Raw genomic sequence first — 56,416 nt, 5'->3', positions numbered from 1 at the left:
CTTCGACATGCGCGTCGATCCAGGCGAGCTCCTCCTCGAGCTGTTCGGGACTGAAACGGGTCGCGCCCAGCACGCCGAAGCCGCCCGCCTTGCTGACGGCGGCCACGACATCGCGGCAGTGGCTGAAGGCGAAGAGCGGGAATTCCGCCCCGGTCATCTCGCAAACGCGGTTCATCGGCATATAGGTCTCTCCCTTGAAACCTATCCTATCCGGGCCGCGTCTGCGTGCAAGCGGTCTTTACTGGACGTCCATCGTCATCGGAGCATCGCTCGGCGAGGGCTTCCAGCGTGCATCGGGCGGGAAAACCTCGCCGACGCTGCCCTCCTGCCAGGCGCCGTAGACCGGGTTCGGCACGAGGAACCAGCCATTGCCCCACAGCTGCGCGTAGCGACCACGGGCGGCAAGCGCGCGGCGCTCGGCAATGGCGTCCTCGTTGGCGTTGAAGACATCAGCAAAGTCGCCAAGGTTGTCTCCCGCCATGGCGATCACGCAATAATCCTCTGCAATGCGCGCCCGGCGCCCGTCCTTACGCCCGCCCATGGCGTCGTCACCGCGCAGGAAGAGGTTTTCGAGGTGGACGGCGGGGCCGGTGCCCGCAGCCTCGATCGCAGCGATCGTACCGGCGGCGGTTTCGGTGTTGCGGTTGGTGTTGAAGATTACCGCAATCCCCGCCTCGCGTAGCCGCCTGAGGCCGGTGACAGCGCCCGGCACGGGCTTGGCAATCCCTGCCCCGTTGTTTGCCCATTCGTTCCATTCATCGATGTCGAAGGGGCGGCCGGTCAGCGCCTGCCAGTATTCGTAGCCGGTGTTGAGCAGCACGGTCTCGTCCACGTCGAAGACAGCGGCGAAGGGCTTCATCGTCCCATCCTCGGCGACGCATGAAGGCGTGCCCACGCCGCCTTCTGCATCGGGGAGGCCGAGCGGCACGGACTCGGGCATCTTGCGCTGGCGCGACACGGCAACTGCGTAATCGGCAATGTGCCGCCAGGTCTGGATCGAGGCCGCGGCCGCCTCACCCGAGCCGTACAGCCAGCGCATGGTGTCAGGCGCGGGCTTATCGTCGCCGCTTGCAGCCGGAGCCGGCGGCGGGGCGCTGGCAAGCGGGGGCGTGTCGGCGGGCGCGCAATTGGCGAGCGCAAGGCTGGCCACCGTGAGAAGCAGGGTACGGGTCATTGGGGGCTCTCCATGTCGGAGGGGAGGGGGTTGTCCGGCGTTTCCACCTGCCAGAGCAGCGAATGGATGCGCCAGGCGCCGGTCTCGTCGCGGCGCAACTGGAAGGAATTGATGCCGCGCGTCTTGCCAGGCGTGCCGTCGGCTTCGGTCCAGTCGCCGGAATAGGAGGACCAGGCGTGGGCAATGGCGCCGAACACCTCGATCCGGTTGTTGAGCGCGCTCTCGGCAAAGCCGTTGTCGGTCAGGAAATCGCGTTTCGAGGCGATGTATTCCTCGACTGTGCAGCTTTCCTCGCCATCGGGGCGCAGCGCGGTCATGCGCGCGCCCGGCAGGTAGAGCGCGCGCATCGCGTCCCAGTCGCGCGGGACGCCGGGTCCGCCCGAAATCACCGCATAGGCGCGGGCGACAAGGTCTTCGATGGCGGGTATATCGCTGGTCATCAGGCTCTCCCTCGGCAAGGGCCTAGCGTGCGCCGGGACAGCTGTCACCCACGCGCGCCGAGTCAGGAAACTCGTCCGATATTGTGCGTTGCAACAGTGCGTTTGCGAGATTTGGTAGCAGGAAGCACTTGTTTTTCAACGATCCGCATTCGGTTCCCGAGCCTGCATTGCAATCTATGCAACTCAAAGTTCTCTTTTCGCACTTGCACAAAAGCGCTCCTGCCAGCATATCTCTCCCTGCCTTTCAGGCATCCTCTCCCAAGACTTCCCAGCCCGGTTGGTTCGCCAGCCGGGCTTTTTTCTTGTCTTGAGCGGACCCGTTCCCTTCCCTCGTTCATTGCATCGACATAGGCCCGTCCCCACGTTGGTCGGGTAGACGCTAGTTGAGAACGGGAGCCCCAATTCTATGGCCGATGCGGACGCTGCAAGCGCGGTAGAGGACAAGACGGTACGGTTGCAGGTCGCAGCCGCGCGGCAGGAGGAAAGCGGGCAGGGCATCGCCCGCATGCCGCGCTCGGCCTTCCAGACGCTGGGCATTACCGAAGGCGACATCGTCGAAATCACCGGTAAGCGCGCAACCGCCGCGGTGGCCATGCCGGCCTATGACGAGGACCAGAGCCTCGACGTGATCCGCCTGGACGGCCTGCAGCGCGGCAATGCGGAAGTGGGCTCGGGCGAGCATGTGAAAGTGGCTCTCGCCGAATCGCGCCCGGCGACCCGTGTCGTGTTCGCGCCCGCCCAGCGCGAGATGCGCCTGCAGGGCCCGGCGCAGGCGCTGAAGCGCAATTTCTTTGGCAAGCCGCTGGTCGCCGGTGACCTTGTCGCCACCACCGGCCAGCAGCCGGTGCAGAACATGCCGCCCGAAGTGCGCCGCATGTTCAACGCGCCCGCCTATGCGCTCACCCAGATCCGCCTCAGCGTCGTGTCGACCAGCCCCAAGGGCATCGTCCATATCGATGAGAACACCGAGGTCGAGCTGCGCGCCGAATTCGAAGAACCGCGCGATGCGCGCGCGGTCGTGAACTACGACGATGTCGGCGGCATGGGCGATACAATCCAGGCCCTGCGCGAAATGGTCGAGCTGCCGCTGCGCTACCCTGAACTCTTCACGCGCCTTGGTGTCGATCCGCCCAAGGGCGTGCTGCTTCACGGCCCGCCAGGCACCGGCAAGACCCGCCTGGCGCAGGCTGTCGCGAACGAAAGCGATGCCAACTTCTTCACCATCAACGGGCCGGAGATCATGGGCTCGGGCTATGGCGAGAGCGAGAAGGCGCTGCGCGAAGTGTTCGAGCAGGCGAGCAAGTCGTCGCCCGCCATTATCTTCATCGACGAGATCGATTCCATCGCCCCCAAACGCGACCGCGTGCCCGGCGAAGCGGAAAAGCGCCTCGTCGCCCAGCTTCTCACGCTGATGGACGGGCTGGAGGCGCGTTCGAACCTCGTGGTGATCGCGGCGACCAACCGCCCCGACGCCATCGACGAAGCGCTGCGCCGCCCCGGCCGCTTCGACCGCGAGATCGTGATCGGCGTGCCCGATGAAAGCGGGCGCCGCGAAATTCTCGGCATCCACACGCGCGGCATGCCGCTGGGCGACCGGGTCGACCTGACAGAGCTGGCCAAGGCGACCTACGGCTTCGTCGGCGCGGACATTGCCGCGCTGTGCCGCGAGGCGGCCATCGACGCCGTGCGCCGGATCATGCCCAAGATTGATCTCGACGAGCGCACCATTCCGCCCGAAGTGCTCGACGAGCTGTGCGTGACGCGTGAGGACTTCCTCTCTGCGCTGAAGCGCATCCAGCCTTCAGCCATGCGCGAAGTCATGGTGCAGATGCCCAATGTCGGCTGGTCCGATATCGGCGGGGTCGGCGACTCGATCGAGAAGCTGAAGGAAGGCATCGAGTTGCCGATGAAGAACCCCGAGGCGTTCCATCGTCTCGGCATCCGGCCGGCCAAGGGCTTCCTGCTTTATGGTCCGCCGGGCACCGGCAAGACGCTACTGGCCAAGGCGGTCGCCAAGGAGGCCAAGGCCAATTTCATCTCGATGAAGAGCTCGGATCTCCTGTCAAAATGGTATGGCGAAAGCGAGCAGCAGATCGCGCGTATGTTCAAGCGCGCACGCGCCGTGGCGCCCTGCGTTATCTTCATCGACGAGATCGACAGCCTCGTCCCGGCCCGCGGCAGCGGGCAGGGCGAACCGCAGGTCACTGGCCGCGTGGTCAACACGATCCTTGCCGAAATGGACGGCCTGGAAGAACTGCAGTCGGTCGTCGTCATCGGCGCGACCAATCGTCCGACCCTGGTCGATCCCGCGCTGCTGCGTCCGGGCCGCTTCGACGAGCTGGTCTATGTGGGCACGCCCGACAAACCGGGCCGCGAGCAGATCCTGGGCATCCACACCAAGGACATGCCGCTCGCAAAGGACGTCGACCTCGCCGATGTGGCGGGCAAGACTGCTCGCTTCACCGGTGCCGACCTTGAAGACGTGGTTCGCCGCGCCGGCCTCAATGCGCTCCACCGCGCGGGCGGGGACGTGCAGGAAGTGACCGCCGAAGACTTTGCCGAAGCCCTTGAGGACAGCCGTGCGACCGTCACTTCCAAGATGGAGGCGGAGTACAAGAAGATGCGCGGCGAGCTGAAGAAGCGGGCCGCCGAAGTGCGCCCGATCGGCTTCCTTTACGACGGCATGGTCGAAAGCACCCGCGACGAGAAGCACGGGCCCGAAACCACGGGCTAGGCCGGGCTAGGGAGCGCCGGGCTCTTCGGCCTTTTCGTGGCCGCCCGGCACTTCCAGCCGGTGGCGGATCAGCGCCTCTTCCTGGTTTTCGCGAATCCAGCCCAGCATGTGCTCGCGCGTTTCGCAGCGCAGGGTCCACAGGTCGCCGATCGTCTCAGCGCTCATGGAGAGGCGCAGCGCCACGCTCTCGGGATAGGCATCGGTCATCAGCAGGGCGAGATTGCGCCCATCGAACAGCGGATGCGCTTTCACGAAGCGTTCGAACTCGGCGCGGATCGGCGGAATGTCGGCAATCGGGTCGAGGTGGAGCATGACCGGGCCGGTCAGCTGCTCGTTGACCCGCGACCAGTTCTCGAAGCTTTCATCGAGGAAGCGGCTGGTGGGCACCACGAGCACGCGCTCGTCCCAGGTGCGCACGGTGACGAAGCTCATGCGGATTTCCTCCACGCGGCCCGCCTGTCCGTCGACCAGCACGAGGTCGCCGATCCTAAGCGGTTGGGTGATGGCCATCTGCAGACCAGCGATAAGCGATTTCAGTGCCGGCTGCGCGGCGGCGCCGACGGCCAGCGCGGCGAGGCCGGCCGAAGCCATCATGGTCACGCCGATATCGCGCACGCCGGGCACGTTGAGCATGACGAGGGCAATGGTGATGATGATCACCGCGACCTTCGCCGTCCGGGTTAGGATCGAGATGCGCGTGCTGTAGGACCGCGCCGCGACGGCATCGATCCGGCTCTCGACATCGTCTTCCAGCCCCTTCGCGATCGCCCCGATCAGCGAATAGGCAACCCATCCCAGCAGGACCGGGGTCAGCCATTTGGCCGCCTCGTCCCAACCCGCACCCACCAGCGCGTCGGCATGCGCGGCGATCGACAGGGCGAAGCCCGCCATGGCCCAGCGCATGGGGCGATACATGCGTTCGACGATCGCATCGTCGAGGAGGTAAGGGGTCGCCGAGACGATCTTCTTGAGGATCTTGAACAGGAACCAGTGCACCGCCAGCGCGATGAGGACGGGGATGACCAGTCCGAGCGCTGTCAGGATAACCGTTTCCGTCGTGATGAGCCAGTTCTGCGGATCGAGGAATTCTTGCATGCGCGCCGAGGTATGGACCTGCCGGTTCAAACGCAAGCCTAGTCGCCTGACGGCAACTCGATCGAAACGCGCAGCCCGTCTTCGGTAAAGCTGCGCTCCAGCGTGCCGCCGAACTGGCGCGAGGCGCTGGTCATGAGCATGCTGCCGAAGCCCTTGCGCTCGGGAATTTCGCCAAGCTCGGCCCCGCTTTCGCGCCAGACCAGCGTGACCATGCCGTCCTTCTCGGTCCAACTGACATGGACCGTGCCTTCGTTCTTCCACGCGCCATATTTCACCGCATTGGTGGTCAGCTCGTGCAATACGAGGCCCAGCGGGGTGACGCGTTTGGCCGGCAACATGATGTCGGGCCCTTCGATCTCGGCGGGATGCTTGCTCGAGCGGTAGGGTGCGAGCGAGGTTTCGACGAGCGAGCGGAGCGAGGCGACGGGGCGGTCGAGTTCGCCCTGGCTGACCTCGTGCGCGGTGAGCAGCGCGCGGATGCGCTGGGAGATGCTTTCGGTCACCTCCTTTGCCTCCGGCTTGTCGCGCGCGCTCATCTGGACGATCGCAAGGATCACCGCGAAGAGGTTCTTCACCCGGTGGTTGAGCTCGCGTGCAAGGAGGTCGGCGCGGTCGCGCGCTTCGCTGACAACCGCGGCCTGCGCGGCTTCGGCCTCGGCCCGAGCGGTCCGGCCCACAAGGCGCGTGCCGCCGATCATGGCGAGGATCAGCAGGACAAACAGGGCGCCGAGCAGCGGCAGGACCCGCGCTTCGCTACGCGCAGCCTCGGCGGTCCGCTCTGCGAGGATCTCGTTCTCGATATCCTCCATCTCCGCAATGGCGCGGCCGAGGCGCTCCATCGTCTCGACTCCCTCGTCGGTCAGCACGGCGCGGCGCGCGTCGAGCAGGCGGCCGTTCTCCAGCAGTTCCACGCTGGCCGCCATCTCGTCGAACTTGGCCCGGGCGAGCGCATCGATCTGGTCGATCAGCTCGGTCTGGCGGGGCGTCGCGTTGTCGCCAATGAGCGCGCGGATCCGGTCGAGCGAGGGGCCGATCTGCTCGCGTCCGATCTGGTAGGGCGCAAGGTAACGGCGGTCGAGCGTGATCAGATAGCCGCGCTGGCCCGTCTCTCCGTTCAACGCCGCGCGGTTGATGCGGCGAAGCTCGAGGAGGATCTCGTTGGTCTTGGCCACCTGCACGCGCTGGGCACGCTCGGCCTCCACCGTCTGATAGGCAAAGAACAGCGTGGCGAACATGGCCGCGGCGATCACCGACAGCAGCGCCACGTTCATCCAGCGCGGGTTGCGGGTCCGCGCAACGAGGTGGTCGATCTCGCTCAGTGCGCTGCTCCCCAGCTAAGGCCCGTCCCGATCTCTACGCCGAGCGGGACATCGAGCGTTACCGAGGGCTCGGCCGCGCCGGCCATGACCCGCTCGATCACCTCGCTCGCCGCCTCGACATCGCTTTCGGGCAGTTCGAAGACGAGTTCGTCGTGCACCTGCAGCAGCATGCGGACATGGCCGAGGCCAGCCTCTTCAAGGGCCGGCATCATGCGCACCATGGCGCGTTTGATGATGTCGGCGCTGGTGCCCTGGATCGGCGCGTTGATCGCGGCGCGTTCGCTGCCCTGGCGCTCGGCCTGGTTCTTGGAGGATATGCGCGGGAACCACGTCTTGCGGCCGAAGAGCGTTTCCGAATAGCCCTGCTCGCGCACGGTTTCGAGCGTTTCCATGATGTAGCGCTGGATGCCGGGGAAGCGCTGGAAGTAGGTGTCGATCATCGCCTGCGCTTCGTCGGGCTCGACGCCCAGGCGGCCGGCCAGCCCCCAGCGCGAGATGCCGTAGAGGATTGCGAAGTTGATCGTCTTCGCACGGCCGCGGGTGTCACGATTGACCTCGCCGAACATCTCTGTCGCGGTGCGCGCGTGAATGTCCTCGCCGTTGGCGAAGGCCTCCTTGAGGCTGGGGACGTTGGCCATATGCGCCGCTAGCCGCAACTCGATCTGCGAATAGTCGGCGGCGAGCAGGACATTGCCCTCCTCGGCCACGAAAGCCTCGCGGATCTGGCGGCCGATCTCGGTGCGGATCGGGATGTTCTGCAGGTTCGGATCGGTCGAGGACAGGCGCCCGGTCTGCGCGCCCACCAGGCTGTAGCTGGTGTGCACGCGCCCTGTCTCCGGGTTGATCGCTTCCTGCAGCGCGTCGGTATAGGTGCTCTTGAGCTTGGCCAGCTGGCGCCACTCGAGCACCTTGTCGGCAATCTCCGCGCCTTCGCCCGACAAGCGTTCGAGCACGCTCTGGTCGGTCGAATACTGGCCGCTCTTGCCCTTCTTGCCGCCCTTGTAGCCGAGCGTATCGAACAGCACTTCGCCCAGCTGCTTGGGGCTGCCGACGGTGAACTCGGTCCCCGCGATGCCGTGGATTTCCTTCTCCAGCCGCGCGGTTTCGGTGGCGAATTCCTCGCTCAGCTTGGCAAGCCGTGTGCGGTCGACCTTGATGCCGTGCCGCTCCATCTGCGCGACGACCGGCACCAGCGGGCGATCGACCCGCTCGTAGACCTTCGTGCCGCCTTCGGTGGCAAGTCGGGGCTTGAGAAGCTTGTAGAGCCGCCAGGTCACGTCGGCATCCTCGGCGGCGTATTCGGTTGCCTTGTCGAGCGGGACTTCGCCGAAGGGAATCGCCTTCTTGCCCGTGCCGCAGACCTCCTTGAAGGTCAGGCAGGTGTGGCCAAGGTGGCGGTTGGCCAGTTCGTCCATTCCGTGCCCGCCGCCGATCCCGTCGAGCTGGCGGCCCGCATCGAGATCGAAGCTGATGATCATCGTGTCCTCGATCGGGGCGACCGGCACGCCGTTGCGAGCGAGGACGTTCAGGTCGTATTTGCCGTTGTGAAAGACCTTGAGCACCGCATCGCTCGCCAGCAGCGGCTTCAGGGCTTCCAGCGCAGCGGTCTTATCGACCTGCTCGGGCTTCTCGGCGAACATGTCGGTGCCGCCATGGCCCAGCGGAATGTAGCAGGCATCGTTCGCGCCCAGCGCCAGACTGATGCCAGCAAGGTCCGCGCGGATGGCATCGAGGCTGTTGGTTTCGGTATCGACCGCGACGAGGCGTGCGGCGTGGGCCCGCTCGATCCAGTGTTCGAGCCGCTCCATCGTCTGGACGCATTCATAGGCCGAACGATCAATCGCGGGGTAATCCGGCAGCGGCTGGCGGTTGCCTTCCGGGCTCGCGGGTGCACCGGCGGTGTCCTGCTTGGCCGGGTTGAGATCGGTGGCCCGCGACGGGCTGCCGCTTCCCGCATCGAGGCGTTTCAGCAGGCTCGCAAAGCCATGCTTGGCGAGGAATTCGGCCAGCGGCTCGTCGGGCACGCCGTCGAGCTTCATGTCGTCGAGCGCGATGGGCAGGGCGCAATCCTCTTTGAGCGTCACCAGCACGCGGCTGAGCTCTGCGTCCGCGCGGTGCTCGAGCAGGCGTTCCTTGAGCTTGGACTTCTTCATCCCTTCCGCCGCATCGAGCGCGGCGGTGAGATCGCCATGCTCGGCAATCAGCTTGCTCGCGGTCTTCGGGCCGACCCCGAAGATACCGGGAATGTTGTCGACCGAATCGCCCATTAGCGCGAGCACGTCGCCCACCAGTTCGGGGCGCACGCCGAACTTCTCTTCGACTTCCTCGATATAGATACGCGCGTTCTTCATCGTGTCGAGCATGTCGATGCGCGCGCCGTCCTTCTCGCCGACGAGCTGCATCAGGTCCTTGTCGGAGGAGACAATGGTGACGTTCCAGCCCGCATCCTGCGCGGCGCGGGCGTAGGAGGCGATCATGTCGTCCGCCTCGACATCGGGTTCTTCCACCAGCGGCAGGCTGAAGGCGCGGGTCGCGTCGCGGATCAGCGGGAATTGCGGCACCAGGTCCTCGGGCGGAGGGGGGCGGTTCGCCTTGTACTGGTCGTAGATCTCGTTGCGGAAGCTCTTGCTCGACTTGTCGAGGACCACCGCCAGGTGCGTCGGGCCATCAGCCTTGTCGAGATCGTCGGCCAGCTTCCACAGCATGGTGGTGTAGCCGTAGACGGCGCCCACCGGCGTGCCTTCGGGGTCGGTCAGCGGGGGCAGCCGGTGATAGGCGCGAAAGATGTAGGCCGAGCCGTCGACGAGGTAGAGATGCGGTGTTTCACCCATGGTAAGGCGGCTTAGCAACCGGTTGCCGGGAAGGGGAGCGTCATTTTTCCGCCGCTCCACAACTCGCGGGAATCCGCCAATTTTGTCGGAAATAAGGCGGAAATGTGGCGGGATTGCGGTGAATCCGCTTGCTACGCCCCAATTCGGCCATTATTTAGACACTGTGAGGCCTCAATTGAGACTCGCGTGGAGAGGGGGCCACTCGCCTTCGAACCGCATCCAAAACTCGCTGTTTAAGGATTTGAACCTATGCGTAAGATCGCTCTTGTTGCTGCCGCTTCGGCCGCTGCCCTGACCCTCGCTGCTTGCTCGGAAGCAACCGAAGACGCTGCTGAAGCAACCGCCGACAGCGTTGCTGCCGACGCAGAAGCAAACATGGAAGCCGCTGGCGACGCCATGGAAGCTGGTGCTGAAGAAGTTGCTGCTGAAGCCGACGAAGCTGCTGCTGAAGTCGAAGCAGCCGTCGAAGGCGAAACCGAAGAAGAAGCTGCTGCCGAGTAATCGCGCACGCTTCGCGAACGGTTAGCGTTCACGAAAAGAAAGGGCGGTGCCTTCCGGCGCCGCCCTTTTCTTTTGCCTGAAATCGGCGTGCGGGACCGGCCTTGGCGCCGGCCGACAGCTGTTACTCGCCGCCGTAATCCGCAGCAGCCCAATTCCGGCCATCGTCATCGAGGCGATCGAAGCCGTAATAGAGCGCAGAGGTAATGCTGGAGATGCGGGCATCGCGATTGGCGCGCGCTTCAAGCTTGCGGGCGCGGCTGCCGTTTTCGACCGCCATCGAAGGGCTCTGCCCGGTCACATAGATCGCCGCGGCGATCGCGCGGCCATCGGCCGTGTGGAAGATACCGATGTCGCTGGCCGTGCGGCTCAGCGTACCGGTCTTGTTGGCGAGCTGCGCGCTCATCGGAAGGGCGGAACGCATGCGCTTCTTGCCCGTCGTGGTTTCCTCCATCGCGTCGAGCAGGACGCGGCGCGAATGCGGGCTGAGCCATTTGCCCTGATAGATTCCTGCGAGCAGCTGGCCCATGGCGCGCGGGGTGGCGCTGTCCTTGGGATCGACGCTCCAGGCCGGGTCGATGCGGCCGTCTTCGCGAATCAGCGTTCGGATGGTGCGGTTGAGCTGGAACCCTTCGATCCCGGCATCCTTCATCCACTTGTTGACCACACGCGGTCCGCCGACCGCTGCGAGCAGGGCGTCGGTACAATCGTTGCAGCTCTTGCTGATCATCAGGCTGAGATGCCGATGCGCGGGCAGATAGGCGCCGCCCGGACGGGGCAGACGAAACTCGCTCGTCAGGCTCCACTTACCGGCGTCGACCCCGGCGAGGTAGACCGCGGCAATCGCCACCTTGCTGGTGCTGGCCATGGGGAAGCGCTGGTCGGCAAGCACGCCGACTTCGCGGCCCGAGGCGAGGTCAATCGCATACACCCCGATGCGTCCGTTGGAGCCTTCCGCAAGGGCGGCGACTTGCCGCTCGAGCGGGGTTTCGTAGACGGCTTCGAGAGTCTGCGGGGCGCGAACTTCGGTGCCGAGCGCTTCGTCGAAAAGCGCTTCGAAACCGTTATCCTGTGCCAGCGCAGGGGAGGCGATCGCCATCGCCCCTGCGGCCAGCCACTTGCTCACGTTACGCAATGCCATAGCGACCCTTCTACACCCTCCATGGTTAGGCAAAGCTTAATGCCCAACAGGATTGCCGGTGCAAGGCCCAAGCGACGAAAAGTGTTGCTGGCGAGACGGTCTATTGTGCCGCTTTGTTACAAAAGAAGGCGCCCAGGCGTTACGCCGACGCGATGGCCTGTTCGATCCGGTCGGTCGGCTCCCCGGTCAGCGTCTTGTCGATTTCGCCAACGAGCCGCTTCTCCAGCTCGCCGTGATAGTGCCGCCGCATCTCGCCGAGGGTCTTGGGATCGGCAATCACCAGCACATCGGTAATTTCGCCCGAGATCGACTTGGCGTTGAGCCATTCGGCCGCGGCGGCGCCATGGGCCAGCTCGTTGAGGTCGGTGCGTCCGTGCTTCTGGCCGATGTCGTCCTGGTGTTTCACCCCGGCGCTGAAGTTCGTCGCGGAAAGGTCCGGTTTTTGGGCATCGCTCAGCTTCGGCTCGAGCGGCGCGCCCGCATTGCGCATGATAGTGAAACTGGAGCCATCGACGAGTGCCACATGGGCGTTTTTGGGAAGGCGCATAGGTCTCTCCTGATTTGATCTGAATGTGTTACCCAACCAACGGACGAAACACGGGAGAGGTCCGGGCTTGAGCGACGGGCCGTTTCCCTGCACACATGAACCGTATGGGAGAGAACCAAAGCGCCGAGGCGCTGGAGCAGGGATTGGCCACGGCGCTTGCGCGCGCGGGCCTTGGCGCACCCGTTGGGTTGAGGCGCCTGACTGGCGGCGCAACCATGGAAAGCTGGATGTTCGCGAGCGACGGGTCGGAATACGTCCTGCGCCGCGCGCCGAGCCTGTCCTTTATGGAAGGGCGCCCCTTCGGGCACGACAGCGAAGCGGCCATCATCCGGGCCGCGCACGAAGCCGAGGTGACCGCGCCCGAGGTCATCGTGGAGCTCGAGCCTGAAGACGGGATCGGCAGCGGCTTTGTCATGCGCGCGCTTCCCGGCACCCCGGACCCGCGCGTCATCCTCCAGATGGACGACCCTGCGGCGATCCTGCGCGATGTCGCCCGCGACATTGCGCGTATCCACGGTCTGCCGCGGGCGGCGCTGCCCGATGATGTCCCGGAAATGGATTACGCCGAAGCGGTCGAGGGGCTGGCGCAGCAATTCGAGGAAGCGGGGGCGGATCGCCCGATCATTGCGCTCGGCCTCAACTGGCTGCGCGCGAACCTGCCCGACCGGGTCGATCCGGTGCTCAATCATGGTGACTATCGGCTCGGCAATCTGCTCGCCGAGGATTCGCGGCTCACCGGCGTGCTCGATTGGGAGCTGGCGCATTTCGGTGACCGGCACGAAGATCTCGCCTTCGGCTGCATGGCGGTCTGGCGCTTTGCGCGGGTGGACCGGCCCGCGCTTGGGCTCGGGTCGCTGCAGGACTATGTCGATGCATACGAGGCAGAAAGCGGCGCGAAGGTCGATGCCGGGCGCTTCCGTTTCTGGCTGGTCTACCGCACCGTCTGGTGGGCGCTTGGCTGCATCCGCATGGCGAGTTTCTGGCGCAGCGGTGATGACCGGATGCTCGAACGCGTCGTGATCTCGCGCCGGACGAGCGAGCAGGAACTCGACCTGCTGCTCCTGCTCGAAGAGGACGCGCCGGAGGAAGAGCAGGCGCGGCCCGTCCCGCGGGCAGAGGAAAAGCTCGAACCCATGGGCGAGGCGAGCGTGGGCGAGATCGCGACTGCGATTTCCGAATGGCTCGCCACGGTGAAGGACCGGATGGAAGGCCACGACCGTTTCCAGCTGGCGGTCGCCCGCAATGCGCTTGGCATGATCGCGCGCGGCGATGCCGTAGAGGTCGAGTTCGACGACGAACTGCTCGCGCAGGAACTGCTCGACGGCGAACGATCGCTGGCAACGCCGGGCCTGCTCGCCATGCTTCGCCGCAACGCGCTCGACAAGCTCGGCGCCGACGTGCCCAAATACCCCATGCTCGCCCTCGCGCGCGCCAAATGGACAGGAGAGGACTGATGGATTTCGCCGTACCGCAGGAGCTTGAGGACTATTACGCCGAGCTGGTCGCCTTCATCGAAAACACCATCGAGCCGCTGGTCGCGAAAGACGACAACATCCGCTTCTTCGACCACCGCCGCGAGGATGCGCGCACCGATTGGGAGCGCGGCGGCCTGCCCAATCACGACTGGGAAGACCTGCTGCGCCAGGCGCGCAAGGCGGCCGACGAGGCGGGCCACTGGCGCTTCTCTGCGCCCAAGAAATACGGCGGCAAGGACGGGTCGAACCTCTGGATGGCCGTCATCCGCGATCGCTTCGCCCAGCGCGGGCTTGGTCTCCACAACGATCTCCAGAACGAGCATTCGATCGTTGGCAACTTCCCCTTCGTCGCCATGTTCGAGACCTTCGGGACCGAGGAGCAGAAGGAGGAATTCATCACCGGCGGCTTCGAGGGCACCCGCCGCGTTGCCTTCGGCCTGACCGAACCCGACCACGGCTCGGACGCCACCTGGATGGAGACCAAGGCCGTGCGCGAGACGCGCGATGGGGTCGAGGGCTGGCGGATCGATGGCGAGAAGATGTGGATCACCGGCATGCATGTCGCCACACACTGCGCCATGTTCGCCCGCACCAGCGGCGAGAACGGCGATGCGAGCGGGATCACCTGCTTCCTCGTGCCCAATCCCACTCCCGGCCTGGAGATCGAGGAGTGGATGTGGACCTTCAACATGCCCACCGATCACCCGCGCCTGTCGGTCAACAATGTCTGGGTGCCCGACAGCGCGATCCTGGGCGTCGAGGGCCGCGGCCTCGCGCTCGCGCAGAGCTTCGTTCACCAGAACCGCATCCGCCAGGCCGCCTCCTCGCTCGGCGCGGCGCAATACTGCGTGGAAGAGAGCGTGCGATACGCGCGCGAGCGCAAGCCGTTCGGGCAGGAGCTGGCGCGCAACCAGGCGATCCAGTTCCCGCTGGTGGAGCTTGCCACCCAGTGCGAGATGCTGCGCCTGCTGATCTACAAGACCGCGTGGGAAATGGACAACATGCCGCACGAGGAGATCGAGAAGACGATCTCCGACAAGGTTTCGATGTGCAATTACTGGGCGAACCGGCTGGTCTGCGAAGCGGCCGACCGGGCGATGCAGACGCATGGCGGGATCGGCTATTCGCGCCACAAGCCCTTCGAGCACATTTACCGCCACCACCGCCGCTACCGGATCACCGAAGGGGCGGAGGAAATCCAGATGCGCAAGGTGGGCGCCTACCTCTTCGGCTATCTCGGGCCGCGTCGGGGCAAGTTCGCGCGTTCCTGACCCGCGCCCGTGGGCGGTTCGTAGATTTTGCGCTTGACCGCCCGGGGGCGGCAAGGCCTCATGCGCGCCGAGGAAACTTCGGGGACTGATCTCATGACCACTACGCTTCGCCTGCTGGGTGCAGGCCTGCTGCTTTCTACCTCCACCGCCGCCATGGCGCAGACCGTGCCGATCGTGCTGCCTGGCGCACCGGGGGAAACGCCGCGCGTGATCGATGCGGAGGAGGCGATCAAGCTCGCCGATACGCGCTTCTCGCCCGCCGACGTCACCTTCATGCAGGGGATGATCGTCCACCACCAGCAGGCCGTCGACATGGCCCAGCTGGTCAAGGACCGGACCAACAACGAAGCCATCCTCAAGACCGCCGACCGCATCGAGGCCGGGCAGAAGGACGAGATGGACTTCATGCGGACCTGGCTCAGCGATCGCAATCTCGAAACCGCGATGCAGGGCATGGGCCACGCGCATCACCACCACACCATGAAGGGCATGGCGAGCCCCGAGCAGATGCGCGAGCTGGCCGAAGCCAATGGCACCGCTTTCGATCGGCTGTTCCTGCAGCTGATGGTCGAACACCACCGCGGCGCGCTGACCATGGTGGAGGAACTGCACCAGACCTCGGGCAGCGCCTACGATCCGGTGATGTACGAATTCACCAATGAGGTGGTGACCGACCAGCAGGCCGAGATCGACCGGATGAACGGCGTTCTCGCCACCCTCTCCAGCGATCCGCGCGCGACGCTGGCCGCAGGCTTCCGCGATGCCGAGGAAGCGATCCTCAACCTGCGCAAGGTGGCGGTGCTGGAGAAGCCCGCCGGCTTCTTCGATCCCGAGAACCCGGCGCAGCTCCAGCCGGTAAAGCCGAAGGACGAAGACGAGGAAACCGAACAGGATGCAGCCGACAAGTCGCCTCGCGAGGAGGCGGAAGAGGGCGAGGATGAAGACAAGCCCCAGTTCGGCGAGCGCGGTTCGCTGCTCGACTTCGCCTTCACCGACATGGCCTTCTCGGGCGACATGATGGTGGCGGGCAGCTACCACGGCTTCAACGCCTATCGCCTCGGCGAGGATGGCGTCCCGCAGCTCGTCAGCTCGGTCGTGTGCCCGGGCGGGCAGGGCGACGTCTCGATCGCGGGCGACCTGCTCGTGATGAGCGTGCAGGACCGCCGCGCGCGGGTCGATTGCGGCCTCCAGGGCGTCGATGACCGCGTCAGCGACGAGCGCTTCCGCGGCATCCGCATCTTCGACATTTCCGACATCACCCGCCCGCGCCAGGTCGGGCTCGTCCAGACCTGCCGTGGCAGCCACACGCACTCCATCGTCCAGGCGGATGACGAGCGGCTGATCGTCTACAACTCGGGCACCAGTTACGTGCGCGACGAGGAAGAGCTTGAAGGCTGCTACGAACTGGGCGGCGACAACACCGCGCTGTTCAGCATCGACGTCATCGAAGTGCCGGTGGCCGACCCCTCCAAATCGCGCATCGTCGACCGGCCGCGCGTGTTTGCCAAGGATGGCGAGATCGCCGGCCTGTGGCGCGGGGGCGACCACGGCGAAGGGACGCAGGACACCTTCCGCACCGACATGTGCCACGACATCACCGTCTTCCCTGCCAAGAACCTCGCGGCGGGCGCGTGCTCGGGCAACGGCATCATCCTCGACATTTCCGACCCGCTGAAGCCGGTGCGGATCGACGATGTGACCGATGCGGGCTTTGCCTACTGGCACTCGGCGACCTTCAACAACGACGGCACCAAGGTGCTGTTCACTGACGAATGGGGCGGGGGCGGCCGTCCGCGTTGCCAGGCGGGCGACCCCAAGAACTGGGGAGCCAACGCCTTCTACGCCATCGTGGGCGAGGAACTGGTCTATCGCGGCACCTACAAGCTTCCCGCGCCGCAGGGCGACAAGGAGAACTGCGTCGCGCACAACGGTTCGATCATCCCGGTTCCGGGACGCGATATCTTCGTCCAGGCCTGGTACCAGGGCGGCATCTCGGTGATCGACTTCACCGATGCGAGCAAGCCGGTCGAGATCGCCTATTTCGACCGTGGCCCGATCGACGAGGACCAGCTGATCACGGGCGGCTATTGGTCGGCCTACTGGTACAACGGCCGCATCTACGCGACCGAGATCAGCCGCGGCATCGACGTCTTCGCGCTGGAGGCGAGCGAGTTCCTCACGCCAGAGGAGATCGCGGCGGCGGAAGGCGCGGTCTATGCCGGCGGCCTGTTCAACCCGCAGACCCAGACGCAGGTCACCTGGCCCGACGAACTGGTGGCGGCGGCCGAGGACAGCCGCAAGGGCGGCTGACCTGGTCCTAGTGGCATTCGAGGTGTATCTCGGCGCGGTCGAACCGACCTGCGTCGAGATCGTCCGGATCGATCCAGGCGTAGATCGCGCCGCAATCGCCCCATAGCATTTCAAACACGTAGTCGCAGGCCATCTGCAACAACAGCATCTTGCGATCGGGATGTGGGCCGGTTTCCGATTGCACGCCGTCATGAAAGCCCCCCAAGCGCTGCGGTCGGTTCTGATCGAGGCTTCGCAGGTGCGCCTCGAAATCCGCCAGGCCGGCCTCGGGGACCAGATGCCGGCGCTCGGTATCGAAGTAACAGAGCTTTGCAACGTTCGCGCAGGCCGTGACGAGATGGCGTTCGAGCAGACTTATGGCGGTCAGCTTCTTCTGCCTGACCGTCACAGGCAGCGACGCGCCCGCACGCCCCCAGGCAAGCGACCAGATTTGTCTGTCGGCCGTCGCAAGCTCGGCCTTGATCGCTTCCCATTCTTCTTGGGAGAGGGCGGTGTCCAGCCCGCGCTGATCGGCCAGCTTGCGAAGCGCTACGAGGCCGGGACGCAGCCTGTCTCGCCACATCTCCGCCGTATCCTTGTCGAGAAATGCAAGCAGCGATTCCGCGTCGGGGAAGCGAGCCAGCAGCGCGCCGGTGGCCTCGATCTCCTCCTTCAAACCGTCGAGGTGCGCCCGCCGGGACAGTTGGCTTTCGTCCAGCGTGGCTGGATCCGCTTCAGCGATCCGACGATTGTCGTTGACGCCATATGCCTTCTCCAGCCGGTCTTCCATTCGTGGAACGATCGCGGATACGGCACCCGGCATCAGCAGTTTTTCGCACATTTGCTGCCGGTGTTTTTCGCTTTTCTCCCGTGATCCCACATCATCTATCGCAGCCAGGGCCATGTCGACCGCCAGGGCGACGCAACGCCACGAGAACGGCACGGAAAACCCCCTGTAAGGTCCGTTCTCTCCGATCTCATGCCCTTCATACAGCAGGTGGTCGAGCTTCTCGGGCGACGCGCTAGGAGCGCCATCGCGTTCGTAGAGGCGGTTGGGCATGCTGATCAGATCGACCGGGACCCGGGGATATACGCTTTCGCGCTGTTTCCAGGCAGTCCCATCGCAAAACATGCCATCATGGATGACGCCGATATCGGCGGGCGGTTGCCGTTGGCTGCCCAGCTCAGGCGTATGAATCATGCGATAGACGCCTTCGGAGCTATTATTCTCCGAAAAAAGGAGCAGCCAGCCCTCTCGAGGACCCTTGCCGGCCCACAGGTTGGTGGGCAGGTCTGCCAGGGCGATCTGGCAAATGAAATGCAGCGGTATATCGCCGTCTCCCGGCTTCTCCGGATTCGTTACTCGTGGCCACTCGACATCGTCGGGTAGCATCGGGAGGCCGCCGACCCACGAGCGTGGCGGAAGGTCCTTGGGTGGCACCTGCTTGCGCATGACCACGGTCGTGTCTTCCTCGATTGGAGGAGCCGCGCGCTTGGCTTTCCACGCTTCAAATTCTTCCCTGCGCTCTTTCCGGCGTCGGGCCTTTTCGGCCCGTTCCTGCCTTTTCGCCGGTTCCGGGCGCAGCCAGTCGCTCTCTTCCTGGTTGCGGGTCGCCTTTCGCCAGATCCCTTCGAGCGGCGATTGCGTGTGCGATCGGGCCGCAGCAGAACTGGCATGAGCGCGTCGCGTGCGCGCACGCCTCAGGCCAAAGAATGCAAATACCGCCGCCGCAGCCAAGTAGAAGAATTCGAGAAAGCCCACGTCATTACTCCATGCTTTTCATAAAAAGCTCTAGTCTGAATGACTTAAGAACAAGCAAAAGCCCCGCCGAATTGCTCCGGTGGGCCCAATGACTTCGGTCGGGTGGCCTTGTGGCACGAGCCAGGCAAGCAAACCGGTATGCTGGCACGGTTGCGGTGGACGCCCGCGTGCGGTGGGATTTAGGCTTTGATTGCCTTCTTCACATCCTGCACGAAACCGGTGCGCCGGATGATCGCGTAAAGCAGCCGGGCCGCCATGCGGCCCGGCCAGCGCATCGGCCGGCGGACTTGCAGGAACAGCACGACGCGCGGTTCCTCGGTCTCGTTCCAGACCTCGTGCGGGTTGGTTTCGTCAAACACCATCCACTCGCCTTCGCGCCAACGCACGGGCTCGCCGTTGACCTCCATCTCGCAGCGGCCCGGGCCCTTGGGTACGGCGATGCCGAGGTGGCAGTTGAGCCAGGCCTTGGTCAGCCCGCGGTGGCGCGGCACATGCGTGCCGGGCTCCATGATCGAGAAGAAGGCGACGACGAGGCCGGGTATCTCGTCAAGCATGGCGGCCGTTTGCGGGCAGCGCGCCCGGTTGGTGCGCGCCTTGAAGCCGTAGCCTTCGAAAAAGAAGCTCTTCCAGGCTGAGCTGTTCGCAATGCGGCGATGGTCGGGCGACAGCTTGCCGAAGGCGGGGATGGCGCTGCGCTCTGCCAGCAGCGGCGCCAGCTCCTGGCGCACGATATGCCAGTTGCGCTCTAGGTCGGTGAGGCAGGGTAGGTGCGACGCGGGCAGGATCGGATCGTCCCCGACAAGCGACTGGCGCGCAAACCAGCGGTTGACCGGATTGCGCAGGCGCTTGCCCATGCGGATCAGGGCCGATTGCTTCGGCCTGACGTAGCGCTCCCGCGCTTCGGACGGCGAGGTCCTGCTGTTCGATCCCTGCTGAGGATCAAGCGTGTCCTCGCGACCGGCGTGGCGGGGCTGGGTGCTTTGCCCGTCCCTCATGACCGCTGGTTCTAGCGAAAGGGTGGCCGGAAACCTTGGAAGATCGCGCCAACTCGACAGGAGGCTGCGGCCATCCGTCCAAGAGCGCAGGCGGTACGACGGACGGCGCAAACGAAAAGGCCCGGCAGGAACGATCCTGCCGGGCCTCTTTGTTCAGCCTGTGGGCTGGGTGGCGCGAGCTTAGAAGCCCATGCCGCCCATACCGCCCATACCGCCCATGTCGGGCATTGCCGGGGCAGCCGACTTGTCTTCCGGTTTGTCGACGATGGCAGCTTCCGTGGTGATCAGCAGGCCGGCAACCGAAGCTGCGTCCTGCAGAGCGGTGCGCACGACCTTGGTCGGGTCGATCACTCCGGCAGCCACGAGGTTTTCGTAGGTGTCGGTCGCAGCGTTGAAGCCGAGCGTTTCGTCGTTGGCGTCGACCAGCTTGCCGGCGACAACAGCGCCGTCATGGCCGGCGTTGGTCGCGATCTGGCGAACCGGTGCCTGCAGCGCGCGGCGAACGATGTCGATGCCGCGGGTCTGGTCGTCGTTGGCGCCTTCGAGGCCTTCGAGCGACTTGGTCGCGTAGAGCAGGGCCGTGCCGCCGCCCGGGACGATGCCTTCTTCAACGGCTGCGCGGGTTGCGTGCAGCGCGTCGTCGACGCGGTCCTTGCGTTCCTTCACTTCGACTTCGGTCGCACCGCCGACCTTGATGACGGCCACGCCGCCAGCAAGCTTGGCGAGACGCTCCTGGAGCTTCTCGCGGTCGTAATCGCTCGAGGTGTTGTCGATCTGCGTGCGGATCTCGGCAACGCGGGCCTTGATGTCGTCTTCCGAACCGGCGCCGTCGACGATGGTCGTGTTGTCCTTGTCGATGGTGACGCGCTTGGCTTCACCGAGCATGCCCAGCGTGACGTTTTCGAGCTTGATGCCGAGGTCTTCGCTGATCATTTCGCCCTGCGTCAGGATCGAAATGTCCTGCAGCATGGCCTTGCGGCGATCGCCGAAGCCCGGAGCCTTGACCGCAGCAACCTTGAGGCCGCCGCGCAGCTTGTTGACCACGAGGGTGGCCAGCGCTTCGCCTTCGATGTCTTCCGCGATGATCAGCAGCGGACGGCCCGACTGGACAGCCGCTTCGAGAACCGGGAGCATCGCCTGCAGGTTCGAGAGCTTCTTCTCGTGGATCAGGATGTACGGGTTTTCGAGTTCGACCGTCATCTTTTCCGGGTTGGTGATGAAGTAGGGCGACAGGTAGCCGCGGTCGAACTGCATGCCTTCGACGGTTTCGAGCTCGAATTCGAGACCCTTGCTCTCGTCGACGGTGATCACGCCTTCCTTGCCGACCTTGTCCATGGCTTCGGCGATCTTCTCGCCGACTTCACGGTCGCCATTGGCCGAGATGACGCCGACCTGGGCGATCTCTTCCGAACCGGACACGTCCTTCGAACGGCCCTTGAGGTCTTCGACGACCTTGGTGACGGCGAGGTCGATACCGCGCTTGAGGTCCATCGGGTTCATGCCCGCTGCGACCGACTTCATGCCTTCGGTCACGATCGACTGGGCCAGCACGGTAGCGGTGGTGGTGCCGTCACCGGCGGCGTCGTTCGCCTTCGATGCGACTTCCTTGATCATCTGCGCGCCCATGTTCTCGAACTTGTCGGTCAGTTCGATTTCCTTGGCGACGGAAACGCCGTCCTTGGTGATGCGGGGTGCGCCGAAGCTCTTGTCGATCACGACGTTGCGGCCCTTGGGGCCCAGCGTGACCTTCACGGCGTTGGCGAGGGTGTCGACGCCGCGCAGGATGCCTTCGCGCGCGTCGCGGCCGAACTTAACGTCCTTGGCTGCCATTGGTGTTTCTCCTGGAAAAGTGTGTTCGTGTGAAAAGCGTCAGAGGACCGGCGTTCAGCCGATGATCCCCATGATGTCGCTTTCCTTCATGATCAGCAGGTCTTCGCCGTCGAGCTTGACTTCGGTGCCCGACCACTTGCCGAACAGAACGCGGTCGCCAGCCTTGACGTCCAGCGGGGTGACCGTGCCGTCTTCGGCCTTGGAACCGTTGCCGACAGCGACGACTTCGCCTTCGCTCGGCTTTTCCTTGGCGCTGTCGGGAATGATGATCCCGCCGGCGGTCTTCTCTTCGGCTTCGATGCGACGGACCAGAACGCGGTCGTGCAGCGGACGAAATGCCATGGTGATGTCCTCTCTAACTAAGAGTGTAAAACAGGTGTTGGCACTCACTCGGTAAGAGTGCCAGCGCGGGCGCAAATGGGTGCGCGGGGTCAGGGAGTCAACAACCGGGAGAGAAAAAATCTCTGGCCGGTCAGGCGAGCGGTGCCCTGCGCTGGCTGGGCCGTTCCGGCGCTATCGTGAGGCCGAGCCGCTCGCGCAGCAGCCACCGCCCGGTCAGCAGGAGAGTGGCGAAGGTCAGGCCCACGGCAAAGCCGATCCAGACGCCCGTGCCTTCCAGCTCGGTGTGGAAGCCGAGGTAATAGGATGTGCCGAAGCCGGGGACCCAATAGCTGAAGATCGCCATCCACATCGGCACGCGCGTGTCCTGCAACCCGCGCAGGGCGCCGGCGGCGACGACCTGCAATCCGTCGACCAGCTGGAACAGCGCCGCGATCACGATGTATTGCAGCGCAAAGCCCATCATCGCCGCGTTCGCCGGCTCAGACGTGTCGATATAGAGACTGAGGATGGCCACTGGCATCAGCAGCATGAGAGCGGCTGTAAAGCTCATGAACAGGACGGCCATCAGCAGCGCGACTGCGCCTGCGCGCCCGATTGCCTCGTGGTTGCGCGCGCCGAAGTGATAGCCGACCCGGATGGTCGCGGCCTGGCTGACGCCGAAGGGGACCTGGAAGGCGAAGGCGGCGATCTGCAGCGCGATGGTGTGGCCGGCCAGCTCGGATTCGCCGATCAGGCCCATCAAGAGCGCCGCACCGCCGAACAGCCCCGCTTCCGCGATGGTGGTGAAGAACACCGGCATGCCCAGCACGAACAGCTCTTTCAGCCGGTCCCACTCCGGACGCCAGAAGCGGCCCCAGATGACATAGCGCCGGAGGCGCCGGTCCCATTCGATCGCAACGATGTAGGCGAGGAGGACGAAGACCGAGGTGAAGATCGTCGCAATGGCCGAACCTTCGAGGCCCAGCGCAGGGGCTCCCAGATTGCCGAACACCAGCGCATAGTTGCCCAGCGCGTTCACGCCGATCGCGAGAGCGGTAATCGCGGTGGCAAAGATCGGCCTGCCTAAGGCCGAGACAAAATTGCGCAGCACGCTGGCGACCAGCAGGGGCACGGTCGACCACAGGACGAGGCCCATGTAGTCGTAAGCCCTTGCGGCAAGCTCGGGACGCTGCCCGGTGGCGAGCAGGATGGCCTCGGTCTGGCTGAGGATCGCCATCACGATCACGCCGCAGGCCACGCTCAGCCACACGGCCATGCGCACGCTGCGGCGCACTTCGGCAACCGCAAAGCGCGAGCGGCCCAGTTCGGCCGAGATGAGGGCCGCGACCATGCTGACCAGCGTGATCGTGCCCCATACGAGGATGCTGAAGAGCGAGACTGCTAGGCTGGAAGCGGCCAGTTCGAATTCGCCCAGGCGGGCGACGAAGAACACATCGATTGCCCAGATCAGCATCTGCAACAGGTTTGCCAGCGCCAGCGGCCAGCTCAGCCGCAGCGTCGCGCCCAGTTCGGTGCGCCAGCCGTCAACGCCCGTTTTCGTAAAGCGGGGCGCGGGCTCCATGGCTCTCTCGTGCGTCATGCAGCCGGCCCGGATAGGGGAAGCGCAATAGCCGCTCAAACGCTGATCGCGCGCCTGGAAGATTTCTTGTCCCGCGTGAGACCGCGCCGCCACACAGCGGTCCGCGCCGGGCTCAGGCGCGGCGTTCGGTCGGCACGCTCCGCTTCGAGGAACGCCCTGCGCGGTGTCCGCGCTGCGAGCGGCGCTGGCGCTGGGATGCACCGTAACCGTAATAGTCGTGCGAACGGCGGTGGAGCTTGCGACCCGAAATCAGTTCGAATGCGTTGGAGAAGAGCGCGGCGATTGCTGTTCCGGCCACGCCGATGGCAGCCAGGACGTCCATGAAAAGGAGCAGCGGGAGAACGGGAAAAAGCACGAGGTGCTTGCGGATCTGGCGGGCGCTGAACGTGTCCGGTGCAAGACGGACAAGCAAGGCCGACAGAAGGAAAGTGCCCCCGACATAGCCGAGGACCGACAAAGCGATCGTTATCATGGTTTGCGCCCCAGAATCTACTGACCAAAATACCGTTCGTCTTTCCCATTCGCAATTCGGCAAACATGGATTTTCCGTGGATTTTTGCTGCGGTGCACAAACGAAAAGGGCGGCGCCTTGCGGCACCGCCCTTCGCGTAGATCTCGCGCAGCGAGATCGAAGCGTAAGCGAGAGGCTTACTTGAGCTCGACGGTACCGCCGGCTGCTTCGATCTTGCCCTTGATTTCTTCGGCTTCTGCCTTGTTGACGCCTTCCTTGAGCGGCTTCGGCGCGCCTTCGACGAGGGCCTTGGCTTCCGAGAGGCCCAGGCCGGTGATGGCGCGGACTTCCTTGATCACCTGGATCTTCTTGCCACCGTCGCCGGTCAGGACGACATCGAATTCGTCCTTTTCTTCAGCAGCGGCACCGCCGTCGGCACCACCAGCGGCGGGACCAGCAACGGCAACAGCAGCGGCGGCGCTAACGCCCCACTCTTCTTCAAGCGCCTTGGCAAGCTCAGCGGCTTCCATGACGGTCAGCTTCGACAGTTCTTCAACAAGCTTGGCGATATCGGCCATGATGTTTCACTCCAAATATAAGGCCGGGGTGCCCGGATTGGGTCTGCCCCGATGAATATGTGTTCTTTCGAAAGAACCAGCTCTTACGCGGCTTCCTTGGCGCCGTAGGCACCGAAGACACGAGCGAGCTTGGCCGCGGGCGCATTGACGACCTGGGCAACCTTGGTTGCCGGGGCGTTGATGAGACCCACGATCGTACCACGCAGCTCGTCGAGGCTGGGCATCGAGGCAAGCGCCTTGACTCCGGCTTCGTCGAGCACAGTCGCTCCCATCGAACCGCCGACGATTTCGATCTTGTCGGTGGTCTTGGCGAAGTCCACCACGGCCTTGGCCGCAGCGACCGGGTCCTCGGAGTAACCGAGGGCGGTCGGACCCGTCAGGAATTCGTCGATCCCTGCGTAGTCGGTGTCCTTCAGAGCGAGCTTGGCGAGGCGGTTCTTCGCAACCTTGTAGGACGCACCGGCTTCACGCATCTTCGTACGCAGTTCGGTCGACTGCTCGACCGTAAGGCCCAGGTTGCGGGTGACAACCACCACGCCGGCCTGGTTGAAGACATCGTTGAGCTGGGCGACCGCGTCGGCTTTCTGCGAACGATCCATGCCATACTCCTTCACTATGGCCGCCCGCTTGGCGCGAACGACCGGCTACGTTTGTCCATGCCGCATGAAGCAACACGGGCGAGTCCGTTGATGGGGAAGGAGTGCGCCATCTGGCGCGAAACGGGGCTGCAGCATGCAGCACCGGAATTTCTCTGTTCCCCGTCTAGGCTGGAAATTAAGAAGGCCCGATTGCCTTCACCAACTGTCTCGGACGGATGAACGGGCAAACCAAAGAGGCTCGCCGTTCGGTGGCGGGCCTCTAAGGACTTGCGCGAAGGAGTCAAGCCTTTCCTAGGCTCCGAAGCCATGAGTGATGGCCCGGCGACCGCCCACGGCATTACAATCGGAGCGGCAGCTTGAGCGCCCGGTCGACCTTGTGTAGCGAAGCCTTATGTCCGGCTCGCGTTACCACGACGGCACTTATCTGGCCGACAACCCGGACTGGCACGCTGCCGATGCGCCTTACAAGGCTCGCTGGATCGCAGAATTTCTTGAGAGCAACGGCCTTGCGCCGCGACATGTCAGTGAAATCGGCACCGGCTCCGGCCAGGTCCTGCGGCATCTCGCGCAGCGATGGGGTGACACGCAGTTTCGCGGCTACGATATCTCGCCGGATGCGCTGGCGATAGCAGCGCAAGGCAAGGCCGAGCGGGTGGAGTATGCCCAGCGCGACGTCATCGCCGAAGGGCTTCCGTCAGAAACCGACCTCCTCATGGCGATCGACGTTTTCGAACATGTCGAAGATTACATGGGATTCGTGCGCGCCATGGGTCGCATGGCCGAGTGGAAATTGTTCCACATTCCGCTGGACCTCAGCGTGCAGGCGCTCCTTCGAAACCGGTCCTTGATGCATGCCCGGGCCTCACTCGGCCATCTGCATTACTTCTGCCGCGATACCGCGCTGGCGACGTTGGCGGATTGCGGGCTGGAGGTGGTGGATTGGCGCTACACGCATGGAGCGGAAGAGCTGCCGGGCCGTGCGATGCGTACCCGTCTCTTCAATCTGCCGAGGAGACTTGTCCGGGCAATCAATGAGGACTTCGCGGTGCGTGTCATGGGCGGGGCCTCGATGCTCGTCCTGGCGCGCTGAGAGGGGACGGGTAAACCCACCGTCCCCTCACGCTGTGCCGGTGATCAGGCCGGTTGGCGCTGCTCGGTGCTCTGAGCGATCGGTCCGGGGCGCAGCGCGATGGTGTACTGCGCGGCGATCATGACCAGCGCCAGCCAGGCGGTGACGAAGCTGTCGACCACCATCATCGTCCACTTCAGGCCCTCACCGGGGACGAAGATCGCGCCGATGCCAAGGGCATAGTGCAGCGCCATCAGCGGCAGGACGGTCACCAGCGGGAAGATGATCGCATAGAGCGCATGCGGCAGCATGGCGCGGATCGACTGCAGCGGGCTGACCAGCATGCCGAGCGGCGCGGCAACCACGAAGCGGGCGACCAGCGGCATGAAGATGAGGCTGAAGACGAAGAAGCCGATCGCCATCGCCCCTTCGGTCCAGACATAGAGCGAGAGCCAGGTCAGCAGCGCCTGCAGCGCGAGCACGAGTGTGAACAGCCGCACAGCCTTGCCATCGAGGCGGGAAGCTTCCGCCTTGTCACCGCCCGAATTCAGCCAGCGAATGAAGAAGTAGGCGGGCAGGCTGAGCGCGAGCGTCTTCAAGAAACCGGCGTTGAGGCGGTCGGTGTTCTCGGCTGCAGCCTCGGCCGCATCGGGGCCGGCGTACATGCCGATGTTCATTTCCACGACGTGCTGGAAGAACTCGGCCACCAGCGGGATGGCGGCAACCACCGGCAGCACGGCGGCGAACGCAAGGCTCTTGCTGTGCGCGGCGCGGAAATCGGAGAAAAACGTAGACATTGAGATAAACCCCCTCAGGTCGTGGAATAGGTCAGCAGGTCGCCCGGCTGGCAGTCGAGTTCGCGGCAGATGGCCTCGAGCGTGGAGAAACGGATCGCCTTGGCCTTGCCCGTCTTGAGGATCGAGACGTTGGCGAGCGTGAGGCCGATGCGTTCGGCCAGTTGGGTCATGGTGATGCCGCGATCGCGCAGCAGGGCGTCCAGGTGGACGGCGATATGGTGAGCGTCTTCGCTGGGCATCAAACCGTCCCCTCCAGCTCTTCGCGCATTTGCGTGCCCTCGCGGAACACATGGGCGAGCACGAACAGCAGCGGCACGGCAATCCAGCCGGTGAGCGAAAGCGACCAGCCGAAGTATTCGCCGCTCACCTCGCTCGCGCGGACCGAGATCCAGCCAAAGCCGAGGTCGGATATGTTGATGGCAAGCAGCGCCCAGCCCATGGTGCGCAGGCGCGCCGCGTTGGTATCGGTAAAGGCCATGCCGGCCGCCGCATCGCGCACCAGCGCCACCAGCCGGGTCAGCAGCAGGTGGACGGCAAAGGCAATCGGCAGCACGAGCGAGAGGACTACGTACAGGTAATCGCGCACGGCCTCGTGCGCCGGCTCGTCGAAGCCGGACAGCACATCGCTGCGCAGGCCCCCGGCATCGGCAAGCAAAAGGGCGAAGAAGACCATGAGAGCGGCGGCCGCAATCCAGTTGAGCCAGTTGGTCACTCTGAGGCCGGTGATGATGGCGGAAAACATCGAATCGAACTCCTTATCGAAATTCGATATGATGCGATTTGGACTTATCGTCAATCGATAATATCGAAATTCAATAAGTCAGCCGTCTCCACCAACTGTGGCCATGAGGCCGATCGGGCGTCCGTCGGGGTCTTCGACGAAGCCCATCCATTCTTCGCGGCCATCGTCATGCGTATGAATGCGGTGCGGTGCCGAGGCGATCCGCGCTCCGGCATCTTCGAGACGGGCAAACTCGCCGTGCAGGTCCTCGGTGCGAAAGTAGAGGATCGATTCCGGCCCGGCCTCTCCCTCGACCAGCATCAACCGCGTCCCGCCGCAGTCGAAGAACGCCATGGTGCCCGCATCGAAAAGCGGTTCAAGGCCGAGCACCTTGCCGTACCACTTCCGGGCTTCGCCGATATCGTTCACCGTGCGGGCGATCTGCCCGATCGGCCCCAGTCCCGTCTTGCCCATCGCCGTTCTCCCTTTCATCGCGCTCCCGGCATCGACACCGCCCCAGCGCTTCAGCTCTCCGCGGCGGGCCATTCCAAGCTTGCCGAGGATGTTGGAGACGTGGAATTTCACCGCGTCGGTGCTGATGCCTTGCCGCTGTGCGATCTCGGGGTTGGTCAGCCCGTGCCGCACGCCGTCTGCCACGCGCCATTCGCCAGGCGTTAGGATATCGGGATGGGCGGGCCGCCCGCGGGATCGCTTGCCGGTCATGGACAAGTACTAGCCCATCACAGCCGCATTTTCCCTACCCGGCAGCCTCTTGCCGGAATCCCCGGTTGACCCGCGCGCGACCAATTCCTACATGGCCTCCCAACCGCACGCTTCGAGCGAGTCCGATTCATGCGCGGGGATCGGGCACAGGATGGAAGCGGCGTTTCCATAATCGCGACGCTTGAGAAGCTGCAGCAGGCCGCCGGGACAGGTGCGTCATCCGCTGCGGCCTTTTCGCGTCCCGGCTATGATCTCACGCGCATGAGAACCGAAATTCCGAGGGGCTGTCCGCGCAGCCCGTCGGTGCACACGAGAAGAGGTAACTACCCCTTATGGCTACCAAGGCGAAGGCTCCGAAGAAGACCCGGGGCACGAACGCGCAGGGTACGGCGAAGCGCCGCATCCGCAAGATCTTCGGCGACATCCATGAAGTCGTCGACATGCCCAACCTGATCGAGGTGCAGCGCGAGAGCTACGAACAGTTCCTGCGCTCGAACAAGGAGATCGATTACGTCTCCGGCCTCGAGAAGACGCTGCGCTCGGTGTTCCCGATCCGCGACTTCGCCGGCACCGCCGAACTCGACTTCGTGCACTACGAACTCGAACAGCCGAAATACGACATCGTCGAATGCCGCCAGCGCGGCATCACCTACGCGGCCCCGATGAAGGTCACGCTGCGCCTGATCGTCTTCGAAGTCGACCAGGAAACCGAGACCCGCTCGGTCCTCGATATCAAGGAGCAGGACGTCTACATGGGCGACATGCCCCTGATGACGGGCAACGGCACCTTCATCATTAACGGTACCGAGCGCGTGATCGTGTCGCAGATGCACCGTTCGCCGGGTGTGCTGTTCGACCACGACCGCGGCAAGACGCACTCTTCGGGCAAGCTCCTCTTCGCTGCCCGCATCATTCCGTACCGCGGCAGCTGGCTCGATTTCGAATTCGACGCCAAGGACATCGTCAACGTGCGTATCGACCGCAAGCGCAAGCTGCCGGTCACCGCGCTGCTTTATGCCCTGGGCCTCGATAGCGAAGACATTCTCCACCACTTCTACGAAACGGTCACCTGGAAGCGTTCGACCGGCAAGAAGGGTGAAGGCTGGACCATTCCGTTCGTCGCCGAGAACTGGCGCGGCGCGAAGCCGGCCTTCCCGCTGGTCGATGCCAAGACGGGCGAGGAAGTCTTCCCCGCCGGCCAGAAGATCAGCCCGCGTGCAGCCAACAAGGCGGCCAAGGACGGCCTTGACACGCTGCTGCTGCCGACGGAAGAAATCTTCGGCCGCTACGCATCGCGCGACATGATCGACGAGAAGACCGGCCGCATCTACATCGAAGCGGGCGACGAAGTCTCGGCCGAGAACCTCGAAGTTCTCGACGCCGCGGGCATCGACGAAATGGTCCTGCTCGACATCGACCATATCACCACCGGCCCCTGGATCCGCAACACGCTCAAGGTCGACAAGGCCGAGAACCGCGACGAGGGCCTGGAGGCGATCTACAAGGTCATGCGTCCCGGCGAACCGCCGACCAAGGAAACCGCAGAAGCCCTGTTCGAAGGCCTGTTCTTCGACAGCGAGCGCTACGACCTCTCGGCTGTTGGCCGCGTGAAGCTCAACATGCGCCTCGAACTCGACGCGGAAGACACCGTGACCACGCTGCGCAAGGAAGACATCCTTGCTGTGGTCAAGGAACTGGTCGACCTCAAGGACGGCAAGGGCGATGTCGACGACATCGATAACCTCGGCAACCGCCGTGTCCGCTCGGTCGGCGAGCTGCTGGAAAACCAGTACCGCGTCGGCCTGCTGCGCATGGAACGCGCAGTGAAGGAACGCATGAGCTCGGTCGACGTGTCGACCGTGATGCCGAACGACCTCATCAACGCGAAGCCCGCCGTGGCTGCCGTGCGCGAGTTCTTCGGCTCGAGCCAGCTCTCGCAGTTCATGGACCAGACCAACCCGCTGTCGGAAGTCACCCACAAGCGCCGCGTTTCAGCGCTTGGCCCGGGCGGCCTCACCCGTGAGCGCGCCGGCTTCGAAGTCCGCGACGTTCACCCGACGCACTACGGCCGTATCTGCCCGATTGAGACGCCGGAAGGCCCGAACATCGGTCTGATCAACTCGCTGTCGACCTTCGCACGCGTCAACAAGTACGGCTTCATCGAAACGCCGTACCGCAAGGTGGTCGACAACAAGGTCACCAGCGAGGTCGTCTATCTCTCGGCCATGGAAGAGCAGAAGCACACGGTGGCGCAGGCTTCGGCCGACCTCACCGAAGACGGCTCCTTCGTGGAAGAGCTGGTTTCGGCCCGCCACGACGGCGACAACCTGATGGCGCCGCGCGAAACCATCACCCTGATGGACGTGAGCCCCAAGCAGCTCGTCTCGGTCGGTGCATCGCTCATTCCGTTCCTGGAAAACGATGACGCCAACCGCGCGCTGATGGGCGCCAACATGCAGCGCCAGGCCGTGCCGCTCGTAAAGGCGGAAGCGCCTTGGGTCGGCACCGGCATGGAAGAAACCGTTGCCCGCGATTCCGGCGCAGCCATCGCGGCGACCCGCGGCGGCATCGTCGACCAGGTCGACGCGACGCGTATCGTCATCCGTGCGATCGGCGATGTCGAACCCGGCCAGTCGGGCGTCGACATCTACACGCTGCAGAAGTTCCAGCGTTCGAACCAGGACACCTGCATCAACCAGCGCCCGCTGGTGAAGGTCGGTGAAACGGTCGAAGCCGGCGACATCATCGCCGACGGTCCCTCGACCGACCTGGGTGAACTGGCGCTGGGCCGCAACAGCCTCGTCGCCTTCATGCCCTGGAACGGCTACAACTACGAGGACTCGATCCTCATCTCCGAACGCATCGTGAAGGACGACGTCTTCACCTCGATCCACATCGAGGAATTCGAAGTCATGGCCCGCGACACGAAGCTTGGGCCCGAAGACATCACCCGCGACATCCCGAACGTGGGCGAGGAAGCCCTGCGCAACCTCGACGAAGCGGGCATCGTCTACATCGGCGCCGAAGTGCACCCGGGCGATATCCTGTGCGGCAAGATCACGCCGAAGGGCGAAAGCCCGATGACGCCGGAAGAAAAGCTCCTGCGCGCCATCTTCGGTGAAAAGGCCAGTGACGTGCGCGACACCTCGCTCCGCCTGCCTCCGGGCGTTGCCGGCACGGTTGTCGAAGTTCGCGTCTTCAACCGCCACGGCATCGAGATCGACGACCGTACGCGTGCGATCCAGAACGAGGAAATCGAACGCCTCCGCAAGGACTCGAACGACGAACGCGCCATTCTCAACCGTGCGACCTACAACCGCCTGCGCGACATGCTCATCGGCCAGACGGCTTCGGCCGCTCCTAAGGGCGTGAAGAAGGGCACCGAGATCACCGAAGAGGTGCTCGAGGGCGTCGACAAGCACGAGTGGTTCAAGTTCGCGGTGGCCGACGACGGCCGCCAGGCACAGCTCGAAGCGGTCAAGTCGCAGTACGACGAAGCCGTCAAGTTCATCGAAGAGAAGTTCGAAGACCGTAAGGAAAAGCTCGAACGCGGCGACGAACTCGCCCCCGGCGTGCTCAAGATGGTCAAGGTCTTCGTCGCGGTGAAGCGCAAGCTGCAGCCGGGCGACAAGATGGCCGGCCGCCACGGGAACAAGGGTGTCATCTCGCGCATCCTGCCGGTCGAGGACATGCCGTTCCTCGAAGATGGCACCCCGGTCGACATCGTCCTGAACCCGCTGGGCGTGCCTTCGCGCATGAACGTCGGGCAGATCTTCGAAACGCACCTCGGCATGGCCGCCCGTAACCTGGGCATGCAGATCGGCGAGCAGCTCGAAGAGTGGAAGCGCGCCAATCCGAACGCCGCCGAAGACTACGCCAACGCCCCGCCGCCCGAAGCGGTCATTGACCGCCTCAAGACGGTCTACGGCGAAGAATACCACGAGGCGATTGCCAGCCGTTCGACCGCCGAAGTTGTCGAGCTTGCCGGCAACCTTGCCACGGGCGTCCCGATGGGTACCCCGGTGTTCGACGGCGCGCGCGAAGGCGACGTGACGACCGAACTGGAAAAGGCAGGTCTCCACAGCTCGGGCCAGTCGGTGCTGTTCGACGGGCGTACCGGTGAAGCCTTCGACCGCAAGGTCACCGTGGGCATCATCTACATGCTCAAGCTGCACCACCTCGTCGACGACAAGATCCACGCGCGTTCGATCGGCCCCTACAGCCTCGTCACCCAGCAGCCGCTGGGCGGTAAGGCGCAGTTCGGCGGCCAGCGCTTCGGGGAAATGGAGGTCTGGGCGCTCCAGGCCTACGGCGCGGCTTACACGCTGCAGGAAATCCTCACCGTGAAGTCGGACGACGTGATCGGCCGTACCAAGGTCTACGAAGCGATCGTCAAGGGTGACGACACCTTCGAAGCTGGCATTCCGGAGAGCTTCAACGTTCTCGTCAAGGAAATGCGCAGCCTGGGCCTCAACGTCGAACTCAAGTCGCTCAGCGACGGTGACGAGGACGACGACGGCTTCGCGATCGCGGCGGAATAGGGGAGCGACATCGCTCCCCACCACCGCCCACAGGAATTCACCCGTTAAGGGAATTAAGTCATGAACGAACTGACCAAATTCACCAACCAGCTCGCGAAGCCCGAAACCTTCGACGAGATCCAGATCGGCATCGCCAGCCCCGAGCGCATCCGCTCGTGGTCCTTCGGCGAAATCAAGAAGCCGGAAACGATCAACTACCGTACGTTCAAGCCCGAACGTGACGGGCTGTTCTGCGCGCGCATCTTCGGTCCGGTGAAGGACTACGAATGCCTTTGCGGCAAGTACAAGCGCATGAAGTACAAGGGCGTCGTCTGCGAGAAGTGCGGCGTCGAAGTGACCGTGACCAAGGTCCGCCGCGAGCGCATGGGCCATATCGAGCTCGCCGCTCCGGTCGCGCACATTTGGTTCCTGAAGTCGCTGCCCTCGCGCATCGGCCTGCTGCTCGACATGCAGCTCAAGCAGCTCGAGCGCGTGCTGTACTTCGAAAGCTACATCGTCACCGAGCCCGGCCTGACTCCGCTCGAGAAGTTCCAGCTCCTCACCGAGGACGAGCTGCTCGAAGCGCAGGACGAATACGGTGAAGACAGCTTCAGCGCCGGCATCGGTGCCGAAGCGGTCAAGATCATGCTCATGGACCTCGATCTCGAGCGCGAGAAAGAGGACCTGCTGGAAGAGCTCGCGACCACCAAGTCGAAGCTCAAGCCGGCCAAGATCATCAAGCGCCTGAAGGTCGTCGAAAGCTTCATCGAGAGCGGCAACCGCCCCGAATGGATGATCCTCGAAGTGATCCCGGTCATTCCGCCCGAGCTGCGCCCGCTGGTGCCGCTGGATGGTGGCCGCTTCGCGACGTCGGATTTGAACGACCTCTACCGCCGCGTGATCAACCGTAACAACCGCCTCAAGCGCCTCATGGAATTGCGCGCGCCGGACATCATCGTCCGCAACGAAAAGCGCATGCTGCAGGAAGCTGTCGACGCGCTGTTCGACAACGGCCGCCGCGGCCGCGTGATCACCGGCGCCAACAAGCGTCCGCTCAAGTCGCTCAGCGACATGCTCAAGGGCAAGCAGGGCCGCTTCCGTCAGAACCTGCTCGGTAAGCGCGTCGACTATTCGGGCCGTTCGGTCATCGTGACCGGCCCGGAACTCAAGCTGCACCAGTGCGGCCTGCCGAAGAAGATGGCGCTCGAGCTGTTCAAGCCGTTCATCTACGCCCGCCTCGACGCCAAGGGTCTCTCGATGACCCTCAAGCAGGCGAAGAAGTGGGTGGAGAAGGAGCGCAAGGAAGTCTGGGACATCCTGGATGAAGTCATTCGCGAGCACCCGGTCCTCCTGAACCGCGCACCGACGCTTCACCGACTCGGCATCCAGGCCTTCGAGCCGGTCCTGATCGAGGGTAAGGCGATCCAGCTTCACCCGCTGGTCTGCGCCGCCTTCAACGCCGACTTCGACGGCGACCAGATGGCCGTCCACGTCCCGCTGAGCCTCGAGGCGCAGCTGGAAGCGCGCGTGCTGATGATGTCGACCAACAACATCCTCTCGCCCGCCAACGGCAAGCCGATCATCGTGCCGTCGCAGGACATGGTGCTGGGCCTCTATTACCTGTCGATGGAACGCCAGGAGAAGAAGCCCGAGTTCACCGAGGACGCCGATGGCAACAAGGTCGAAAAGCTGCCGATGTTCTCGGACATGGCCGAAGTTCACCAGGCGCTCGAGACCAAGCAGGTCTCGCTGCACACCAAGATCCTCGCCCGCGTCCCGCAGGCGGATGAGGACGGCAACATCGTCATGAAGCGTTTCGAGACGACCGCCGGCCGCATGCTGATAGGTGAATGCCTGCCGAAGAACCACAAGGTTCCCTTCGACATCGTCAACCGCCTGCTGACGAAGAAGGACATCGCCGACGTTATCGACGAGGTCTACCGTCACACCGGCCAGAAGGACACGGTGCTGTTCGCCGACGCCATCATGGCGCTGGGCTTCCGCAACGCGTTCAAGGCCGGCATCTCCTTCGGCAAGGATGACATGATCATCCCCGAAGAGAAGGTGGAACTGGTCGATCAGACCAAGGCGCTGGTTGCCGATTACGAGCAGCAGTACCAGGACGGCCTGATCACCCAGCAGGAAAAGTACAACAAGGTGATCGACGCCTGGAGCCGTTGCGGCGACCAGGTGGCGGACGCCATGATGGAGAAGATTAAGTCGCGCCCGATCGACAAGGATGGGGTCCAGGCCGAAATCAACTCGATCTACATGATGGCCCACTCGGGCGCTCGTGGTAGCCCGGCACAGATGAAGCAGCTCGCCGGCATGCGCGGCCTGATGGCCAAGCCGTCGGGCGAGATCATCGAGAACCCGATTATCTCGAACTTCAAGGAAGGTCTGAACGTCCTTGAATACTTCAACTCGACCCACGGTGCCCGTAAGGGCCTCGCGGACACCGCGCTGAAGACCGCGAACTCGGGTTACCTCACGCGTCGTCTGGTCGACGTCTCGCAGGACTGCACGATCGTCGTGGAAGACTGCAAGACCGAGAACTCGCTCGACATGCGTGCGATCGTCCAGGGCGGTAGCGTCATCGCGTCGCTCGGCGAACGTATCCTGGGCCGTACCGTGGCCGAGGACATCGTCAACGCGGCGACCGACGAGGTCATCGCACCGGCTGGCACGCTGATCGACGAACCGATGGTCAAGGCCATCGAGGACGCCGAAGTGCAGGTCGCCAAGATCCGTTCGCCGCTGGTCTGCGAAGCGGAACAGGGCGTCTGCGCCACCTGCTACGGCCGTGACCTTGCTCGCGGTACGCCGGTCAACATCGGTGAAGCTGTCGGCGTCATCGCCGCGCAGTCGATCGGTGAGCCGGGCACGCAGCTGACCATGCGTACCTTCCACATCGGCGGTGCTGCACAGCTGAACGAAACCTCGCACCTCGAAGCGGTGTCGGACGGTAAGGTCGTCTATCGCGACATGCCGACCATCACCGACAAGAAGGGCCGTATCCTGTCGCTCGCCCGCAACGGCGAACTGGCCGTGATCGACGCCGAGGGCCGCGAACGCGAAATCCACAAGGTGCCTTACGGTACCGTGCTGATGCACAAGGATGGCGCGAAGGTGAAGGAAGGCGACCGCCTGGCTGAATGGGATCCGTTCACCCTGCCGATCATCACCGAAACGTCCGGTGTCGTGAAGTTCCAAGACCTGATCGACGGCACGACCATGGAAGAGCGCGTCGACGATGCCACCGGTATCGCCCAGCGCGTCGTCACCGAGGTGAAGACCTCGGGCCGCAAGAAGAACGAGGATCTGCGCGCACGCCTGACCCTGTTCAACGATGCGGGCGACGAGACCGAAGCTGCCCGCTACATGCTGGCACCCGGCACCGTCCTCTCGGTCGACGACAACCAGCAGGTCGAGGCCGGCGACATCCTTGCGCGTGCTTCGCGTGAAGCGGCCAAGACCCGCGACATCACCGGCGGTCTGCCGCGTGTGGCCGAACTGTTCGAGGCGCGCCTGCCGAAGGACAACTCGGTCATCGCCAAGATCTCGGGCAAGATCGAATTCGTTCGCGAATACAAGGCGAAGCGCAAGATCGCGATCGTGCCGGAGGAAGGTGATGCAGTCGAATACCTGATCCCCAAGACCAAGGTGATCGACGTGCAGGAAGGCGACTTCGTGAAGAAGGGTGATACCCTGATTTCCGGTTCGCCCAACCCGCACGACATCCTGGAAGTCCTGGGCGTCGAGGCGCTCGCCGAGTACCTCGTCAACGAGATCCAGGAAGTCTACCGACTGCAGGGCGTGAAGATCAACGACAAGCACATCGAGGTGATCGTTCGCCAGATGCTGCAGAAGGTCGAGATCACCGACGGTGGCGACACCGTGCTGCTGCCGGGCGAACAGGTCGACCTCGAAGAGCTGAACGAAACCAACGCCAAGCTGCCGAAGAACAAGCAGCCGGCCGTTGGTACGCCGATCCTGCTGGGCATCACCAAGGCCAGCCTGCAGACGCGTTCGTTCATCTCGGCCGCCTCGTTCCAGGAAACCACGCGCGTGCTCACGCAGGCCGCGGTTGAAGGCAAGAAGGACACGCTGATCGGCCTGAAGGAAAACGTGATCGTGGGCCGTCTCATCCCCGCCGGTACCGGCGCGGGCATGAACCGCATGCGCATCACCGCCTCGAGCCGCGACGCTGCGCTTCGCGCCCAGTGGAAGAAGGCACAGGAAGCGATCATCGCTGCCAACACCGCCGAGGAAGAGCACGAAGCCGAACTGGCCCAGGGCCCCGAAGCGGCGATCGGCGACGATCCGCTGGCCACGATGGAAGGCGAAACCCACGGCACCGATGCCGATGCTGGCGACTACCTCAACGAGGACGCCAAGGACGGCGAATAAGCTCTCCCGGTTCGCCTGAACCACATAGCAAAGCCCCGCCGGATCGCTCCGGCGGGGCTTTTCTTTTGCGAATCCCGATTGTTAACCGCGCCCCGGTTCGCTTGACGCGCGACTCGGCTCGCGTCACCATGGCGCTCGCCGATCCGCATGGGGCATGCGGGGGCAGAACCCGGGGACTATCGTGGCGACGGAACAGCCAGCGACCTCACAAGCCGAAACGCACGGCAGCGGCGAAGCCGAGGCGGTCGAGCACCTGCTGCTGACCCGCCGGCTGGAAGACTTCACCCGCGGTGGGACACTGGCCCTCCTGCCCCTGCTTGGTTCGATCGTCGGGCTGGTCTTCACCTTTCGCGAGCAGCTCTCACTGCCGATTCTGCTTGGTTGGGGGGCGCTCCAACTTGCCCTCCTCGGGCTGTTCATGGTTATCGAGCGGCAGGTCGACCCCGACACCGCGGCGCTGGCTGAACTTCGGCGGAACTGGAACCGCTTTGCCGTGATCCAGTGGATCGGCTCGCTCGCCTGGGCGCTGATCTTTCCCTACCTTGCGCTGGTCGCGCAGGGGCTCGATGCCGTGGTCCTTGCCGTGGTGGCCGTCACGGTACTCACGGGGGTTCTGCTGGTGCACCGGACCGCGCCGCGCCTGGCGCTGTTCCATATCTTCGCGATGACGATCTCGATCGCGGCGTGCATATGGATCCTGGCGGGCGAGCGCGGCTGGCCGGCGTTCATCCTTCTCGCCTTCTTCGTCGTCGCGCTGCTCGGCTCCACGCGCGAGCAGGAACGCGAAATCGTTAGCGGGGCGAGGTCCGAGGTCAGCCGCCGCGAGGCCGCGGCCACGGTGGGGCTGCTGCTGAACGATTACGAAGAGCATTCGTCCGACTGGCTGTGGACCGTTGGCCCGCGCGGGAATTTGCGCGATGTCACGGCGCGCTTTGCGGCCGCTTCCGGCAAGTCGGTCGAGGATCTCGAAGGCGTGTCCCTCATCGCTTTGTTTGCGCAGGGCGAGGACCGCGACCGGCTGGCGCGCCAGCTCATGGAACGCAGCGCCTTCCGCGACCTGGTGCTCAAGCTGCGCGTCGATGGAGAAGTGCGCTACTGGAAGCTTTCCGCCCGGCCGCGCGCCGACGGGCGAATGAGTGGGGTCGCCCGCGATGTGACCAGCGACCGGCTGATCGAGGAGCGGGTCGCCTTCATGGCCCATTACGATAACCTCACGGGCCTTGCGAACCGCTATCTGTTCAACGAGCGCCTGCGCCGCGCGCTGTCTGATGAAGAACGCGCTCGCGGGGTCGCGCTATTCTATCTCGACCTTGATGACTTCAAGGCGGTCAACGACACGCGCGGCCACTTGGTCGGCGACCGTCTCCTGCGCGAAGTGGGCACGCGGCTGGAACGCGAGGTACGCGGGCACGATCTCGTTGCCCGGCTCGGCGGCGACGAGTTTGCGGTCCTGCTGGAAACGCGGGCCGGTGCTGGCATGCTGATCGAACGCGCACACCGCTTCCTTTCCGTTATCCGCGAGCCCTTCGAGCTCGACGATCAGGTCTACCGCATCTCCGGCAGCATCGGCATCGCCAAATGTGTGGAGGGCGATTGCGAGGCCGAGGAACTGATGCGCCGCGCGGACCTTGCGCTGTTCGCAGCCAAGAAGAAGGGCCGCGATACGCTTGCGCTGTTCGATCAGGCGATGGACCGTGCCGCGCGCGAGCGGCGTGAGGTGGAAACGGACCTGCGCGAAGCCATCGCGCGCGGGCAGCTCAACCTGCACTACCAGCCGGTGATCGACCTCGATACCGGCGAGGTGTCGGGTTACGAGGCCCTGCTGCGCTGGTACCACCCGCGGCGCGGTATCGTCACGCCGGCCGGCTTCCTCGATGTTGCGGAAGAGACCGGCATGATCGTGCCGATCGGCGAATGGGTGATCCGCCAGGCGCTTGCCGAAACCGCGCAGTGGGAAGGGGATTTCCGCATTGCGATCAACCTCTCGCCCACCCAGGTGCGCAGCCCGCATCTTGCCGACGTGGTGGCGCAGGCCATCCATGCCCACGGCGTTGCGCCGGAGCGGGTCGAATTCGAGATCACCGAGCACGTCCTGCTGCAGGAAAGCGGGGTAAGTGCAGGCAATCTGGAGAAGCTGCGCGAGCTAGGCACCAAGGTCGCCCTCGACGATTTCGGCGTCGGCTACTCCTCGCTCAGCTACCTCAGGCGTTTCCCTTTCGACCGCATCAAGATCGACCGGGCCTTTGTCGATGGTGTCGAACGCGATCCCGACAACCAGGCTATCGTGTCCAGCATAACGCGCCTCGCCGACGCTCTGGGAATGACTACGACGGCCGAGGGGGTGGAAACCCGCGCCCAGCTCGACCTGCTGCGCAAGCTCGGCTGCCAGGAAGCGCAGGGCTATCTGATCTGCGAGCCGGTGCCGGGCGAAAACTTCGCGACACCGGCCGCCGTGGCCGCCGCGATGCAGGGCGAGGCGAGCGGCATTCTCGATTATCGCAAGGGCCGCGAGGCGGTTCTGAAACGCCGCGCCAGCCGCGCGCGCTGAGCCCTCGCCAAGACGCCCGCGCTGGGCTATCGGCGCGCACATGACCACCGTCACCCGTTTCGCCCCTTCGCCGACCGGCCGGCTCCATGTCGGCAATATCCGCACGGCGCTGCACAACTGGATGCTCGCACGCAAGAACGGCGGGACCTTCCTGCTGCGGATCGACGACACCGACCCGGAGCGCAGCCGCGAGGAGTATGTCGAGGCGATCCGCGCAGACCTCGCCTGGCTCGGCATCGTGCCGGATGGCGAGGAGCGCCAGTCGCAGCGCCTTGCGCATTACGACGCCGCCTTCGAAGCCCTGCGCGCGGCCGGGCGGGTCTACCCTTGCTACGAAACCCAGCAGGAGCTGGAGCTCAAGCGCAAGATCCGCCTGGGTCGCGGCCTGCCGCCGATCTACGATCGCGGCGCGCTGGAACTGAGCGAAGACGATCGCGCGGCAAAAGAGGCTGAGGGCTTAGCCCCGCACTGGCGCTTCAAGCTTGATCACGATGCTCCGATAACCTGGGACGATGGCGTGCGCGGCGCGCAGAAATTCGACCCGGCGCAGCTCTCCGATCCCGTCATCCGGCGTGCCGACGGAAGCTGGCTCTACATGCTACCGAGCGCGGTGGACGACCTCGATATGGGCGTCACCCACGTGCTGCGCGGCGAAGACCATGTGAGCAACACGGCCGTTCAAATTCAGATGTTTACCGCATTTATTGCTGCACAATATGTTGCGCAGCATGTTCCGGCTTTCGCGCACGAGGCTCTGCTGGTCGGCAAGGAGGGCAAGCTGTCCAAGCGGCTTGGCTCGCTGGGCTGCGATGCGTTCCGGGACAAGGGCATCGAGCCTCAGGCGCTGGTCGCCTTGCTGGCACGCCTCGGCACTGCCTTGCCGGTCGAGCCGATTGCCGAAACCGCCGCGCTGGTCGAGACTTTCGACCTTGGGACCTTTGGCCGCGCGCCGGCGAAGTTCGACGAGGCCGAGCTGGAGCGGATCAACACCGCGCTGGTTCACCAGATGGAGTTTGCCGATGTGGCGGGCCGTCTTCCCGAAGGCATGGACGAAGCGGGCTGGCACGCCGTGCGCCCGAACCTCTCGCATGTCGATGAAGCGGGCGAATGGTGGCGCCTCGTCACCGGCCCTATCGAACCGCGCAGCTTCGAGGCCGAGGACCGCGCCTATCTGGCACAGGCGGCTGAGGAGCTTGATTGGGGCGAGGATCCCTGGCGCGCGCTGACCGGCGCGCTCAAGGAGAAGACCGGGCGCAAGGGCAAGGCGTTGTTCCTGCCGCTGCGCCAGGCCTTGACGGGGATGGACCATGGGCCCGACATGGGCGAACTGTTGCCGCTGATTGGAGAAGCCCGCGCGCGCGAACGGCTGGAGGCCGCTGCGCAAGGGTAAAGGGAGAAAGGCCTATGACCGTGTCGCTCGCATCGGAAATCACTTTGCCATGCGGGGCGGTGCTCCCGAACCGGCTTTCGAAAGCGGCGATGACGGAAGGGCTGGCAACGCCCGATGGGCGGCCCACACCCGAGCTTGAACGGCTTTACGGCATTTGGTCCGATGGCGGGGCGGGCATGCTGCTTTCGGGCAATATCATTGTGGACAAGGATCACCTCGAGCGCCCCGGCAACGTGGTGATCGAGCGTGAGCCCGACGCCGATTTCAAGGCGCGACTCGCCAGCTGGGCCAAGGCGGCGACGCGCAATGGCAACCACTTCTGGGCGCAGATCAGCCACGGCGGCCGGCAGACGCAGGCGCTGGTGAACCCGAACCCCAAGTCGTCCTCCGACGTGCAGCTGGCGCTGCCTGGCGGCCAGTTTGCCAAGCCCACGCCGCTGACGACGGATGAGATTGCCGATCTGGTGCAGCGCTGGGCCATCGCGTCCAAGGCCTGCCAGGAGGCAGGTTTTACCGGCGTGCAGATTCACGGCGCGCATGGCTACCTGATCTCGCAGTTCCTCTCGCCGCGAGTGAACCTGCGGACCGACGAATATGGCGGCAGCCTCGAAAACCGCGCGCGGTTCCTGCTGGAAATCGTCGCCGCCGTACGCGCGGCAGTGGGCCCGGCTTTCCCGATCTCGGTCAAGCTCAACAGCGCCGATTTCCAGAAGGGCGGGTTCGATTTCGGTGACAGCTTGCAGGTCGTAAAATGGCTCGAGGCGGCCTCGGTCGATTTGATCGAAATATCGGGCGGTACCTACGAACAGCCCAAGCTGATGGGCGTGGAAGGCATGGAAGAGGAAGAGGCGCAGAACGTCGCGCCCTCGACCGCCGCGCGCGAAGCCTATTTCGTGGACTTCGCCAAGGCGATGCAGGACGAGGTTTCGGTCCCGCTGATGGTCACCGGCGGCTTCCGCACCCGCGCTGCGATGGAACAGGCGCTGGAAAGCGGGGCGGCGGATGTGATCGGTCTTGGCCGTCCGCTATGCGTCGATACCGATGCGCCAAATGCGCTGCTTGGCGGGGCGGGCGAGCTCGCGCGGTACGAGGACAATCTCGACCTGCTCCCCGCCTGGCTCGGCTTCCTCAAGCGCTTCCAGATGATGAAGGCGATCAACGGCTTTGCCGGCATCTACTGGTTCTACGAGCAGCTGTGGATGCTGGGCCACGAGGGGCGCGTTGACCGCGATTTTCCTGTGATGAAAGCCTTCCGCCTCGTCGATGCGCGCAACAAGCGCATCATGAAGGAGCGCCGCGCGCTCTTGTAGCGCCGGTCTCTTCTCCCTAGCTGACGCGCGATGCTCGCCGCCCTCCATCGCTGGCCCCTGCGCGTATTCGCCGCGTTGCTGCTGGCGGTGCTGTGCGCACAGGCGTTGCCGTATCAGCCGATCTCGCTCGATCGCGGGCGCGGGCCGGTATTCAGCGCGGCGACGGCAGAAGTCACCTTGCCGCCGCGTGAAGACGAAGCTGAGCTGGTCTGCACGCTTGCCGCGCCTTGTCCCGACGAACGGCCCTCTGCCGCCGGTCAGCTCCCGGTCATCGCCGCGGCCGTCATACCGGGCATGCGCGAGCGCTGGGCTGCCCACCGTGTCCGCGGCCCGCCGCTGCGTCCGCCACCGCGTTCAATCGCCGCCCCGCGGGGACCGCCACACCTGTCCTGAATCGCAACGTGCCCCTGCGGGCGCGCGCTTCCCATTCAGACAGGACATATCTTATGACAATTCATGATGACGGCGCGCATGCCGTCCACGACCGCTTCGACCGCGTCGAGGCGCTGCTTTCGCGCTACCCCGAAGTTGCCGAGGCCGAACTGGCCGAGCTGAAGCGCTGGTTCAGCAAGGAGGCATCGGCCTTCGAGGTCGCCAGCCTCGCGAGCAAAGACGAATTGCGCAGCCGCTATTGCGCTTTCCGTGCCGACCATGTCGACAAGATCGGCACGATGGACATGCTCGCGATCGTCTGCGGCACCGTGTTGCTGCTTGGCGCGATAGCGTGGTTCGCAATGGCCGGCTGAACAGCCGCGCAAGCTTCCGTGCGGGCGGGTGCCATCGGCGCTCGCCCGCTTTCGATCAGCCGTCGTGCTTGTCCAGCTCGTCGCCGGAAATGGTGACGACGTGCATGAGGTTGGTCGAACCCGGCGTGCCGAACGGAACGCCGGCAAGCGCGATCAGCTTGCTACCGGCCTGCCCGAACCCGTGGCGCAGCGCCATGCGCTTGCCCTTGGCGATCATCTCTTCGAAGCTGCCGATATCCTTGGTTGCGACCGCATGGGCACCCCACAGCAGGCCGAGGCGGCGGGCGGTCTTCATGCTCGGCGTCAGCACCAGCATCGGCACGCTGGGTCGCTCGCGGGCCACGCGGCGCGCGGTCGAGCCGGACCCGGTGAACACGGTGATCGCGCTGATCGGAACCGTATCCGCCACCGTCATGCAGGCGTGGCTGAGCGCATCGGCCGTGGTCGCATCGGGCGGCGTGTCGAGCAGGCGCACGCGTTCGAGATAGGCCTCGTCGCGTTCCACCTGGCGGGCGATCTTGTGCATGATCGTCACGGCTTCTTCGGGCCAGTCGCCGGCGGCGGTTTCCGCCGACAGCATGACCGCATCCGCGCCGTCATAGACCGCATTGGCCACGTCGGATACTTCCGCACGGGTCGGCGCGGGGCTTTCGATCATGCTTTCCAGCATCTGCGTCGCCACGATCACCGGCTTGCCTTTGAGACGCGTCTCGTTGACGATTTTCTTCTGCAGCGGCGGGACTTCCTGCGGCTCCAGCTCCACGCCAAGGTCGCCGCGTGCGACCATGATGCCGTCGGCCGCGTCGATGATCTCGTCGAGGCGGCGCACCGCCATCGGCTTCTCGATCTTGGCGCACAGCGCGCCGTATCCGCCCATCAGCTTGCGCGCTTCGGCAAGGTCTTCGGGGCGCTGGACGAAGGACAGGCCGATCCAGTCGACACCCTGCGAGATGGCGAAGGCCAGGTCCTTGCGATCCTTGTCCGTGAGCGCGGGGATCGGCACTTCGGCATCGGGAACGTTGACGCCCTTGCGGTCGGAAATGACCCCGCCGACCTCGGCCGAGCAGAGGATTTCGTTTTCGTCCGCGCGGATCACCTTCAACCGGATCTTGCCGTCGTTGATCAGCAGGCGCTGGCCCTTTTCGAGCAGGCCGAAGAGTTCAGGGTGCGGCAGCTCGACGCGGGTCTCGTCGCCGGGCTCGGGATTGCGGTCGAGCGTGAAATGGCCCGAATGGCGGATGACCGCCTGCCCGTCCTTGAACTTGCCGACGCGCAGCTTGGGGCCTTGCAGGTCGGCCAGGATGCCGATCGGGCGCATGAACTGCTTTTCCATCGCACGGATGGCGGCGATGGTCTTGGCGTGGTCGGCGTGCTCGCCATGGCTCATGTTCACGCGAAACGCATCGACCCCGGCCTTGAACAGGCGGGCGAGCATCTCGGGAGAGCGGCTGGCAGGACCGACGGTGGCGAGGATCTTGACCTTGCGGCCGCGCGGGTCGAGCTTCGGAGCGGAATTGGCCATGGAAATCGCCTATGGCACCCCCATGCGACAAAGCAAGGACGATAGAGCAATGACTACGAATGCGAGCGACCCTCTCGACCAACTCGACGATGCCGTAGCGGCAGCGGCGTTTCGCCGGCTGGTGCGCCACCTGCGCCACCGCCACGATGCCCAGAACATCGAGCTGATGGGCCTCGCCGGCTTCTGCCGCAACTGCCTCGCCGACTGGATTCGCGACGCGGGCTTCGAAGGCGACAAGCCCACCGCGCGCGAGCTCATTCACGGCATGCCGATGGACGAATGGAAGGCCACCCGCCAGTCGCCCGCGACCGAGGAACAGATCGCCGCGATGGAAGCGAGCCTTACGCGCAACAAGGCGGATCTGCGCTAGGGCGCGATTTATCGACAGGGACGGTTTCGCCCGCGCGCTGGCGGCGCTATTCGAAAGCCATCTCGCGCCCCTGGCGCGATTCTCACACAACCGGAGATGACGACCCATGGCTGAAGCCACCGACGACCGCCTGCGCCTGCTGATCGAGCGCATCGAACGCCTCGAAGAAGAAAAGAAGGGCATCGCCGACGACATTCGCGACGTTTACGCCGAAGCCAAGGCGGTCGGTTACGACACCAAGATCATGCGCCAGATCATCCGCCTGCGGAAGATGACGCCCGACGATCGCAGCGAGCAGGAAACGATCCTCGACACCTACAAGGCCGCGCTCGGCATGGGCTGAGGTGGTGCGGCGGGCTCTCGCTTGAAATGGGACGGGCGCGTCCTATCTCTCTAATACACCCACATTGGAGGAGATTGAGGACATGCCCGGACCCTGGAAAGACGCCCGCGGGATCATCGTGACGACCACACCGACCATCGAGGGTCGGCCTATCCAGGACTATCTCGGTATCGTCACCGGCGAAGTTATCGTCGGGGCCAATCTGTTCCGCGATCTCTTTGCCAACATCCGCGACATCGTCGGCGGACGCTCGGGCAGTTACGAGCGAATCCTTGCCGAAGCGCGCGAGCAGGCGATTCAGGAACTGCAGGCCGAATGCGGTGCACGCGGCGGCAACGCGGTGGTCGGGATCGACCTCGATTACGAAGTGATCGGCGACACCGGATCGATGCTGATGGTTTCGGCCAGCGGGACGGCGGTAAAGGTCTGACCTAACCCGCGGCGCTTCCTGCCCAAAGCACCAGCGAAATGAACGCGCCGTTGTGGAGGGCGTGGAGCAGCATGCTCGACCATAGCCCGTAGTGCACGCGCGCATAGCCGAGCAGCATGCCGGTGATGAACTGCGGCAGCACCAGCGGCAGGGCAGAGGTCATTTCGTCAGGCTCGAAATTGAACAGGTGGATCAGTGAAAAGCCGAAGGTGCTCAGCCAGAAGAAGACTGGAAAGGCGCGGCTGAACCAGCCCATTGGGGGACGACCGCGCAGCAGGAAGAGCACGATGCCTGCGATCAGCGCGCCCCCGATCACGCCGATCCCCATGGCGGCAAGCCCGCTTTCGAGCGCATCGGTGCCGTAGGAAAACCCGCTCAGCGCGAGCAGCATCGTGATGCCCACCGCGCCCAGCCCGAAGGCGAGCAGCGCAAGAACGTGGCCGGGCCTGCCCGACAGCCATCCGCGGAACAGGATCTCCTCGACCACCGGCGCGCCGATCACCACGGCAAAGATGATCGCCGAGCCGATCTCGACCCCGGCAAGCGCGGTTTCGGGCACATCGACGCCGGTCGACATCACCGTGCCAGCAATGGCCAGCAGCACGATCATCGCGGCAAAATCGAGCATCAGAAGGCGGCCGAGCGCCACGAGGCTGGCAAGGCGCGGCGGCGCGGCGCGGGCGGGCAGCGTCGGGCGTTTCAGGAAGCGGGCCAGCTGGCCCCATTCCGCGCGCAGCGAATTCGCGGGCGCAAGGCTTGTCGTTCCGGCGTTCATGCGGCTAAGGCGACCCCCAAGAGTCTCTTGCATCGAAGAGATACGTTCCAACCAATCGAACACCGAAGCGAAACCATGGCCGGCCATTCCAAATTCAAGAACATCATGCATCGCAAGGGCGCGCAGGACAAGAAGCGCTCGAACCTGTTTTCCAAGCTCAGCCGCGAAATCACCGTGGCGGCCAAGATGGGCATGCCCGATCCGGACATGAACCCGCGCCTGCGCCTGGCGGTCAACAACGCCAAGTCGCAGTCGATGCCGAAGGACAATATCCAGCGCGCGATCGACAAGGCGACCAGCGGCGATGACGAGAACTACGAAGAAGTCCGCTACGAAGGCTACGGCCCGGGCGGCAGCGCGATCATCGTCGAGGCGCTGACCGACAACCGCAACCGCACCGCCACCGCCGTGCGCACGGCCTTCTCGAAGAATGGCGGCAACCTCGGCACCGAAGGGTCTGTTGCCCACGGTTTCGAACGCCTTGGCTTCATCTTCTACCCGGCCGATGCGGGCGATGAGGAAAAGGTCCTCGAAGCCGCGATGGAAGCGGGCGCGGACGATATCTCTTCCTCGGAAGACGGTCACGAGATCTGGACCGCGGCGGAAGACCTGCACCAGGTTGCCGGCGATCTTGAAAAGGCGCTGGGCGAAGCGGAAACCGTAAAGCTCGCCTGGAAGCCCAACCTCACCGTCGAAATGGACGAAAAGGGCGCGGGCACGCTGCTCAAGCTGATCGACGCGCTCGAAGATGACGACGACGTCCAGACCGTCTGGGGCAATTACGACATTTCCGACGATATCATGGACAAGGTCGGCGGATAAGTCGGCCTGCCATGCGTCTCAGGGACTGGCTCCTTGCCTCGATTCTAGGCGGAGCCTTCCTGCTGGCGCTGGCCTGGCGGCTCGGCTGGATGATCGGGCTGCCCGAGTGGTAAGCGCGTCCCCATGTTGATCCTCGGCCTCGACCCATCGCTTAGCTGCACGGGCTGGGGCGTGATCCGGGCAGAAGGCTCGCGCATCACGCATATCGCCAATGGGCAGGTGCCGACCGATGCGAAGGCGCCGATGGCGCTGCGGCTGGCCGGGCTTCAGGAAGCGCTTGTGGAGGTGATCGGGGAGTACGCGCCCGAGCGCGCGGCGGCCGAAGAGGTCTTCGTCAACAAGAACCCGCAATCGACCCTCAAGCTCGCGCAGGCGCGCGGCTGCGTGCTGGCGGCCTGCGGCGCGGCGGGCCTGCCGGTGAACGAACACGCGGCGCGGCTGGTCAAGAAAGCGGTGGTGGGAACGGGCGGCGCCGACAAGCGCCAGGTCCAGGCTATGCTGGCGGTGCTGCTACCCGGCGCAAAGATTGCCGGGGCCGATGCAGCCGATGCGCTCGCCGTGGCGATTGCCGATGCGCATCTGACGCCCTCGCGCTGATATTCGGGGGGAAGCGCGCGAGGGGTGGGCGGGTCTAGCCGATCAGGCGAAGACCGCGGGGCTTGCCGGGACGATGGCAGTGGCGAACAGGACAGCCGAAACGGTGACGGCGAAGGCGGCTGCGAACAGGCTCTGGTTGGTCGTATCGAACATGGGTTGGTTTCCTTTGTGAGCCGAAAGTCCGCCGGTTGGCGCGGCTCTCGGCGGGGTGTCAGGCAAAGACGGCCGGGCTGGCGGGGATGATGGCCGAAGCGAACAGCGCAGCCGAGATGGCGATGGCGAAAGCAGCGGCGAAGAGGTTCTGGTTGGTCGAAGCGATCATGGGTCAATTCCTTTGGTTCAGTCTGTCGGCAAGACCGTCTTGCCGGATGCCAAAAGGATTGCAGGGGGCGTGCCAAACTCGAAAAACCGCAGAATTCTGGGGTTTCTCTCTCCCGTTTGCGAATGGCCCTCGTTCATGTTTCCGCAATCTTGGGAAATTTCACCAACAGATGGGATCAGCCTTCTCCAGGCTCTTGGGATGCCCCCTGTCCTACACAGGCGAGAGCCGTTAGAGCCGTCCCTCATCCGCCCTTCGGGTCCGGCTTTTCCCGGCCAGGACCTTGTTCCACCCGTTCCATCCTGAAGGACCCGATCTGTGACCATCCATCTCTATGGCATTCCCAATTGCGACACCATCAAGAAGGCGCGCCGCTGGCTCGACACGCAGGGAATTGGCTACACCTTCCACGACTACAAGAAGGAAGGCGCCGATCCTGAGAAGCTTTCTGCCTGGATCGAAGCGGAAGGCGTCGACACTGTGCTCAACCGGCGCGGCACGACCTGGCGCCAGCTGCCCGATGCGGAGAAGGAAGGCGTCGATGCGGAGAAGGCGGTGCAGCTGCTCGAAGCGAATCCCAGCATGATCAAGCGCCCCGTGGTCGAACACGCGGGCGGGCTGCTGGTCGGATTTAAGGAAGACGCCTGGGCGGCCGCGCTTCAATAACCGCTGCCGGTGCTCCAGCCTTCGTTGCTGCCGGCGGTCACGCCGCGCGCGTTGTCGTTCGTGACACCGGTGATCGAACGCTTGACCGCGCCGAGGTCGCTGCCAGACCCGTAGATGAGGCCGAGAACGAGGGCCGAGGCGATGAGGAGCTTCTTGAACATGATGAAGTCCATTCTAGCCAGGCGGGTTAAGGCCACCTTGCTGGCAATGCTTGCCGCGCTGTTTACTCTAAATTCAGCATACGCGGCGGACTCCGATTTCCTCGTCATCGCCCACCGCGGATCGAGCGGCGAACGGCCCGAGCACACGTTGGCTGCCTACGAACGGGCGATCGACCAAGGCGCAGACTACATCGAACCCGATCTTGTGGTGACGAAGGATCTCCACCTGGTCGCGCGCCACGAAACCGAGATTGGCGAAACCACCGATGTCGCCGTTCGCGAGGAGTTCGCCGACCGCAAGCGGACCAAGACAATCGAGGGCCGCGCGGTGACCGGCTGGTTCGCGGAGGACTTTACGCTTGCCGAGCTACGCACTTTGCGGGTGCGCGAGCGGCTGCCGGAATTGCGGCCTGCCAACGCGCGCTTCGACGGGCTCTACCAGATTCCGACCTTTGCCGAGATACTTGCGCTGGTGCAGGCCAAGGAAACCGAGACCGGGCGGACCATCGGGCTCTATCCTGAACTCAAGCATCCGACCTGGCTGCTGCAGGAAGAAGGCATCGACACGGTCGACCTCCTGGCCACTGCGCTTGAGGACGCCGGCCTGGACGGCAGCGATGCGCCCGTGTTCGTCCAAGTCTTCGAGGTGGGGCCGCTCAAGCGAATGAACGCGCTGGTCGATACGCCGCTGGTGCTGCTGATCTCCTCGCAGGGCGGCCCTTACGACGAACCGGCGATGGGCTGGGCCGACATCATGACGCCCTCCGGCCTCGCTGAAGTTGCGACCTATGCCGACGGGATCGGGCCCTACCTCGGCCACGTTCTCAAGGCAGACGGCACGCCGACCGGGCTGGTCGCAGCGGCGCACCAGGCGGGGCTGAAGGTCCATCCCTGGACGCTGCGTAAGGAAAACGCTTTCCTCCCTCCGGCGCTGCGGCGCGGCGAAGCGGAGGGTGATACGGGCAATCTGGCCGCGCTCGTGCAGCTGGTGATGGCCTCGGGCGCGGACGGCGTTTTTACCGACGACCCGGCGCCGGTGCTCAGCGCGCTCGAGCGGTGACGATGTAATTCAGCGCGAGATCATCCGATAGGTGAAGCCCCCTGGTGGGCGAGAAGCCGATCCCGCGCGGTTCGCCCATGTCGAGCCCGGCCTCTGCCAGCAGCGCGCCGAGTTCCTCCGGCGTGATGAAATCGTCCCAATGGTGCGTGCCCTTGGGAATCAGCCCCACGCCTTCCGCCGCACCGATCATCAGCAGGCGCGATTGCGGCGTGCGGTTGGGCGTGGACAGGACCATCAGCCCGCCCGGTGCAAGCCGCGCTGCCAGCGCCGCGACGAAGGCCTGCTTGTCCGCCACGTGTTCGATCACTTCCATGGCGGTGACGAGGTCGAATGTGCCGATGTCGAGGCTGCCGATCTCGCCGGCGATATAGCGGATCTCGAGCCCGCCGCCTTCGGCGTGCAGTGCAGCCGCGGCGGTGTTCTCGGGCGCGGCGTCGACACCGGTCACCTCGGCGCCGAGGCGGGCCAGCGGTTCGCACAGCAAGCCCGCGCCGCAGCCGACGTCGAGCGCGCTCTTACCCGCTAGCGGGCGGCGCGCCTCGATATCGCCCGCCCAGTGCAGGTCGATCGCTTCGCGCAGGTAGGCAAGGCGTACCGGGTTCAGCCGGTGGAGCATGGCCGAGGAGCCCTTGGGGTCCCACCAGTCCTTGGCAAGCTGGCCGAAATGGGCGGCTTCTTCCGGCCGGATCGTTGGGCCGCCTGAAGTATTGCTACTGGCGCTCGTGGTTGCATCGCTCATGCCGCGTGGCTAGCAGCCATAGCCTACGCATTCCAGCACGGAGACTTACCTCCTTGGCACGTATCGTGATGAAATTCGGCGGCACCTCCATGGCGGGGACCGAGCGCATCCGGCGCGTCGCCAACATCGTGCGCAAACAGCAGGCGCGCGGGCACGAGGTCGCCGTCGTCGTCAGCGCGATGGCGGGCGAGACCGACCGCCTGGTGAACTTCTGCCGCGAAGCCAACGCCATGTACGACCCGGCCGAATACGACGTCGTGGTCGCCAGCGGCGAACAGGTGACGAGCGGGCTGCTCGCGCTCACGCTGCAATCGCTCGGCTGCAAGGCGCGCAGCTGGCTGGGCTGGCAGCTACCGGTCAACACGATCGAAGCCCATGCCAAGGCCCGCATCGACAGCATCGACGCAGACGAGCTGATCGCCAGCATGGAACGCGGCGAGATTGCCGTGATCCCCGGCTTCCAGGGCCGTGGCGCCGATGGCCGCGTGACGACGCTTGGGCGCGGCGGATCGGACACTTCGGCCGTGGCCGTGGCCGCTGCCGTCAAGGCTGACCGCTGCGACATCTACACCGATGTCGACGGCGTCTACACCACCGACCCGCGCATCGTTGCCAAGGCGAAGAAGCAGAAGGCGGTGACTTACGAGGAAATGCTCGAGCTCGCGAGCGTCGGGGCCAAGGTGCTCCAGACGCGCAGTGTGGGCCTGGCCATGAAGGAGGGCGTGCGCGTGCAGGTCCTCTCCAGCTTCGTGGGCGAGGACGCGATCCCCGCCGACGAACACCCCGGTACGATGATCGTGTCGGAGGACGAAATGGATGAATTGGTGGAGAAGGGCGAAGTGGAACGCCAGCACGTAACCGGCATCGCGCACGACAAGAACGAGGCGAAGGTGATCCTCACCCGCGTGCCCGACAAGCCCGGCGCCGTGGCCCATATCTTCGAACCGCTGGCGGCGGCCAGCATCAATGTCGACATGATCATCCAGAACGTGGGCCGCGACAAGGGCGAGACCGACGTGACCTTCACCGTGCCGCAGGCCGACCTCGCCCGCGCGCAGGCGCTGCTCGAAGACAAGCGCGGCGACATCGGCTTCAACCGCCTGATCACCGACAGCCAGGTCGCCAAAATCAGCGTGGTCGGTGTCGGCATGAAGAGCCACGCGGGCGTTGCCAGCACCATGTTCAAGGCGCTGGCCGATCGAGGGATCAACATCCAGGCGATCACGACCTCGGAAATCAAGGTCAGCGTGCTGATCGACGAGGACGAAACCGAACTGGCGGTGCGCGTCCTGCACACGGCTTACGGGCTGGATGCTGCGGATGAGGTGGCGTGAGCCACACCGCAAAAATCCTCCTGCTCGGTTCGGGCGAACTGGGGCGCGAATTCGTCATCTCGGCCAAGCGGCTGGGTGCCTATGTCATTGCCTGCGACGCCTATGACGCGGCACCCGCCATGCAGGTGGCCGATGCGCGGGAGGTTTTTTCGATGCTCGATGGCGAGGCGCTTCGCCGGGTCGCCGAGCAGCACCAGCCCGACTACATCGTTCCCGAGATCGAGGCGATCCGCACCTCGGTGCTGGCCGAGCTCGAAGAGGAAGGCTTCACCGTCGTTCCTTCCGCACGTGCCGCGCAGCTCACCATGAACCGCGACGCGATCCGCGACCTTGCCGCGAACGATCTCGGCCTCGTGACGTCGAAATACCGCTACGCCAAGAACCTCGAGGAAGTGAAGGCCGCGGCCCAGCACACGGGGCTGCCCTGCGTCATCAAGCCGGTGATGTCCTCCTCGGGCAAGGGCCAGTCGACCGTCCGCCGGGAAGAGGAGCAGGAGGCCGCCTGGGATTACGCCCACGCCAACATGCGCGGCGACAGGCAGCGCGTGATTGTCGAGCAGTTCGTCGATTTCGACTATGAGATCACGCTGCTCACGGTGCGTCACAAGGGCGGCGTTACCTTCTGCCCGCCAATCGGCCACCGGCAGGAGCGCGGCGACTACCAGGAAAGCTGGCAGCCGACGCCGATGTCGGACGATGCCATCGCCAAGGCACAGGCCATGGCGAAAACGGTGGTCGACGACCTTGGCGGATACGGCCTGTTCGGCGTCGAGTTTTTCGTAAAGGGCGAGGAGGTGATTTTCTCCGAACTCTCGCCGCGTCCGCACGATACCGGCATGGTCACGCTGGTCAGCCAGAACCTCACTGAATTCGATCTGCACGCCCGCGCGGTGATGGGGCTGCCGGTTCCCGACACGATCCGCGCGCGTCCGGCGGCGAGCGCCGTGATCCTGGCCGATCAGGACAGCGAGACGGTGACCTATTCGGGCCTCGCCGAAGCGATGGAGGGCGGCGCGGACATTCGGATATTCTCCAAGCCGACCAGCCGGCCCTACCGCCGCATGGGCGTGGCGCTGGCAACGGGGAGCGATACCGACACGGCCCGCGCGGCGGCGCGCGACGCGGCGCGCAAGGTGTCCCTGCACTATTCCTGAGGGGCCAGCGCGTCCTCGTAGCGCTGGATCCACTTGAGCGCGAGGGTGAGCGTCTCCTCGCGTGCGTGGTCCGAATAGCCGGGCGGGAAGGGCAGATCCTCTTCGCGCGCGCCCATCCGCAGCATGGCAAACATCCAGCGCGCGTTCTCGGCAACGGTGCCACTGAGCGGGCCGTTCTTTTGCTCCAGCGCTGCGGTGAGCGGTGCGCGGGCTTCCGCAAGGTCCGGCCCGTGGATTATGAAGGAGCTGCGCACGGCCTCGACGATTGCCTGGCGTTGCTCGCCGGGCGCAAAGGATAGCGCTCCGGCAAGCAGGTCGAGAAGTCGCTGCGCGCTTCCCGGTTCGGGAGGCGGTGCGGGCAGCTTGGCCACTGGCGACGGCAGGTCGATCCGCGCATAGAGGCGCCCCTGATCCGCGCCCGAGGGGAGCGACGGTGCTTCGGTCATGGCGTCGCGGCCGATGGCGAAATGCGCTGAGGAAAACCCGTCCACCGCCGACCCGCCGCGGAACGCGAAGTGAAAAACGCGGGCTGGCACATGCGCGGTCACCCGGCTCTCGCGGTAGAGCGCCTGGCCGTTTCCATCGAGGATGGCGTAGCGCGCTACGCTGGTTGCTGCGCGCGCGTCGCCCCGTTGCCAGCGGACCGTGAAATCGGGTTCCGGCGCGTCCTTCGAAACGTCGAGCCGGTCCCCATTGGCGTAGCGCAGCGCCCAGCGCGCCTCGATTGCCATGCCGCGAAACAGCATCCGGTCGATGCTCACGTTGCCCGAAGGAAGATCGCCGGGCTCCGGGATATGGCGCTGGATTTCGGACATGTCCTGCGGGAAGGGCACAGCGGGGCGCTCAGGTGCACGGATCAGGCGATAGGTCGCGCTCTCATCACCCTCGGCCACCGTGACGGAGCTAACGTCTCCCAGATTTAGCAGGACGGCGCACAGTCCGTCGCAGGTCGGCGTACCTGTCTCTCCTCCGAACGCTGCCGGTTTCGACCATAGTACGTCGCCCGAAAGCGCTACCGGCTTCCCGTCGGTAACATCGGGTTCGATGGCCGCCTGGAACTCCCGGATCGCCTGCGCGCGTGAGGGCTGCATCACTGCCCAACCGATGGCGAGCGCAATGGCGAAAGCAAGGGCAGTCGACAGGGGGCCTTCGGGAAGCGGCAAGACCAGGCGGATGAGGTAGGTCGCTGCGAGATAGACGAAGACCGTCGGCATCAGGCTGAGCACGAAACCGGGCACAAACAGCAGGAAGAAGCCGATGATCACGAGGCTCGGCAACAGCCAGACGAGCGCTGCGAGCGCCCCGGACACCAACACAGCCGTTTTCAACATGCGCCCCGTCCCATTCGGTTCGCCACGAGACTAGCGCGCCCGCGTTCCCCGGCAAGGCAATTGCTTGCCGCCACGCGCGCTTGCCCCTATTCGCGCCATCCATGACCACTTATCCCAAGACCGCCCGCCTGATGCAGCGCGGCGCAGAATTCCTCGGCGGCGAAACCGCCATCCTGTGCGGCGCGATGAGCTGGGTGTCGGAACGCAACCTCGTGTCCGCCATCTCCAACGCGGGCGGCTTCGGCGTGATCGCCTGCGGGGCGATGACGCCCGAACTGCTCGAGACCGAGATCGCGGAGACGCAGAAGCTCACCGACAAGCCTTTCGGGGTGAACCTCATCACCATGCACCCGCAGCTCTTCGACCTGATCGAGGTCTGCGACAAGGCCGGTGTGGGCCATGTGGTCCTGGCGGGCGGCATTCCGCCCAAGGGCAGCGTGGATGCCATCAAGGGCGGCGCCAACCCGGCCAAGGTGATCTGCTTTGCGCCCACGCTGGCGCTGGCCAAGAAGCTGCTGCGCTCGGGCGCCGATGCGCTGGTGATCGAGGGCATGGAAGCGGGCGGCCATATCGGCCCGGTGTCGACCAGCGTGCTGGCGCAGGAAATGCTGCCCGAACTCGCCGAAGAGCACCTCATCTTCGTGGCCGGCGGGATCGGCCGCGGCCAGGCGATCGCGGGCTACCTCGAAATGGGTGCGGCGGGCGTCCAGCTCGGCACGCGCTTTGCCTGCGCCGAGGAGAGCATTGCCCATCCTGCCTTCAAGAAGGCCTTCTTCCGCGCCTCGGCGCGCGACGCGATCGCCAGCGTCCAGGTCGACCCGCGCCTGCCGGTGATCCCGGTCCGCGCGCTCAAGAACAAGGGCACGGAAGAGTTCACCCGCAAGCAGATCGAAGTCGCCGGCGTGCTCGACCGCGAGGGAATCGCCATGGCCGAAGCGCAGCTCCAGATCGAGCATTACTGGGCCGGCGCGCTGCGCCGCGCGGTGATCGATGGCGATGTCGAGAACGGCAGCCTGATGGCGGGCCAGTCGGTCGGCATGCTCAAGGAAGAAGAGCCGGTTGCGACCATCATCGAAAAGCTGATGGCGCAAAGCGAGGAGGCGCTTGCGCGCCGCTGATGTTGCCGTGGTGATCCACCGCCTGGACCTCGATTTCGCGATCTACCGCGACCGGGTCCAGGTGACCCACCATCCGACCGAAAGCTTCATCGACCAGCGGGCGGATTACGGCTTCTCGTCGGAGGCCTCGCTCGTCGCCAATCCGCGCTATCTGGAAGACACCATCGTGCGCGCGATCCGGCAGATCCTTGCCGAAGGCGGCTTCTCGCTGCGCGATCCGATTGCGCGCGTGGTCGGGGCAGAGGGCGCGCTTAACACGGCCGAGCGGGCCATAATCGAGACCGCGCTGATCGAGGCCGGCATGCGCACGGTCGTGTTCGAACTGGACGCATGAAGGCCGGGTTGCGCGCCGCCAAGGCGGTTTGCCCTTGCGCTTCGCGTCCGAGCCGCGACAAGGGCTGACCATGTCCGAACCGCTCGTCCTCACGCTCTCCTGCGCCGATCGCCCCGGTATCACCGCGCGTGTCACCTCCTTCCTCTTCGAACGCGGC

Annotated in this window: 52 protein-coding genes (2 of these 52 running past the window's edge); 25 read left to right on the top strand and 27 right to left on the bottom strand. The window is 64.8% G+C overall.

Annotated features, from left to right (window positions below; genetic code table 11):
- The 3 genes in view from KUV82_RS13845 to KUV82_RS13835 are tightly spaced (at most 57 nt apart) and all read right to left on the bottom strand, a layout consistent with a single transcriptional unit that may run on beyond the window.
- Positions 1-181, bottom strand: partial view of a nitronate monooxygenase gene (locus tag KUV82_RS13845; protein ID WP_219954820.1) — the beginning only. 959 nt of this gene lie to the left of the window's left edge; the window shows 181 of its 1,140 coding nt (coding positions 1-181); it begins with the start codon at positions 179-181; its stop codon lies off the left edge, out of view.
- A gap of 57 nt (positions 182-238) precedes the next feature.
- Positions 239-1,174, bottom strand: a complete 936-nt coding sequence (locus KUV82_RS13840) for a 5'-nucleotidase, lipoprotein e(P4) family (RefSeq protein ID WP_219954819.1) — start codon at positions 1,172-1,174, stop codon at positions 239-241.
- Entirely contained in the window at positions 1,171-1,614 is a 444-nt protein-coding gene (locus tag KUV82_RS13835) for a hypothetical protein (protein ID WP_219954818.1), read from the bottom strand. Before KUV82_RS13835 ends, KUV82_RS13840 begins: the two co-directional genes overlap by 4 nt.
- A gap of 406 nt (positions 1,615-2,020) precedes the next feature.
- Between KUV82_RS13835 and KUV82_RS13830 the strand changes: the two genes are divergently transcribed.
- Positions 2,021-4,348, top strand: a complete 2,328-nt coding sequence (locus KUV82_RS13830; RefSeq protein ID WP_219954817.1) for a CDC48 family AAA ATPase — start codon at positions 2,021-2,023, stop codon at positions 4,346-4,348.
- A 6-nt stretch (positions 4,349-4,354) separates the two neighbouring features.
- Here the strand turns inward: KUV82_RS13830 and KUV82_RS13825 are convergent, their stop codons facing one another.
- From KUV82_RS13825 to polA, 3 genes are read right to left on the bottom strand one after another with little or no spacing between them, the layout of a single operon-like run.
- The gene (locus tag KUV82_RS13825; protein ID WP_219954816.1) at positions 4,355-5,443 is read right to left on the bottom strand and encodes a mechanosensitive ion channel family protein; all 1,089 of its coding nucleotides are present in this window, start codon (positions 5,441-5,443) and stop codon (positions 4,355-4,357) included.
- 38 nt (positions 5,444-5,481) lie between these two features.
- Entirely contained in the window at positions 5,482-6,714 is a 1,233-nt protein-coding gene (locus KUV82_RS13820) for a sensor histidine kinase (protein ID WP_219954815.1), read from the bottom strand.
- 44 nt (positions 6,715-6,758) lie between these two features.
- The gene (gene polA / locus KUV82_RS13815) at positions 6,759-9,593 is read right to left on the bottom strand and encodes a DNA polymerase I (RefSeq protein WP_219954814.1); all 2,835 of its coding nucleotides are present in this window, start codon (positions 9,591-9,593) and stop codon (positions 6,759-6,761) included.
- A gap of 249 nt (positions 9,594-9,842) precedes the next feature.
- On the opposite strand from polA, the gene KUV82_RS13810 reads away from it, so the two are divergent.
- Entirely contained in the window at positions 9,843-10,094 is a 252-nt protein-coding gene (locus tag KUV82_RS13810) for a hypothetical protein (protein ID WP_219954813.1), read from the top strand.
- A 121-nt stretch (positions 10,095-10,215) separates the two neighbouring features.
- On the opposite strand, the gene KUV82_RS13805 is transcribed toward KUV82_RS13810, so the two are convergent.
- Complete coding sequence (locus KUV82_RS13805) at positions 10,216-11,232, bottom strand: serine hydrolase (RefSeq protein WP_258319771.1); 1,017 nt, start codon at positions 11,230-11,232, stop codon at positions 10,216-10,218.
- A gap of 139 nt (positions 11,233-11,371) precedes the next feature.
- A complete protein-coding gene (locus KUV82_RS13800) occupies positions 11,372-11,779 on the bottom strand; it encodes a baeRF12 domain-containing protein (protein ID WP_219954812.1) in 408 nt (135 codons plus the stop codon).
- A 95-nt stretch (positions 11,780-11,874) separates the two neighbouring features.
- Between KUV82_RS13800 and KUV82_RS13795 the strand changes: the two genes are divergently transcribed.
- The 3 genes from KUV82_RS13795 (at position 11,875) to KUV82_RS13785 (ending at position 16,835) form a co-directional block, all read left to right on the top strand.
- The gene (locus KUV82_RS13795) at positions 11,875-13,233 is read left to right on the top strand and encodes a phosphotransferase (RefSeq protein ID WP_309148083.1); all 1,359 of its coding nucleotides are present in this window, start codon (positions 11,875-11,877) and stop codon (positions 13,231-13,233) included.
- Positions 13,233-14,525 carry an acyl-CoA dehydrogenase family protein gene (locus KUV82_RS13790; RefSeq protein WP_219954811.1) on the top strand — a complete coding sequence of 431 codons (1,293 nt, stop codon included), beginning with the start codon at positions 13,233-13,235 and terminating at the stop codon, positions 14,523-14,525. The genes KUV82_RS13795 and KUV82_RS13790 overlap by 1 nt, the downstream gene beginning before the upstream one ends.
- Before the next feature lie 93 nt (positions 14,526-14,618).
- A complete protein-coding gene (locus tag KUV82_RS13785; protein ID WP_219954810.1) occupies positions 14,619-16,835 on the top strand; it encodes a DUF305 domain-containing protein in 2,217 nt (738 codons plus the stop codon).
- A gap of 7 nt (positions 16,836-16,842) precedes the next feature.
- Here the strand turns inward: KUV82_RS13785 and KUV82_RS13780 are convergent, their stop codons facing one another.
- The 8 genes from KUV82_RS13780 to rplJ form a co-directional block, all read right to left on the bottom strand.
- Positions 16,843-18,576, bottom strand: coding sequence for a DUF1963 domain-containing protein (locus tag KUV82_RS13780; protein WP_219954809.1), 1,734 nt, complete (start codon positions 18,574-18,576; stop codon positions 16,843-16,845).
- Between the two features lie 179 nt (positions 18,577-18,755).
- Positions 18,756-19,571 carry an aspartyl/asparaginyl beta-hydroxylase domain-containing protein gene (locus tag KUV82_RS13775; protein ID WP_219954808.1) on the bottom strand — a complete coding sequence of 272 codons (816 nt, stop codon included), beginning with the start codon at positions 19,569-19,571 and terminating at the stop codon, positions 18,756-18,758.
- Positions 19,572-19,751: 180 nt separating this feature from the next.
- On the bottom strand, positions 19,752-21,401 hold the full coding sequence (groL, locus tag KUV82_RS13770; protein WP_219954807.1) for a chaperonin GroEL: 1,650 nt from the start codon (positions 21,399-21,401) through the stop codon (positions 19,752-19,754).
- A 54-nt stretch (positions 21,402-21,455) separates the two neighbouring features.
- Positions 21,456-21,743, bottom strand: coding sequence for a co-chaperone GroES (gene groES / locus KUV82_RS13765; protein WP_090477425.1), 288 nt, complete (start codon positions 21,741-21,743; stop codon positions 21,456-21,458).
- Between the two features lie 130 nt (positions 21,744-21,873).
- Complete coding sequence (locus tag KUV82_RS13760; protein ID WP_219954806.1) at positions 21,874-23,304, bottom strand: MATE family efflux transporter; 1,431 nt, start codon at positions 23,302-23,304, stop codon at positions 21,874-21,876.
- A gap of 130 nt (positions 23,305-23,434) precedes the next feature.
- A complete protein-coding gene (locus KUV82_RS13755) occupies positions 23,435-23,794 on the bottom strand; it encodes a hypothetical protein (protein WP_219954805.1) in 360 nt (119 codons plus the stop codon).
- 176 nt (positions 23,795-23,970) lie between these two features.
- A complete protein-coding gene (gene rplL / locus KUV82_RS13750; protein WP_219954804.1) occupies positions 23,971-24,351 on the bottom strand; it encodes a 50S ribosomal protein L7/L12 in 381 nt (126 codons plus the stop codon).
- A gap of 83 nt (positions 24,352-24,434) precedes the next feature.
- The gene (gene rplJ / locus KUV82_RS13745; RefSeq protein ID WP_219954803.1) at positions 24,435-24,950 is read right to left on the bottom strand and encodes a 50S ribosomal protein L10; all 516 of its coding nucleotides are present in this window, start codon (positions 24,948-24,950) and stop codon (positions 24,435-24,437) included.
- 391 nt (positions 24,951-25,341) lie between these two features.
- On the opposite strand from rplJ, the gene KUV82_RS13740 reads away from it, so the two are divergent.
- Positions 25,342-26,040 carry a class I SAM-dependent methyltransferase gene (locus KUV82_RS13740; protein ID WP_219954802.1) on the top strand — a complete coding sequence of 233 codons (699 nt, stop codon included), beginning with the start codon at positions 25,342-25,344 and terminating at the stop codon, positions 26,038-26,040.
- Between the two features lie 44 nt (positions 26,041-26,084).
- On the opposite strand, the gene KUV82_RS13735 is transcribed toward KUV82_RS13740, so the two are convergent.
- From KUV82_RS13735 to KUV82_RS13720, 4 genes are all read right to left on the bottom strand, one after another.
- On the bottom strand, positions 26,085-26,816 hold the full coding sequence (locus KUV82_RS13735) for a hypothetical protein (RefSeq protein ID WP_219954801.1): 732 nt from the start codon (positions 26,814-26,816) through the stop codon (positions 26,085-26,087).
- A 14-nt stretch (positions 26,817-26,830) separates the two neighbouring features.
- Entirely contained in the window at positions 26,831-27,055 is a 225-nt protein-coding gene (locus KUV82_RS13730) for a helix-turn-helix domain-containing protein (RefSeq protein WP_219954800.1), read from the bottom strand.
- Positions 27,055-27,558 carry a DUF2975 domain-containing protein gene (locus tag KUV82_RS13725; protein WP_219954799.1) on the bottom strand — a complete coding sequence of 168 codons (504 nt, stop codon included), beginning with the start codon at positions 27,556-27,558 and terminating at the stop codon, positions 27,055-27,057. The genes KUV82_RS13730 and KUV82_RS13725 overlap by 1 nt, the downstream gene beginning before the upstream one ends.
- A 78-nt stretch (positions 27,559-27,636) precedes the next feature.
- Positions 27,637-28,260 (bottom strand): VOC family protein, encoded by a 624-nt coding sequence (locus KUV82_RS13720; protein WP_219954798.1) that lies wholly within the window; start codon positions 28,258-28,260, stop codon positions 27,637-27,639.
- 332 nt (positions 28,261-28,592) lie between these two features.
- Here KUV82_RS13720 and rpoB point away from each other — a divergent pair, with 332 nt between their 5' ends.
- The 7 genes from rpoB to KUV82_RS13685 all read left to right on the top strand — a co-directional run bounded on the left by rpoB (position 28,593) and on the right by KUV82_RS13685 (position 43,184).
- Complete coding sequence (gene rpoB / locus KUV82_RS13715) at positions 28,593-32,801, top strand: DNA-directed RNA polymerase subunit beta (protein ID WP_219954797.1); 4,209 nt, start codon at positions 28,593-28,595, stop codon at positions 32,799-32,801.
- A gap of 60 nt (positions 32,802-32,861) precedes the next feature.
- Positions 32,862-37,190, top strand: a complete 4,329-nt coding sequence (rpoC, locus tag KUV82_RS13710) for a DNA-directed RNA polymerase subunit beta' (RefSeq protein ID WP_219954796.1) — start codon at positions 32,862-32,864, stop codon at positions 37,188-37,190.
- A gap of 181 nt (positions 37,191-37,371) precedes the next feature.
- Positions 37,372-39,738, top strand: a complete 2,367-nt coding sequence (locus KUV82_RS13705; RefSeq protein ID WP_219954795.1) for a putative bifunctional diguanylate cyclase/phosphodiesterase — start codon at positions 37,372-37,374, stop codon at positions 39,736-39,738.
- Positions 39,739-39,778: 40 nt separating this feature from the next.
- Positions 39,779-41,128, top strand: coding sequence for a glutamate--tRNA ligase (gltX, locus tag KUV82_RS13700; RefSeq protein WP_219954794.1), 1,350 nt, complete (start codon positions 39,779-39,781; stop codon positions 41,126-41,128).
- A gap of 14 nt (positions 41,129-41,142) precedes the next feature.
- Positions 41,143-42,438: an NADH:flavin oxidoreductase/NADH oxidase family protein gene (locus KUV82_RS13695; protein ID WP_258319770.1), complete on the top strand. Its 1,296-nt coding sequence runs from the start codon at positions 41,143-41,145 to the stop codon at positions 42,436-42,438.
- A gap of 30 nt (positions 42,439-42,468) precedes the next feature.
- Entirely contained in the window at positions 42,469-42,831 is a 363-nt protein-coding gene (locus KUV82_RS13690; protein ID WP_219954793.1) for a hypothetical protein, read from the top strand.
- A 53-nt stretch (positions 42,832-42,884) separates the two neighbouring features.
- Positions 42,885-43,184, top strand: coding sequence for a hypothetical protein (locus tag KUV82_RS13685; RefSeq protein ID WP_219954792.1), 300 nt, complete (start codon positions 42,885-42,887; stop codon positions 43,182-43,184).
- Between the two features lie 55 nt (positions 43,185-43,239).
- On the opposite strand, the gene pyk is transcribed toward KUV82_RS13685, so the two are convergent.
- Positions 43,240-44,706: a pyruvate kinase gene (gene pyk, locus KUV82_RS13680; RefSeq protein ID WP_219954791.1), complete on the bottom strand. Its 1,467-nt coding sequence runs from the start codon at positions 44,704-44,706 to the stop codon at positions 43,240-43,242.
- Positions 44,707-44,755: 49 nt separating this feature from the next.
- On the opposite strand from pyk, the gene KUV82_RS13675 reads away from it, so the two are divergent.
- The 3 genes from KUV82_RS13675 (at position 44,756) to KUV82_RS13665 (ending at position 45,849) form a co-directional block, all read left to right on the top strand.
- Positions 44,756-45,076: a DUF1244 domain-containing protein gene (locus KUV82_RS13675; protein ID WP_219954790.1), complete on the top strand. Its 321-nt coding sequence runs from the start codon at positions 44,756-44,758 to the stop codon at positions 45,074-45,076.
- Between the two features lie 106 nt (positions 45,077-45,182).
- Entirely contained in the window at positions 45,183-45,419 is a 237-nt protein-coding gene (locus KUV82_RS13670) for a DUF2312 domain-containing protein (RefSeq protein ID WP_219954789.1), read from the top strand.
- A gap of 82 nt (positions 45,420-45,501) precedes the next feature.
- Positions 45,502-45,849, top strand: a complete 348-nt coding sequence (locus tag KUV82_RS13665) for a heavy metal-binding domain-containing protein (protein WP_258319769.1) — start codon at positions 45,502-45,504, stop codon at positions 45,847-45,849.
- A gap of 1 nt (position 45,850) precedes the next feature.
- Here the strand turns inward: KUV82_RS13665 and KUV82_RS13660 are convergent, their stop codons facing one another.
- Complete coding sequence (locus tag KUV82_RS13660; RefSeq protein WP_219954788.1) at positions 45,851-46,624, bottom strand: CPBP family glutamic-type intramembrane protease; 774 nt, start codon at positions 46,622-46,624, stop codon at positions 45,851-45,853.
- A 75-nt stretch (positions 46,625-46,699) separates the two neighbouring features.
- Here KUV82_RS13660 and KUV82_RS13655 point away from each other — a divergent pair, with 75 nt between their 5' ends.
- Positions 46,700-47,446, top strand: a complete 747-nt coding sequence (locus KUV82_RS13655; RefSeq protein ID WP_219954787.1) for a YebC/PmpR family DNA-binding transcriptional regulator — start codon at positions 46,700-46,702, stop codon at positions 47,444-47,446.
- A 123-nt stretch (positions 47,447-47,569) separates the two neighbouring features.
- The gene (ruvC, locus tag KUV82_RS13650; protein ID WP_219954786.1) at positions 47,570-48,043 is read left to right on the top strand and encodes a crossover junction endodeoxyribonuclease RuvC; all 474 of its coding nucleotides are present in this window, start codon (positions 47,570-47,572) and stop codon (positions 48,041-48,043) included.
- A gap of 42 nt (positions 48,044-48,085) precedes the next feature.
- Here the strand turns inward: ruvC and KUV82_RS13645 are convergent, their stop codons facing one another.
- A complete protein-coding gene (locus KUV82_RS13645; RefSeq protein WP_219954785.1) occupies positions 48,086-48,196 on the bottom strand; it encodes an enoyl-CoA hydratase in 111 nt (36 codons plus the stop codon).
- Positions 48,197-48,254: 58 nt separating this feature from the next.
- Entirely contained in the window at positions 48,255-48,365 is a 111-nt protein-coding gene (locus KUV82_RS13640) for an enoyl-CoA hydratase (RefSeq protein WP_219954784.1), read from the bottom strand.
- A gap of 315 nt (positions 48,366-48,680) precedes the next feature.
- On the opposite strand from KUV82_RS13640, the gene KUV82_RS13635 reads away from it, so the two are divergent.
- Complete coding sequence (locus tag KUV82_RS13635) at positions 48,681-49,028, top strand: ArsC family reductase (protein ID WP_219954783.1); 348 nt, start codon at positions 48,681-48,683, stop codon at positions 49,026-49,028.
- Here KUV82_RS13635 and KUV82_RS13630 read toward each other — a convergent pair.
- On the bottom strand, positions 49,022-49,189 hold the full coding sequence (locus KUV82_RS13630) for a hypothetical protein (RefSeq protein WP_219954782.1): 168 nt from the start codon (positions 49,187-49,189) through the stop codon (positions 49,022-49,024). The genes KUV82_RS13635 and KUV82_RS13630 overlap by 7 nt on opposite strands.
- On the opposite strand from KUV82_RS13630, the gene KUV82_RS13625 reads away from it, so the two are divergent.
- Complete coding sequence (locus tag KUV82_RS13625; protein WP_375541217.1) at positions 49,188-50,249, top strand: glycerophosphodiester phosphodiesterase; 1,062 nt, start codon at positions 49,188-49,190, stop codon at positions 50,247-50,249. The genes KUV82_RS13630 and KUV82_RS13625 overlap by 2 nt on opposite strands.
- Here the strand turns inward: KUV82_RS13625 and ubiG are convergent.
- Entirely contained in the window at positions 50,230-50,988 is a 759-nt protein-coding gene (ubiG, locus tag KUV82_RS13620) for a bifunctional 2-polyprenyl-6-hydroxyphenol methylase/3-demethylubiquinol 3-O-methyltransferase UbiG (protein ID WP_219954781.1), read from the bottom strand. The genes KUV82_RS13625 and ubiG overlap by 20 nt on opposite strands.
- A 53-nt stretch (positions 50,989-51,041) precedes the next feature.
- Between ubiG and KUV82_RS13615 the strand changes: the two genes are divergently transcribed.
- Positions 51,042-52,322 (top strand): aspartate kinase, encoded by a 1,281-nt coding sequence (locus KUV82_RS13615; protein WP_258319768.1) that lies wholly within the window; start codon positions 51,042-51,044, stop codon positions 52,320-52,322.
- Positions 52,319-53,476, top strand: a complete 1,158-nt coding sequence (gene purT / locus KUV82_RS13610; protein WP_219954780.1) for a formate-dependent phosphoribosylglycinamide formyltransferase — start codon at positions 52,319-52,321, stop codon at positions 53,474-53,476. Before KUV82_RS13615 ends, purT begins: the two co-directional genes overlap by 4 nt.
- Here purT and KUV82_RS13605 read toward each other — a convergent pair.
- Positions 53,467-54,807 carry a hypothetical protein gene (locus tag KUV82_RS13605; RefSeq protein WP_219954779.1) on the bottom strand — a complete coding sequence of 447 codons (1,341 nt, stop codon included), beginning with the start codon at positions 54,805-54,807 and terminating at the stop codon, positions 53,467-53,469. The genes purT and KUV82_RS13605 overlap by 10 nt on opposite strands.
- 101 nt (positions 54,808-54,908) lie before the next feature.
- Between KUV82_RS13605 and KUV82_RS13600 the strand changes: the two genes are divergently transcribed.
- From KUV82_RS13600 to purU, 3 genes are all read left to right on the top strand, one after another.
- Entirely contained in the window at positions 54,909-55,925 is a 1,017-nt protein-coding gene (locus KUV82_RS13600; protein ID WP_219954778.1) for an NAD(P)H-dependent flavin oxidoreductase, read from the top strand.
- Positions 55,912-56,259 (top strand): hypothetical protein, encoded by a 348-nt coding sequence (locus KUV82_RS13595; protein WP_219954777.1) that lies wholly within the window; start codon positions 55,912-55,914, stop codon positions 56,257-56,259. The genes KUV82_RS13600 and KUV82_RS13595 overlap by 14 nt, the downstream gene beginning before the upstream one ends.
- 70 nt (positions 56,260-56,329) lie before the next feature.
- On the top strand, positions 56,330-56,416 hold the start of the coding sequence (gene purU / locus KUV82_RS13590) for a formyltetrahydrofolate deformylase (RefSeq protein ID WP_219954776.1). Its footprint extends 768 nt past the window's final position; 87 of the gene's 855 nt are visible here — the first part of the coding sequence; its start codon is at positions 56,330-56,332; its stop codon lies off the right edge, out of view.

It is taken from the genome of Qipengyuania flava (assembly GCF_019448255.1).
In the GTDB taxonomy this organism is placed as follows: Bacteria; Pseudomonadota; Alphaproteobacteria; order Sphingomonadales; family Sphingomonadaceae; genus Qipengyuania; species Qipengyuania flava_A.
This window is presented reverse-complemented; position numbering and strand designations above follow the sequence as displayed.

Bases quoted from the DNA above. Each gene is read 5' to 3' on its own strand.
- KUV82_RS13605 (WP_219954779.1), bottom strand. From the start codon at position 54,807: ATGTTGAAAACGGCTGTGTTGGTGTCCGGGGCGCTCGCAGCGCTCGTC.
- KUV82_RS13695 (WP_258319770.1), top strand. From the start codon at position 41,143: ATGACCGTGTCGCTCGCATCGGAAATCACTTTGCCATGCGGGGCGGTG.
- KUV82_RS13735 (WP_219954801.1), bottom strand. From the start codon at position 26,816: ATGTCTACGTTTTTCTCCGATTTCCGCGCCGCGCACAGCAAGAGCCTT.
- KUV82_RS13600 (WP_219954778.1), top strand. From the start codon at position 54,909: ATGACCACTTATCCCAAGACCGCCCGCCTGATGCAGCGCGGCGCAGAA.
- ruvC (WP_219954786.1), top strand. From the start codon at position 47,570: ATGTTGATCCTCGGCCTCGACCCATCGCTTAGCTGCACGGGCTGGGGC.
- KUV82_RS13785 (WP_219954810.1), top strand. From the start codon at position 14,619: ATGACCACTACGCTTCGCCTGCTGGGTGCAGGCCTGCTGCTTTCTACC.
- pyk (WP_219954791.1), bottom strand. From the start codon at position 44,706: ATGGCCAATTCCGCTCCGAAGCTCGACCCGCGCGGCCGCAAGGTCAAG.
- KUV82_RS13625 (WP_375541217.1), top strand. From the start codon at position 49,188: ATGATGAAGTCCATTCTAGCCAGGCGGGTTAAGGCCACCTTGCTGGCA.
- KUV82_RS13755 (WP_219954805.1), bottom strand. From the start codon at position 23,794: ATGATAACGATCGCTTTGTCGGTCCTCGGCTATGTCGGGGGCACTTTC.
- polA (WP_219954814.1), bottom strand. From the start codon at position 9,593: ATGGGTGAAACACCGCATCTCTACCTCGTCGACGGCTCGGCCTACATC.
- KUV82_RS13665 (WP_258319769.1), top strand. From the start codon at position 45,502: ATGCCCGGACCCTGGAAAGACGCCCGCGGGATCATCGTGACGACCACA.
- KUV82_RS13775 (WP_219954808.1), bottom strand. From the start codon at position 19,571: ATGAGGGACGGGCAAAGCACCCAGCCCCGCCACGCCGGTCGCGAGGAC.
- rplJ (WP_219954803.1), bottom strand. From the start codon at position 24,950: ATGGATCGTTCGCAGAAAGCCGACGCGGTCGCCCAGCTCAACGATGTC.
- KUV82_RS13805 (WP_258319771.1), bottom strand. From the start codon at position 11,232: ATGGCATTGCGTAACGTGAGCAAGTGGCTGGCCGCAGGGGCGATGGCG.
- rplL (WP_219954804.1), bottom strand. From the start codon at position 24,351: ATGGCCGATATCGCCAAGCTTGTTGAAGAACTGTCGAAGCTGACCGTC.
- KUV82_RS13720 (WP_219954798.1), bottom strand. From the start codon at position 28,260: ATGACCGGCAAGCGATCCCGCGGGCGGCCCGCCCATCCCGATATCCTA.
- KUV82_RS13630 (WP_219954782.1), bottom strand. From the start codon at position 49,189: ATGTTCAAGAAGCTCCTCATCGCCTCGGCCCTCGTTCTCGGCCTCATC.
- KUV82_RS13740 (WP_219954802.1), top strand. From the start codon at position 25,342: ATGTCCGGCTCGCGTTACCACGACGGCACTTATCTGGCCGACAACCCG.
- KUV82_RS13795 (WP_309148083.1), top strand. From the start codon at position 11,875: ATGAACCGTATGGGAGAGAACCAAAGCGCCGAGGCGCTGGAGCAGGGA.
- KUV82_RS13760 (WP_219954806.1), bottom strand. From the start codon at position 23,304: ATGGAGCCCGCGCCCCGCTTTACGAAAACGGGCGTTGACGGCTGGCGC.
- KUV82_RS13685 (WP_219954792.1), top strand. From the start codon at position 42,885: ATGACAATTCATGATGACGGCGCGCATGCCGTCCACGACCGCTTCGAC.
- KUV82_RS13820 (WP_219954815.1), bottom strand. From the start codon at position 6,714: ATGAACGTGGCGCTGCTGTCGGTGATCGCCGCGGCCATGTTCGCCACG.
- KUV82_RS13835 (WP_219954818.1), bottom strand. From the start codon at position 1,614: ATGACCAGCGATATACCCGCCATCGAAGACCTTGTCGCCCGCGCCTAT.
- KUV82_RS13690 (WP_219954793.1), top strand. From the start codon at position 42,469: ATGCTCGCCGCCCTCCATCGCTGGCCCCTGCGCGTATTCGCCGCGTTG.
- KUV82_RS13660 (WP_219954788.1), bottom strand. From the start codon at position 46,624: ATGAACGCCGGAACGACAAGCCTTGCGCCCGCGAATTCGCTGCGCGCG.
- KUV82_RS13675 (WP_219954790.1), top strand. From the start codon at position 44,756: ATGACTACGAATGCGAGCGACCCTCTCGACCAACTCGACGATGCCGTA.
- rpoB (WP_219954797.1), top strand. From the start codon at position 28,593: ATGGCTACCAAGGCGAAGGCTCCGAAGAAGACCCGGGGCACGAACGCG.
- gltX (WP_219954794.1), top strand. From the start codon at position 39,779: ATGACCACCGTCACCCGTTTCGCCCCTTCGCCGACCGGCCGGCTCCAT.
- KUV82_RS13800 (WP_219954812.1), bottom strand. From the start codon at position 11,779: ATGCGCCTTCCCAAAAACGCCCATGTGGCACTCGTCGATGGCTCCAGT.
- KUV82_RS13830 (WP_219954817.1), top strand. From the start codon at position 2,021: ATGGCCGATGCGGACGCTGCAAGCGCGGTAGAGGACAAGACGGTACGG.
- KUV82_RS13840 (WP_219954819.1), bottom strand. From the start codon at position 1,174: ATGACCCGTACCCTGCTTCTCACGGTGGCCAGCCTTGCGCTCGCCAAT.
- rpoC (WP_219954796.1), top strand. From the start codon at position 32,862: ATGAACGAACTGACCAAATTCACCAACCAGCTCGCGAAGCCCGAAACC.
- KUV82_RS13645 (WP_219954785.1), bottom strand. From the start codon at position 48,196: ATGTTCGATACGACCAACCAGAGCCTGTTCGCAGCCGCCTTCGCCGTC.
- groES (WP_090477425.1), bottom strand. From the start codon at position 21,743: ATGGCATTTCGTCCGCTGCACGACCGCGTTCTGGTCCGTCGCATCGAA.
- KUV82_RS13725 (WP_219954799.1), bottom strand. From the start codon at position 27,558: ATGTTTTCCGCCATCATCACCGGCCTCAGAGTGACCAACTGGCTCAAC.
- ubiG (WP_219954781.1), bottom strand. From the start codon at position 50,988: ATGAGCGATGCAACCACGAGCGCCAGTAGCAATACTTCAGGCGGCCCA.
- KUV82_RS13790 (WP_219954811.1), top strand. From the start codon at position 13,233: ATGGATTTCGCCGTACCGCAGGAGCTTGAGGACTATTACGCCGAGCTG.
- KUV82_RS13825 (WP_219954816.1), bottom strand. From the start codon at position 5,443: ATGCAAGAATTCCTCGATCCGCAGAACTGGCTCATCACGACGGAAACG.
- KUV82_RS13640 (WP_219954784.1), bottom strand. From the start codon at position 48,365: ATGATCGCTTCGACCAACCAGAACCTCTTCGCCGCTGCTTTCGCCATC.
- groL (WP_219954807.1), bottom strand. From the start codon at position 21,401: ATGGCAGCCAAGGACGTTAAGTTCGGCCGCGACGCGCGCGAAGGCATC.
- KUV82_RS13730 (WP_219954800.1), bottom strand. From the start codon at position 27,055: ATGCCCAGCGAAGACGCTCACCATATCGCCGTCCACCTGGACGCCCTG.
- KUV82_RS13655 (WP_219954787.1), top strand. From the start codon at position 46,700: ATGGCCGGCCATTCCAAATTCAAGAACATCATGCATCGCAAGGGCGCG.
- KUV82_RS13810 (WP_219954813.1), top strand. From the start codon at position 9,843: ATGCGTAAGATCGCTCTTGTTGCTGCCGCTTCGGCCGCTGCCCTGACC.
- KUV82_RS13670 (WP_219954789.1), top strand. From the start codon at position 45,183: ATGGCTGAAGCCACCGACGACCGCCTGCGCCTGCTGATCGAGCGCATC.